This is a genomic window from Mycobacterium bulgaricum, assembly GCF_041287165.2.
Taxonomy (GTDB): domain Bacteria; phylum Actinomycetota; class Actinomycetes; order Mycobacteriales; family Mycobacteriaceae; genus Mycobacterium; species Mycobacterium bulgaricum.
Genome location: NZ_JBGGKV020000016.1, coordinates 1 through 56,042 on the forward strand (window position 1 = coordinate 1; position 56,042 = coordinate 56,042).

At 67.3% G+C, this 56,042-nt stretch carries 57 protein-coding genes (1 of these 57 running past the window's edge); 28 read left to right on the forward strand and 29 right to left on the reverse strand.

Annotation, left to right across the window (positions count from 1 at the left end; genetic code table 11):
- Positions 1–399: 399 nt before the first annotated feature.
- Together tyrS and ACAG24_RS26710 are read right to left on the reverse strand one after the other, a co-directional pair.
- The gene (gene tyrS / locus ACAG24_RS26705; protein ID WP_370475677.1) at positions 400–1,674 is read right to left on the reverse strand and encodes a tyrosine--tRNA ligase; all 1,275 of its coding nucleotides are present in this window, start codon (positions 1,672–1,674) and stop codon (positions 400–402) included.
- Between the two features lie 18 nt (positions 1,675–1,692).
- The gene (locus tag ACAG24_RS26710; RefSeq protein WP_370475676.1) at positions 1,693–2,313 is read right to left on the reverse strand and encodes a DNA-3-methyladenine glycosylase; all 621 of its coding nucleotides are present in this window, start codon (positions 2,311–2,313) and stop codon (positions 1,693–1,695) included.
- A gap of 50 nt (positions 2,314–2,363) precedes the next feature.
- On the opposite strand from ACAG24_RS26710, the gene ACAG24_RS26715 reads away from it, so the two are divergent.
- The 3 genes from ACAG24_RS26715 to ACAG24_RS26725 are packed head-to-tail and all read left to right on the forward strand — an operon-like array spanning position 2,364 to position 4,521.
- Entirely contained in the window at positions 2,364–3,128 is a 765-nt protein-coding gene (locus ACAG24_RS26715; protein WP_370475675.1) for an ABC transporter ATP-binding protein, read from the forward strand.
- On the forward strand, positions 3,062–3,889 hold the full coding sequence (locus ACAG24_RS26720) for an ABC transporter permease (RefSeq protein ID WP_370475674.1): 828 nt from the start codon (positions 3,062–3,064) through the stop codon (positions 3,887–3,889). Before ACAG24_RS26715 ends, ACAG24_RS26720 begins: the two co-directional genes overlap by 67 nt.
- 5 nt (positions 3,890–3,894) lie before the next feature.
- On the forward strand, positions 3,895–4,521 hold the full coding sequence (locus ACAG24_RS26725) for a TetR/AcrR family transcriptional regulator (RefSeq protein ID WP_370475673.1): 627 nt from the start codon (positions 3,895–3,897) through the stop codon (positions 4,519–4,521).
- Here the strand turns inward: ACAG24_RS26725 and ACAG24_RS26730 are convergent.
- The 3 genes from ACAG24_RS26730 to ACAG24_RS26740 all read right to left on the reverse strand — a co-directional run bounded on the left by ACAG24_RS26730 (position 4,512) and on the right by ACAG24_RS26740 (position 8,300).
- A complete protein-coding gene (locus ACAG24_RS26730; protein ID WP_370475672.1) occupies positions 4,512–4,718 on the reverse strand; it encodes a Trm112 family protein in 207 nt (68 codons plus the stop codon). The two genes, ACAG24_RS26725 and ACAG24_RS26730, sit on opposite strands and share 10 nt — an antisense overlap.
- Positions 4,719–4,722: 4 nt before the next feature.
- Positions 4,723–5,259, reverse strand: coding sequence for a hypothetical protein (locus tag ACAG24_RS26735; RefSeq protein ID WP_370475671.1), 537 nt, complete (start codon positions 5,257–5,259; stop codon positions 4,723–4,725).
- A gap of 65 nt (positions 5,260–5,324) precedes the next feature.
- Complete coding sequence (locus ACAG24_RS26740) at positions 5,325–8,300, reverse strand: AMP-binding protein (protein ID WP_445206233.1); 2,976 nt, start codon at positions 8,298–8,300, stop codon at positions 5,325–5,327.
- A gap of 113 nt (positions 8,301–8,413) precedes the next feature.
- Between ACAG24_RS26740 and ACAG24_RS26745 the strand changes: the two genes are divergently transcribed.
- Both ACAG24_RS26745 and ACAG24_RS26750 read left to right on the forward strand, forming a co-directional pair.
- Complete coding sequence (locus ACAG24_RS26745) at positions 8,414–10,222, forward strand: ABC-F family ATP-binding cassette domain-containing protein (RefSeq protein WP_370475669.1); 1,809 nt, start codon at positions 8,414–8,416, stop codon at positions 10,220–10,222.
- 42 nt (positions 10,223–10,264) lie between these two features.
- On the forward strand, positions 10,265–11,551 hold the full coding sequence (locus tag ACAG24_RS26750) for a hypothetical protein (protein ID WP_370475668.1): 1,287 nt from the start codon (positions 10,265–10,267) through the stop codon (positions 11,549–11,551).
- Here the strand turns inward: ACAG24_RS26750 and ACAG24_RS26755 are convergent.
- From ACAG24_RS26755 to argC, 11 genes are read right to left on the reverse strand one after another with little or no spacing between them, the layout of a single operon-like run.
- Positions 11,529–12,032, reverse strand: coding sequence for a hypothetical protein (locus ACAG24_RS26755; RefSeq protein WP_370475667.1), 504 nt, complete (start codon positions 12,030–12,032; stop codon positions 11,529–11,531). The two genes, ACAG24_RS26750 and ACAG24_RS26755, sit on opposite strands and share 23 nt — an antisense overlap.
- Complete coding sequence (locus ACAG24_RS26760) at positions 12,029–12,598, reverse strand: hypothetical protein (protein WP_370475666.1); 570 nt, start codon at positions 12,596–12,598, stop codon at positions 12,029–12,031. The genes ACAG24_RS26755 and ACAG24_RS26760 overlap by 4 nt, the downstream gene beginning before the upstream one ends.
- A complete protein-coding gene (locus tag ACAG24_RS26765; protein WP_370475665.1) occupies positions 12,595–13,218 on the reverse strand; it encodes a hypothetical protein in 624 nt (207 codons plus the stop codon). Before ACAG24_RS26765 ends, ACAG24_RS26760 begins: the two co-directional genes overlap by 4 nt.
- 11 nt (positions 13,219–13,229) lie before the next feature.
- Positions 13,230–14,642, reverse strand: coding sequence for an argininosuccinate lyase (gene argH, locus ACAG24_RS26770; RefSeq protein WP_370475664.1), 1,413 nt, complete (start codon positions 14,640–14,642; stop codon positions 13,230–13,232).
- The gene (locus ACAG24_RS26775) at positions 14,639–15,841 is read right to left on the reverse strand and encodes an argininosuccinate synthase (RefSeq protein WP_370475663.1); all 1,203 of its coding nucleotides are present in this window, start codon (positions 15,839–15,841) and stop codon (positions 14,639–14,641) included. Before ACAG24_RS26775 ends, argH begins: the two co-directional genes overlap by 4 nt.
- A 27-nt stretch (positions 15,842–15,868) precedes the next feature.
- Positions 15,869–16,354, reverse strand: coding sequence for an arginine repressor (locus ACAG24_RS26780; RefSeq protein ID WP_370475662.1), 486 nt, complete (start codon positions 16,352–16,354; stop codon positions 15,869–15,871).
- Complete coding sequence (gene argF, locus ACAG24_RS26785; RefSeq protein ID WP_370475661.1) at positions 16,351–17,274, reverse strand: ornithine carbamoyltransferase; 924 nt, start codon at positions 17,272–17,274, stop codon at positions 16,351–16,353. Before argF ends, ACAG24_RS26780 begins: the two co-directional genes overlap by 4 nt.
- The gene (locus ACAG24_RS26790; protein ID WP_370475660.1) at positions 17,271–18,449 is read right to left on the reverse strand and encodes an acetylornithine transaminase; all 1,179 of its coding nucleotides are present in this window, start codon (positions 18,447–18,449) and stop codon (positions 17,271–17,273) included. Before ACAG24_RS26790 ends, argF begins: the two co-directional genes overlap by 4 nt.
- Complete coding sequence (gene argB / locus ACAG24_RS26795; RefSeq protein WP_370475659.1) at positions 18,446–19,318, reverse strand: acetylglutamate kinase; 873 nt, start codon at positions 19,316–19,318, stop codon at positions 18,446–18,448. Before argB ends, ACAG24_RS26790 begins: the two co-directional genes overlap by 4 nt.
- The gene (gene argJ, locus ACAG24_RS26800; protein ID WP_370475658.1) at positions 19,315–20,511 is read right to left on the reverse strand and encodes a bifunctional glutamate N-acetyltransferase/amino-acid acetyltransferase ArgJ; all 1,197 of its coding nucleotides are present in this window, start codon (positions 20,509–20,511) and stop codon (positions 19,315–19,317) included. Before argJ ends, argB begins: the two co-directional genes overlap by 4 nt.
- Positions 20,508–21,542 carry an N-acetyl-gamma-glutamyl-phosphate reductase gene (gene argC, locus ACAG24_RS26805; RefSeq protein WP_370475657.1) on the reverse strand — a complete coding sequence of 345 codons (1,035 nt, stop codon included), beginning with the start codon at positions 21,540–21,542 and terminating at the stop codon, positions 20,508–20,510. Before argC ends, argJ begins: the two co-directional genes overlap by 4 nt.
- A 62-nt stretch (positions 21,543–21,604) precedes the next feature.
- On the opposite strand from argC, the gene ACAG24_RS26810 reads away from it, so the two are divergent.
- Positions 21,605–22,147, forward strand: a complete 543-nt coding sequence (locus tag ACAG24_RS26810) for a DUF6512 family protein (RefSeq protein WP_370475656.1) — start codon at positions 21,605–21,607, stop codon at positions 22,145–22,147.
- A 1-nt stretch (position 22,148) separates the two neighbouring features.
- Here ACAG24_RS26810 and ACAG24_RS26815 read toward each other — a convergent pair whose 3' ends face one another.
- Positions 22,149–22,997 carry an IclR family transcriptional regulator gene (locus ACAG24_RS26815; RefSeq protein WP_370475655.1) on the reverse strand — a complete coding sequence of 283 codons (849 nt, stop codon included), beginning with the start codon at positions 22,995–22,997 and terminating at the stop codon, positions 22,149–22,151.
- A gap of 144 nt (positions 22,998–23,141) precedes the next feature.
- On the opposite strand from ACAG24_RS26815, the gene ACAG24_RS26820 reads away from it, so the two are divergent.
- The 13 genes from ACAG24_RS26820 to ACAG24_RS26880 are packed head-to-tail and all read left to right on the forward strand — an operon-like array spanning position 23,142 to position 35,348.
- On the forward strand, positions 23,142–24,365 hold the full coding sequence (locus ACAG24_RS26820) for a CaiB/BaiF CoA transferase family protein (RefSeq protein WP_370475654.1): 1,224 nt from the start codon (positions 23,142–23,144) through the stop codon (positions 24,363–24,365).
- A complete protein-coding gene (locus tag ACAG24_RS26825; RefSeq protein ID WP_370475653.1) occupies positions 24,362–25,156 on the forward strand; it encodes an enoyl-CoA hydratase-related protein in 795 nt (264 codons plus the stop codon). The genes ACAG24_RS26820 and ACAG24_RS26825 overlap by 4 nt, the downstream gene beginning before the upstream one ends.
- Positions 25,153–25,605 (forward strand): PaaI family thioesterase, encoded by a 453-nt coding sequence (locus ACAG24_RS26830; RefSeq protein ID WP_370475652.1) that lies wholly within the window; start codon positions 25,153–25,155, stop codon positions 25,603–25,605. Before ACAG24_RS26825 ends, ACAG24_RS26830 begins: the two co-directional genes overlap by 4 nt.
- Positions 25,606–25,644: 39 nt before the next feature.
- Positions 25,645–26,625: a Bug family tripartite tricarboxylate transporter substrate binding protein gene (locus tag ACAG24_RS26835; protein WP_370475651.1), complete on the forward strand. Its 981-nt coding sequence runs from the start codon at positions 25,645–25,647 to the stop codon at positions 26,623–26,625.
- A 41-nt stretch (positions 26,626–26,666) separates the two neighbouring features.
- On the forward strand, positions 26,667–27,203 hold the full coding sequence (locus ACAG24_RS26840; RefSeq protein ID WP_370475684.1) for a tripartite tricarboxylate transporter TctB family protein: 537 nt from the start codon (positions 26,667–26,669) through the stop codon (positions 27,201–27,203).
- 9 nt (positions 27,204–27,212) lie between these two features.
- Positions 27,213–28,775 carry a tripartite tricarboxylate transporter permease gene (locus ACAG24_RS26845; protein WP_370475650.1) on the forward strand — a complete coding sequence of 521 codons (1,563 nt, stop codon included), beginning with the start codon at positions 27,213–27,215 and terminating at the stop codon, positions 28,773–28,775.
- Positions 28,775–29,272 (forward strand): AbrB family transcriptional regulator, encoded by a 498-nt coding sequence (locus tag ACAG24_RS26850; protein ID WP_370475649.1) that lies wholly within the window; start codon positions 28,775–28,777, stop codon positions 29,270–29,272. Before ACAG24_RS26845 ends, ACAG24_RS26850 begins: the two co-directional genes overlap by 1 nt.
- Positions 29,272–30,447, forward strand: a complete 1,176-nt coding sequence (locus ACAG24_RS26855; protein ID WP_370475648.1) for a CaiB/BaiF CoA transferase family protein — start codon at positions 29,272–29,274, stop codon at positions 30,445–30,447. Before ACAG24_RS26850 ends, ACAG24_RS26855 begins: the two co-directional genes overlap by 1 nt.
- Positions 30,444–31,652: an L-2-hydroxyglutarate dehydrogenase gene (gene lhgD, locus ACAG24_RS26860; protein ID WP_370475647.1), complete on the forward strand. Its 1,209-nt coding sequence runs from the start codon at positions 30,444–30,446 to the stop codon at positions 31,650–31,652. The genes ACAG24_RS26855 and lhgD overlap by 4 nt, the downstream gene beginning before the upstream one ends.
- A complete protein-coding gene (locus ACAG24_RS26865) occupies positions 31,649–32,548 on the forward strand; it encodes a dihydrodipicolinate synthase family protein (protein ID WP_370475646.1) in 900 nt (299 codons plus the stop codon). Before lhgD ends, ACAG24_RS26865 begins: the two co-directional genes overlap by 4 nt.
- A 9-nt stretch (positions 32,549–32,557) precedes the next feature.
- A complete protein-coding gene (locus ACAG24_RS26870; protein ID WP_370475645.1) occupies positions 32,558–33,346 on the forward strand; it encodes an SDR family oxidoreductase in 789 nt (262 codons plus the stop codon).
- 35 nt (positions 33,347–33,381) lie between these two features.
- Positions 33,382–34,227 carry a fumarylacetoacetate hydrolase family protein gene (locus tag ACAG24_RS26875; RefSeq protein WP_370475644.1) on the forward strand — a complete coding sequence of 282 codons (846 nt, stop codon included), beginning with the start codon at positions 33,382–33,384 and terminating at the stop codon, positions 34,225–34,227.
- Between the two features lie 20 nt (positions 34,228–34,247).
- Complete coding sequence (locus tag ACAG24_RS26880; RefSeq protein WP_370475643.1) at positions 34,248–35,348, forward strand: epoxide hydrolase family protein; 1,101 nt, start codon at positions 34,248–34,250, stop codon at positions 35,346–35,348.
- Between the two features lie 15 nt (positions 35,349–35,363).
- Here the strand turns inward: ACAG24_RS26880 and pheT are convergent, their stop codons facing one another.
- From pheT to ACAG24_RS26900, 4 genes are read right to left on the reverse strand one after another with little or no spacing between them, the layout of a single operon-like run.
- Positions 35,364–37,850 carry a phenylalanine--tRNA ligase subunit beta gene (pheT, locus tag ACAG24_RS26885; protein WP_370475642.1) on the reverse strand — a complete coding sequence of 829 codons (2,487 nt, stop codon included), beginning with the start codon at positions 37,848–37,850 and terminating at the stop codon, positions 35,364–35,366.
- The gene (pheS, locus tag ACAG24_RS26890) at positions 37,850–38,893 is read right to left on the reverse strand and encodes a phenylalanine--tRNA ligase subunit alpha (RefSeq protein WP_370475641.1); all 1,044 of its coding nucleotides are present in this window, start codon (positions 38,891–38,893) and stop codon (positions 37,850–37,852) included. Before pheS ends, pheT begins: the two co-directional genes overlap by 1 nt.
- A gap of 51 nt (positions 38,894–38,944) precedes the next feature.
- On the reverse strand, positions 38,945–39,706 hold the full coding sequence (locus ACAG24_RS26895; protein ID WP_370475640.1) for a rhomboid-like protein: 762 nt from the start codon (positions 39,704–39,706) through the stop codon (positions 38,945–38,947).
- 8 nt (positions 39,707–39,714) lie between these two features.
- On the reverse strand, positions 39,715–40,533 hold the full coding sequence (locus ACAG24_RS26900; RefSeq protein ID WP_370475683.1) for an adenylate/guanylate cyclase domain-containing protein: 819 nt from the start codon (positions 40,531–40,533) through the stop codon (positions 39,715–39,717).
- A 210-nt stretch (positions 40,534–40,743) separates the two neighbouring features.
- Between ACAG24_RS26900 and ACAG24_RS26905 the strand changes: the two genes are divergently transcribed.
- From ACAG24_RS26905 to ACAG24_RS26925, 5 genes are all read left to right on the forward strand, one after another.
- The gene (locus tag ACAG24_RS26905) at positions 40,744–41,802 is read left to right on the forward strand and encodes an oxygenase MpaB family protein (protein ID WP_370475682.1); all 1,059 of its coding nucleotides are present in this window, start codon (positions 40,744–40,746) and stop codon (positions 41,800–41,802) included.
- Between the two features lie 4 nt (positions 41,803–41,806).
- Positions 41,807–43,039: an acyl-CoA dehydrogenase family protein gene (locus tag ACAG24_RS26910; protein ID WP_370475639.1), complete on the forward strand. Its 1,233-nt coding sequence runs from the start codon at positions 41,807–41,809 to the stop codon at positions 43,037–43,039.
- Between the two features lie 29 nt (positions 43,040–43,068).
- On the forward strand, positions 43,069–43,851 hold the full coding sequence (locus ACAG24_RS26915) for an SDR family NAD(P)-dependent oxidoreductase (protein ID WP_370475638.1): 783 nt from the start codon (positions 43,069–43,071) through the stop codon (positions 43,849–43,851).
- Positions 43,852–43,916: 65 nt separating this feature from the next.
- Positions 43,917–44,399 (forward strand): SRPBCC family protein, encoded by a 483-nt coding sequence (locus ACAG24_RS26920; protein ID WP_370475637.1) that lies wholly within the window; start codon positions 43,917–43,919, stop codon positions 44,397–44,399.
- Positions 44,396–44,719, forward strand: a complete 324-nt coding sequence (locus tag ACAG24_RS26925) for an ArsR/SmtB family transcription factor (RefSeq protein WP_370475636.1) — start codon at positions 44,396–44,398, stop codon at positions 44,717–44,719. The genes ACAG24_RS26920 and ACAG24_RS26925 overlap by 4 nt, the downstream gene beginning before the upstream one ends.
- Here ACAG24_RS26925 and ACAG24_RS26930 read toward each other — a convergent pair.
- The 6 genes from ACAG24_RS26930 to infC all read right to left on the reverse strand — a co-directional run bounded on the left by ACAG24_RS26930 (position 44,716) and on the right by infC (position 48,671).
- Positions 44,716–45,084, reverse strand: coding sequence for a GatB/YqeY domain-containing protein (locus ACAG24_RS26930; protein WP_370475635.1), 369 nt, complete (start codon positions 45,082–45,084; stop codon positions 44,716–44,718). The genes ACAG24_RS26925 and ACAG24_RS26930 overlap by 4 nt on opposite strands.
- Positions 45,085–45,097: 13 nt before the next feature.
- The gene (locus ACAG24_RS26935; RefSeq protein ID WP_370475634.1) at positions 45,098–46,297 is read right to left on the reverse strand and encodes a PE-PPE domain-containing protein; all 1,200 of its coding nucleotides are present in this window, start codon (positions 46,295–46,297) and stop codon (positions 45,098–45,100) included.
- A 312-nt stretch (positions 46,298–46,609) separates the two neighbouring features.
- Positions 46,610–47,356 (reverse strand): TrmH family RNA methyltransferase, encoded by a 747-nt coding sequence (locus ACAG24_RS26940; protein ID WP_370475633.1) that lies wholly within the window; start codon positions 47,354–47,356, stop codon positions 46,610–46,612.
- A gap of 23 nt (positions 47,357–47,379) precedes the next feature.
- A complete protein-coding gene (rplT, locus tag ACAG24_RS26945; protein WP_370475632.1) occupies positions 47,380–47,769 on the reverse strand; it encodes a 50S ribosomal protein L20 in 390 nt (129 codons plus the stop codon).
- Positions 47,770–47,821: 52 nt separating this feature from the next.
- The gene (gene rpmI / locus ACAG24_RS26950) at positions 47,822–48,016 is read right to left on the reverse strand and encodes a 50S ribosomal protein L35 (protein ID WP_370475631.1); all 195 of its coding nucleotides are present in this window, start codon (positions 48,014–48,016) and stop codon (positions 47,822–47,824) included.
- Positions 48,017–48,023: 7 nt separating this feature from the next.
- Positions 48,024–48,671, reverse strand: coding sequence for a translation initiation factor IF-3 (infC, locus tag ACAG24_RS26955; RefSeq protein ID WP_445206232.1), 648 nt, complete (start codon positions 48,669–48,671; stop codon positions 48,024–48,026).
- Between the two features lie 189 nt (positions 48,672–48,860).
- Between infC and ACAG24_RS26960 the strand changes: the two genes are divergently transcribed.
- The 4 genes from ACAG24_RS26960 to ACAG24_RS26975 all read left to right on the forward strand — a co-directional run bounded on the left by ACAG24_RS26960 (position 48,861) and on the right by ACAG24_RS26975 (position 54,445).
- Complete coding sequence (locus ACAG24_RS26960; protein ID WP_370475630.1) at positions 48,861–49,196, forward strand: DUF1844 domain-containing protein; 336 nt, start codon at positions 48,861–48,863, stop codon at positions 49,194–49,196.
- A gap of 63 nt (positions 49,197–49,259) precedes the next feature.
- Complete coding sequence (gene lysX / locus ACAG24_RS26965; RefSeq protein ID WP_370475629.1) at positions 49,260–52,562, forward strand: bifunctional lysylphosphatidylglycerol synthetase/lysine--tRNA ligase LysX; 3,303 nt, start codon at positions 49,260–49,262, stop codon at positions 52,560–52,562.
- Between the two features lie 296 nt (positions 52,563–52,858).
- The gene (locus tag ACAG24_RS26970; RefSeq protein WP_370475680.1) at positions 52,859–54,163 is read left to right on the forward strand and encodes an alpha/beta hydrolase; all 1,305 of its coding nucleotides are present in this window, start codon (positions 52,859–52,861) and stop codon (positions 54,161–54,163) included.
- A gap of 9 nt (positions 54,164–54,172) precedes the next feature.
- A complete protein-coding gene (locus ACAG24_RS26975; protein WP_370475628.1) occupies positions 54,173–54,445 on the forward strand; it encodes a hypothetical protein in 273 nt (90 codons plus the stop codon).
- On the opposite strand, the gene ACAG24_RS26980 is transcribed toward ACAG24_RS26975, so the two are convergent.
- Together ACAG24_RS26980 and ACAG24_RS26985 are read right to left on the reverse strand one after the other, a co-directional pair.
- Positions 54,439–55,527: a hypothetical protein gene (locus tag ACAG24_RS26980; RefSeq protein WP_370475627.1), complete on the reverse strand. Its 1,089-nt coding sequence runs from the start codon at positions 55,525–55,527 to the stop codon at positions 54,439–54,441. The two genes, ACAG24_RS26975 and ACAG24_RS26980, sit on opposite strands and share 7 nt — an antisense overlap.
- Positions 55,524–56,042, reverse strand: the final stretch of a protein-coding gene (locus ACAG24_RS26985; protein WP_370475626.1) for a hypothetical protein. It continues 792 nt past the right edge of the window; the window shows 519 of its 1,311 coding nt (coding positions 793–1,311); its start codon lies beyond the right edge, outside the window — the gene reads right to left on this strand; it ends in the stop codon at positions 55,524–55,526. Before ACAG24_RS26985 ends, ACAG24_RS26980 begins: the two co-directional genes overlap by 4 nt.

Genomic DNA, 56,042 nt, shown 5'->3' on the forward strand with positions numbered 1-56,042 from the left:
CCACAAACGGGAAAATCCGGGGCACGACAAAAACAACAAACAAAAACCACCAAACACACTATTGAGTTCTCAAACAACACACCCAGTCTGACCGCGCAGAGATCCCTCGGCCGAAAGGCCGTGGTCTCTAGTGCGGACAGTCGAGGATACCCGCCGAAGCGGACTTCTCTCTGGAGGCCGCCGCGCTCTCCGGGTTTTGGGCCCGTGTCGCAGCGACTTCGATAAGTTACGTCAGGGATAACTCGGAGTCAAATCGCCTGGTAGAGCGTGTCTTTCGACCCCTACCCGGCGCGCAACCGGCAGGTTGCGTCGACTCGCTTCAAGCTCAACGTCATAGATTCGGGGATTGTTCCCAGACGGCGGAGCCGCCGCCTGACCAGAGCTTTCGCCGTTCGGGTGTCACTCAACGCGTTCGATGCCGGCGATGTTCCGCTTACCGCGACGTAGCACCAGCCACTTCCCATGCAGGAAGTCGGACGTCTGCGGAACCCACGCGTCTGTGGCGATCTTCACGTTGTTGACGTACGCGCCGCCTTCGGAGACGGTTCGGCGGGCGGCGCCCTTGCTGTCGGAGAGCCCACTGGCCACAAGGAGGTCGACGATCGAATCGGGCCCACCCGGCACAAGTTGGGCCACGGATGCCTCGCGGAGCGCCGCGGACAACGTCGACTCGTCGAGAGCGTCGAGCTCTCCGCGGCCGAAAAGCGCTTGGCTCGCATGCTCGACCGACGCCGTCGCCTGTTCTCCGTGGACGAGGTTGGTCAACTCGCGTGCAAGCCGGCGTTGCGCGGCCCTTTCGTGGGGTCGTTCGGCCGTCGCCTGTTCCAGCTCGGCGAGTTCGTCGGCAGACAGGAACGTGAACCACCGCAGATACGGCACCACGTCGGCGTCGGGGGTGTTGATGAAGTACTGGTACCAGGCATAGGGACTGGTCATCTCGGGATCCAGCCAGAGGCTGCCCCCGCCGGTCGACTTCCCGAACTTCTTGCCCTCGGAGTCGGTGACCAAGGGCGTGGTCAGGGCGTGCACCGCGGCGCCCGCCTTCTGCCTGACCAGTCGTACCCCGGCGATGATGTTGCCCCACTGATCGGATCCGCCGATCTGCAACGTGCAGCCGTAGCGCTGGTTGAGTTCGACGAAGTCGTTGGCCTGCAACAGCATGTAGCTGAACTCGGTATAGGAGATGCCTTCGCCCTCAAGTCTGCGGCGTACGGTGTCGCGGTCCAGCATGACGTTGACCGAGAAGTACTTCCCGACATCCCGCAGGAACTCGATGGCCGAAAGCTCGCCTGTCCAGGACAGGTTGTTGGCGACCACCGCGCCCGTCGGTGAGTCGTCGAACTCGACGAAACGTTCCAGTTGGCCGCGGATGCGGCCGGCCCAGTCGGCGACGGTGTCGGCGGTGTTGAGTGTGCGCTCCCCCACATCGCGGGGGTCGCCGATCATCCCCGTCGCCCCTCCGGCGAGCACGATCGGACGATGTCCGGCCCGCTGAAAACGCCGCAGCGTGAGCAGTGGGATCAGGTGGCCGGCGTGCAGGCTCGGCGCGGTCGGATCGAAGCCGGAGTAGACAGTGACCGGCCCGTCGCCGAGCGCCTCCGCCAGCGCGTCGCGATCGGTGGACTGTGCGATCAGCCCGCGCCACTCCAACTCATCGAGGATCGAATCGCCCATGGCGCCGATCTTTCCGTACTAGTCGCTATCGCCTAGAGCCGGTGCCCGCGGGCTGCGCCGGTATGCGGACACCTCGGGGTATCCCGGTAGCCACATGCGCCACGGCCGGTCCGCGGCCTTGCTGACTCCGACGCGCGGACCGGTTTCACCCACGCGCAGCTCCCCCAGCGTGAGCTTTATCTCAGACGATGCGTCGAAAAGGTCGATCCCGTTGTCGTCCATGGTGATTCCGAGTGCCGAGCACAGATTGCCCGGGCCTCGGGCCAGTGACGTCTCCCGCACCGAGGACCCTCGCCGTCCCCACGCCACCTCGAGGCCCACGTCGATGACCGCCGCGCGTAACAGAACTGCACCGGCTACCCCGCCTGTGGCGCACACGACATTCGCGCATACGTGAATGCCGTGGCTTCGATACGTGTAGAGCGTGCCGGGCGGGCCGAACATCACCGAGTTCCGCAGGCCCGGGCCCCGGTAGGAGTGCGCGGCGGCATCCGGCCATGGACCGTCGGCAGGACCGCCGTAGGCCTCGACTTCGACGATCGACGCGGTCACCCCGCGGCCCGTCAACTGCGATCCGAGCAGCAGCCGGGCGGCGCTGAGGGGATCAATCGCCAGGTCAGCTGCTGTCACCGTCGACATCCTACGGATGGCCTTGACAGTCGCCCCGCGGTGCGCGCAGTATTCATCAGATGATGAGTTCATCGAATGATGAATTACCCGGGTCGGCGTCAGAGCCGGCGATCGTCATCGCGAATCTGCAGGTCACCCGTGGGGGCCACCGCGCTCTCGACGATGTGACCGTGCGGGTGGGGGCCGGAACCATCACCGGTCTCCTCGGGCCTTCTGGGTGTGGAAAGACCACACTGATGCGCTGCATCGTCGGCACCCAGATCGTCGACGGCGGAACCGTCACCGTATTGGGCAGCCCGGCCGGCTCCCCCGTCCTGAGGCACCGGGTCGGTTACGTCACTCAGGACGCCACCGTCTATCGCGATCTGTGGGTGGTCGACAACGTGCGCTACTTCGCGGCGCTCTACGGTTGCGGCCCGTCCGACGTCGACGACGCAATCGCGACGGTCGGCCTCGACGACCACCGGAAAGCCTTCGCGGCCAACCTCTCCGGCGGACAGCGCACCCGGGTGTCGCTCGCGTGTGCGTTGGTCGCCCATCCTGACCTGCTCGTGCTCGACGAGCCGACCGTCGGCCTCGACCCCGTTCTGCGCGCCGACCTCTGGGAGCGATTCGACCAGTTGGCCCGGGCAGGCACCACGCTGCTGGTGTCCAGCCACGTGATGGACGAGGCCGACCACTGCGACGATCTGCTGCTCATGCGCGACGGCCGGGTCCTTGCACACACCACGCCGAATCAACTGCGAGAGGACACAGGATGTCAGTCACTCGAGGAAGCATTCCTGTCGATCATCCGGCGCGGCACCGTAGCCCAAACCGCCTAAATCCGCTCAGCCTTAGGGCCTACCTCGCGACCACGACGCGGATCCTGCGTCAACTCGTCGGTGACCACCGCAGCGTCGCGATGATTCTGGTGGCACCGAGCTTGATCATCGCGCTGATGTACTTCATGTTCGTGGACGTACCGACAAGACCCGGTGCCCCATCGCCGTTCGACAACGCGTGCCTGATCATGCTCGGCGTCTTTCCGCTGATCGTGATGTTCCTGATCACCTCGATCACGATGCAGCGCGAACGCGTATCGGGAACGCTGGAGCGGATCCTCACCACACCGCTGCGCCGGCTCGATCTGCTCGCCGCCTACGGAACCGCGTTCTCCGTCGCCGCGGCAGCGCAGGCCAGCCTGGCGTGCCTGGTGTCCTTCTGGCTCCTCGGCCTCGACACCGCGGGAAGTCCTGTGTGGGTGTTCGTCATCGCGATCATCAATGCCGTCCTCGGTGTCGGACTCGGCCTGTTGTGCAGCGCTTTTGCGCGCACCGAATTTCAGGCCGTCCAGTTCATGCCGCTGGTGATCGCCCCGCAGCTGCTGCTCTGCGGCATCATCGTCCCGCGCGCCCACCTACCGGAGTGGCTGCAGTGGATCAGCAACGTGCTACCGGCGAGCTACGCTCTTGAGGCACTTCAGGAAGTCGGCGCGCACGCGGAGCTGACGTCCACCGCCGTGCGCGACATCGCCATCGTCGTCGGGTTCGCGGTGCTGGCACTCGGCCTTGCCGCGGCAACCCTACGGCGAAGGACACCCTAGGTAGATTGACCACCACACCGGACCGCAAGCGGCCGGGTCGGCCGCCCGGCCCCTCGGACACCCGCGATCGAATCCTGTCCTCGGCGCGCGAGTTGTTCTCGCGCAACGGCATCGACAACACGTCGATCCGAGCGATCGCTGCGGAAGCCGGTGTGGACCCCGCTCTGGTGCACCACTACTTCGGCACCAAGACCGAGTTGTTCGCCGCGGCCATCCACATCCCGATCGATCCTTTGACGATTATCGGCCCCCTGCGCGAGATACCGGTCGAGCGGATCGGCTACGTACTTCCGACCTTGCTGCTGCCGATCTGGGATTCCGAGATCGGCAAGGGATTCATCGCGACCTTGCGCTCGATGCTGGGTGGAAGCGCCGCCGACGTCTCGATGGTGCGCTCGTTCCTGCAGGAAGTGATCGCTGTCGAGGTCGGCAGCCGCGTCGACAACCCGCCCGGCACAGGACGGATCCGCGTGCAGTTCGTCGCTTCCCAGCTGGTCGGGATCGTCATGGCGCGCTACATCTTGGAGCTCGAGCCGTTCAAGTCACTGCCGGTGGAGCAGGTGGCCGAGACCGTCGGGCCGAACCTGCAGCGGTATCTGACCGGCGACCTTCCGGGTCTGACTCAGGAGTGACCCGCCGCGGCGACCAGGCGCCGGTGCTCGTCGTCGTCCACGGTGACGGCTTCGTCGATCAGCAGGACGGGGATTCCATCGTCGATCCGGTACTTCCTCTTCAGCCGCGGGTTGTAGAGGAAGTCGTCGACGAGCAGGAGCGGGCCGCGATCTTCGGGACAGACGAGGATCGCGAGCAGAGTTTCGTCCAGGGCCATCCGGTCAGCGGCCGGGCATCGGGAAGATGGTTCCGCCATCCTGCTGCATCGGGTTGCCCGGGCCCCAGTTCGGGCCCATGCCCCCACCGGGGCTGCCCGGGGTGGCGACCGGCGGTGCGCCACCGCTCTGGGCCGGCATCTGATTGGCGCCCTGCGCCATCACCTTGCGCTGGTAGACGAGCGTCGCGTTCAGCGCGTCGATGAGCGGCTTCTGGTTCGGGCGGTCGTCGAGGGCGGCGGCCAGCGCCTGCGTGTTGCCGAACGACGGCCGGATGCCGCGGGCGCGCAGAGTCATCACCTGTTCGATCAACTTCGACACCTGGCCACCGCTGCTGCCCGTCTGGTACTCGTTCGAAATCATCGCGAGGATCTGATCGGGGTTGATGCGGGGTGCCGGCGGCTCTTCCTTCTGCGTCGTCGGCTGCGCCGAGGCAATCGGGGATACGCCGTTGACCAGCCCGAAAGCGAGTGCGGCACCCAGCAGTGCTCCCGAAGCCGCGCGGGGCAGCGACAGGCCTTTGGTGCTGTTCTGCGACGTCATCGAGATCCTCCAGCGCGTTGGGACGGCCGACCCGGCGAGCGTAACAGTGCACCGCGAGGCGGGCATCACTGCTGACTGCCCGCGATCTCGCTGCGCACGGCAACGGTCAACCGCTTGTACCGATGGGTATCGGGGTCGAGGTACCAGGCGTTACGCGAGGCCTTCGGTATCCCTGCTTTCTGCAGTGGACCGGCCAGCGGCCGGAATGTGGCCGTCAGCGTCATGTCGGGAACCACATGCACGATGTCGGGCGCATTGCCCACCGGAAGATCGGTCAGTGCCTCGGAGAGATCTGCCGAAGGAACGCTGCCGCCAGGTCGAAGAGCCAGAGCCGTGACCGCCAGGGTGTGCCCGTCGGCCTCCACGCCGTAGGTCACCGCCATGTCCACGGCCCCGAGCCTGCCGACCGCATCGTTGACCGTTGCGGCGAAAACCGGCCCGCGGGCGGTGTGGATCACGGCGTTGCGGGTGTCGACCAACCAGTAGTCGCCGTCCTCGTCGCGGCGGAACAGGTACTCCGTGGACACCCATGTGTCGGCAGGCGCGAATACACCACGTTTGACCGAGGCGAGCGGATCGACCGGCCCGCGCGGATGGGCAAGCAGGACACCGACTTCACCGACCTCGGCGCGGCGGACGAAACCGCGCTCGTCTTCGAGGATCAGGTTGTCCTCCGGGTCGTAGGCGGCCAGCGCGATCTCCCCGCCGCCGGGGAGCGGCCTGCCCTTGCTGCCGATCTTGGCGCCTTTGACGTTGGCCAGTACCGCCTGCCCGTCGGTGGTCGCGAAGAACTCGACGACGTTGGCTGGAGCGAACACGTCGACGACGCGCTCCCACAATCCCGCGGGCATCCCCGACCCGATGAACAGACGAACCGGGTGACTTCCGTTGAGTGAGAACGCCGGATCGTCGATGACCTGGCGCAGCATCGTCCAGGTGTAGGACACCACGGTGACGCCGTACTGCCTGATCTCCTGGACGAAGCGGTCCGGACGGAGTTCGCGCGAGAGCGCGATGCGGGCGCCGCCGACGACGGCTCCGCCGAGGCTGACGAGCAGGCCGGACTGATGATGCAGCGGTGTCAGGCAGTACACGGTGTCGCTGCGGCTGAGGTTGGCCGCCGAGGCGGTCCCGAACGCCGACAGCGCCCACCGGTAGTTCGTGATCTGCCGGGCGACGAGTTCGCCGCTGATCGTGCTGAATCCGATGAACGCCAGGTCGCGCGCAAGACCGGGGTTGGGCCGGTACCAGCCGGGCAGTTCGACGTTATCCGGATTGATCTGTTCCATGTCGATCACGGACGCGACGTCGCCATCCTCGTCCAGATGCAGGTCGCGCGCCTCGCCACCGCCGAGCACGAGCACCCTGGTGTTCAACGTGCGCGCCACGTCGAGGTTGCTCGGGTCGGCGATGATCTCGGTGACCCCACCGAGCCTGGCCGCCTCTTTCAGGTCGGCATCCGGCGGCATCAGCACGGCCACCGCGCCGAGGCGTGACAGCGCCGCGATGGCGACCAGCGCGCTGGGGCGGGTCTCCATCAAGAGGCCCACGCGAGCCCCCTGCCGCACGCCGACCTCGATCAGACCTCGGACGACGTTGTTGACACGGCGGTCGACGGCCTCGTAGGTGTGCACCCGGCCGTCGAAAAGCAGCGCCTCGCCGTGCGGCAGGTCGCGAGCCTGCTCGGACATGATCCGCCCCAACGAGATACGGGTGTGATCGTTGACCTGGCCGAGGCGTGCCAGGCGCGGCAGGGTCCTCGCGGTCTCGATGGCCAGGGTGCGGGCGGATCTGTTCGCGGCCACCAGCGCATCGGCGGCGGACTTGGCCAGACTCAGCGCCATCTCCGTCGCGGCGGCCGTGCTGTGCGCCACACGCGAGGCCAGTGAGACACCGCTCTCGGTAGGTTCCGCGGGTTGCAGGGCCATCGGGGTGACGCCGTCGGGCATCGATCCGCCGCCGTCGAGCCAGCGCACCCAGTCGGCAACCGCCGGCCACGTCTGCGTCGCCGCTTTGGAGCCGACGACGAGACCGAAATGGCCTGCGCGAATGAGGAACTCGTACACGTCGGCTTTCGGGGCCGCCCGCTTGATACCGCGGACCGACGCCGGCTGACCGATGTCGTCGACCTCACCGATGACCGCCAGCACCGGACAGTCGATGTCGGAGAGCGTGACGAGGTCGCCGTGGATCGAGAACCCGCCGGTCATCATCCGGTTGTGCGCGATGAACTGCTTGAGCAGCTCGGAGATCGCCGGGCCCGACCAGGCGATCCAGCCTTCTGAGGCGAGGAAGCGACGCTGCTGCTCGCGGGGCAGCAGCGCCTCGCGATCGTGCAGCTGCCGCAGGAAGTCGACCCGCGACTGCGCGGTCTTGATCGGGTCGAGCATCTGAAAACCGGTGCGCGCCAGCCATCCCGGAATATCGATCCTGCTGAACACGTGGTCGGCCATGAAGTCGGCGGCAGCGGGCGCCAGGCTGGCAGGCAGATTCATCGGGAGCGCAGCGAGAGTGTCGACGGGTGAGCCGAAGCCAACGATGCTCGCAAGGTCCTTGGACCGGCGGTAGGCCGCGGTCTGGTAGGCGAACATGCCGCCCTGCGAGTATCCCGCGAGGTGGACGTCGCGGCCCGTGACCTTCTTGACGGTGTCGATGGCCTCACTCAGCGCGACGACGTGGTCCGCGAGATTGCGCTGCATCCCACCCTCGACCTTGTCGGGTGAACCGAAGTCGATCACCCACGGATCGATGCCGGCCTTGTGCAGGATGCCGACCGCCCCTTCGTCGCGGGTCACATCCCACATGTCGGCCGACATCATCATCGGGTGCACCATCAGCACGGGCGGGCCCGCCGGTTTGGCGCCCGGCCGGGTGTCGGGTGGGAAGTACCGGCGCAGCCGGTACATCGGAACGCTCTCGATGATCTGGAACGGCGATGGCACCGCGCCGGTCTCGAGTCCGCCGTAGCGCAGGACTTCCAGACCGTTCTGCGCTGTGGCAACCAACCGTCCCACAGGCCGTGTGATCGCCGAGAGGTCCACCACTGCGCGCTCCCCTCTTTGCTGTCGTACCGCGGAATCGTCGACGTCATGATGGCACAGGCGCGATTGCCGGTTTCTGGTAATCAGCGTGGGCACACTAGTCTCGGCGGGCGATGGCACACCTGCTCGGGGGCGAGAACCTCCACCTGGAGTACCCGACCGGGGTCGTGTTCGACGCTGTCACCGTCGGTCTCAGCGACGGCGACCGAATCGGCATCGTCGGCCGCAACGGGGACGGCAAGTCGACGCTGATGGGCTTGCTCACCGGCCAGATCACGCCACATGCCGGACGGGTGACGCGCCGGGGAGGCCTGCGGGTCGGGGCTCTGGACCAGAAGGACACGCTCGATCCCGACCGCACGGTGGGCTGGTCTCTGGTCGGCGACCGAGCCGACCACGAGTGGGCCGGCGATCCACGGATCCGCGACGTGATCGGCGGACTGGTCGCCGACATCGCATTCGACACAATGATCGGCACACTCTCGGGTGGGCAGCGGCGGCGCGTGCAGTTGGCCGCGCTGCTGATCGACGACTGGGATGTCGTCGCGCTCGACGAGCCCACCAACCACCTCGACATCCAGGGCATCACGTGGCTTGCGGCGCACATCAAGCAGCGATGGGCGCCGGGATCGGGTGGCCTGTTGCTCGTGACCCACGATCGCTGGTTCCTCGACGAGGTCGCGACGACGACGTGGGAGGTCCATCCCGGTGCACGCGGAACGCTGGGCAGCGTTGTCGAACCCTTCGAAGGCGGTTACGCCGCGTATGTGCTTCAGCGGGTCGAACGCGACCGCCAGGCCGCCGCGGTGGAGGCCAAGCGCCAGAATCTGATGCGCAAAGAGCTGGCGTGGCTGCGTCGGGGCGCACCGGCGAGAACGTCGAAACCGAAATTCCGCATCGATGCCGCCAACGCGCTGATCTCCAATGTTCCGCCGCTGCGCAACAGTGTCGAGCTGTCCCGGGCCGCGATGGCGCGCCTCGGCAAGGACGTCATCGACCTGCTCGACATCTCGGTCACCTACTCCAGCGCCACTGGTGAGCGAGAAGTGTTGCGCGACATCGAATGGCGTATCGCGCCCGGCGAGCGCACAGGCATTCTCGGCGCCAACGGTGCGGGAAAATCGACGCTGCTCGGTCTCATCGCGGGCACGGTGACGCCGACGGCCGGTCGGGTGAAACGCGGCAAGACGGTGCAGCTGGCCGTGCTGGACCAGGAGTCGCGCGAGCTTGAGCCGTTGTCGGGCGACATGGTCCGCGAGGTGCTCGGACGTCTGCAGACCAGCTACCAGATCGACGGCAAGGACGTCACGCCGGCGCAACTGCTTGAGCGGCTCGGCTTTCCGCGGGAACACCTTTCGGCACGCGTCGGTGAACTGTCCGGAGGCCAGCGGCGTCGACTCCAGCTGATGCTCGTCCTGTTGTCGGAGCCGAACGTGTTGGTGCTGGACGAACCGACCAACGATGTCGACACCGACATGCTCACGGCCACCGAAGATCTGCTGGACTCCTGGCCGGGGACCCTGATCGTGGTCTCCCACGACCGCTATCTGCTCGAGCGCGTCACCGACCAGCAGTACGCGATCCTCGACGGCCGGCTGCGGCATCTGCCCGGCGGGGTCGACGAATACCTGCGGCTGGCGGAGAAACGACCCGAAGCGCCGGCACAGCAGAACAAGCCGGCCGCCTCGGCAGCACCGTCCGGTGCCGAATTACGCGCCATCGAAAAGGAGATCGCCTCCATCGATCGGTCGCTGACGAAGCTCGCCGAGCGTATCGGCGCCAAGCACGACGAGATGGCCGCTCACGACCAGTCCGACCATGTCGGGCTGGGCCGTCTCACGGGCGAGTTGCGGGATCTGGAAAAGCAAGTGGCCGAACAGGAGTCACGCTGGATGGAGCTCTCGGAACGCCTCGAGGGCTAGCCTATACGCTGATCGCAGGACTGTTGAGGGGGTGGCCCGCGAATGACGTACCTGCTGCGGCCGTTCGTGCTGTGCCTTCGCTACTGGCCGCAACTGGCCGCGTGTTACCTGCTCGGGCTTCTCGGCCGCCGGGGCGCCATCGAACTGGCCGCCTGGGCCGGGTGGGACAACGACGTCTGGGCGTCGCTGATCATGCCGCTGGCCGGTATGGCCCGCCTCGGGTCCTATGTCGCCATGTTCTTCATCCTCCGGCAAGCCATCCCCGCCCTCGCCGCGCTGCCGTCGCGGTCGGCACGCGGCGTCGATGTGTTCTCGACGGTCATCGTGCCGTTCTTCGCGATCTACCTCGCGTGGAAGATGTTCGCGGAGGACTGGATCGCGTTCGAGGCGCAAGCCCTCGACTACCGCATCGGCGACGCGATGATGACGCCCGGTGAGGTCGAACTGCATCCGGAGACCCTGCCGGTCAGCAATCTCACGTGGGCGCTGATCTTCACCGCGCTCGCCGCGCGGTCCGTGCTCAGCCGATTCAAGGACCGCCTGCCGGGCTGGATGATCGCGGTCCGCGTCTACGTGGACGCGCTCTGGGTGTTCCTGGGCGTGAGCTTTGCTGCCAGCAAGGACCTGACGTTCATCCTCAACCCCACCGGATGGCTGTCGGAGCGCCGGATCGTCGTGTGGTTCAGCGAAACCCGTGCCGATCTGTTCTCCCATCTGCGGCCGCTCGAGGTCATGTGGGACACCGTCACGTGGGCGGTGTCGACCGTCTTCGGCGGCGCCACGATCCCGCTGTTGTGGCTGGCGGTCGCGGCCATCGTCTACGGGGTCACGATGCCTGACGACTGGAGAAGCGCGGCCCGCCGCGTCGCGGGGCAGAGAGCCGACTGGGTCTTCGAACGCGCCGCGGCCAGGCAGAAGCGGGTGCGGGAACGGTGGTCACAACTGCCGGACGTCCGCCGTGACGAAGCACGCGACTGGATGCTGTCACGACTGGGTAACTACCGCACCATCACCGACGCGGCGAGGCTCATCCTGCACGGCGGGGTGCTGGCACTGTCTCTCTATGTACTGGGCTATCTCGGCCTTGCCTGGTTGGACATGGCGGGCAGCTTCTATCGGCCCGAGATGCGTACCGGATATCTGTTCCGTGGCGCGGCATCGGTCATCGGGCCGCACCCGAAGGCGTTCTGGGACTGGGCGCAACCGGCGATGGTCTTCGCCTCACATCTGATCATCGAGCCGCTGCGGGTGTGCCTGATCGCTTCGACCGTCGCCTACTGCGTGGAAAATGTTCGCCCGAAGGACATTACAGAAGCAACCGCGCCGTGATCTCGTCGTCGTGGGTGATGTCGACCGCAGTGGGCACGGCGTCCGACGGCACCACGAAGCCGAACTGGATGCGGCCGGGCTCGTGGCACAGCGACTGCATGCCGTCCGGAGGGATGGGTGTGAAGCCGCCGACCCCCTCGGCGTCCCACCGTCGCTTTCCGTCGGTCAGGACCGCGTCGCACATCCCCGGAAGGGCCGTCCCCGACCAGTCGACCACGATCACGGTCAACACCGTTCCCGATGGGAGCGGCGGCCCGAAGTTGAGCGGACTTCTGTTGGAATATCGGATGGATTCGATCTTCCAGGTCTGCCCGTCCGACGTGCCGCTCTCGCCGTCGGGCACCACCAGCTGGGGCGTGTAGGTGTTCCGATAGGACGACCAGTACGGCCCGAAGTCGATGGCGATGTAGGCGCCGACGGCACACACGACCACGACCGCGCCGACAACGTTGCGCTGCCACAGCGCCGAGAGCCTGGTCATCGCGCACTGACCTCGCTTTCGACGAGCTCCACCTCATCGGTTCTGGTGACCGCGGGGTCACCGGCCGGTATCTCGATGACCAGCCGCGAGTCCAGGATCGTGCTGCCTGCCCAGACCCGCAACAACATCGGGTCAGCTGCCTCCGGTGCGACCAGCGGCGGGGCCACGTCGAACACCCAGCTGCCGCGCTCGGTCATCCCCGGGGAGATCTCGTTGCCGAGGGTGTCGAGGAAGAATCGGTCCGACGGAGCGTACGTGTTGGGGCCGACGACCAGATCGGCGCGCGGCAGTTCGGTCGCGCCGCGGGCCTCCAGTGTGACGTCCGCGACGACCCAGATGCCCGCCGCCTCCACCGAATTCACCTGCGGTGCAATGCGTACCGATGTGACGGTGGCCGTGATCGCGCGGCCCTCGACCGGTCCGTCCGGGCGACCGCGGACTTCGAACGGCCCGTAGACGTCGGTCGGGGTCGGAAGGTTGTGCCACACGAGCGCAGCTGCCGCGATCACGACGACGGCGGCGATCGGCGACCACGCGGCTTTCAGTCGATCCTTCGGTGCGCTCACTTTTTCGGCGCTCCCACCACGAGCTGCGTCACACCGTAGTCGTCGGTGTCGAGCCATTCCTTGCCGCCGTAGGTGACCATCAACTGCCGGAACGCCTTTTTCCACACCCGGATCGAGATGACGCTGTCGGCTTTGAGGACATCCGCCGGAAGGTTCCAGAGGAACACGAGTTGTTCGGTCAGCCCCGGACCCAGGTTGGTGATCGCCGAGCTGTCCCGGAAACGGTAGACGCCGTAGAACTCCGCCGCCGGTACGTCGCGCAGGTCGAGTTGGTCACGCAGCGTCCCCGGCTGCGTGCTGTCGTTACGCAAGGTCGCCACCACGCCCAGGTACATCCGACCCGGCTTTGCGGGGGCGACGACGCGCCCGCCGCCTTCGATCTTCACGAGGAGCCTCGCCCGTTCGACGGTGACCATGAACTGCCCGTCGTTGAACTCTTCGCCGGGCGCGAACGCGGTGGCCCCGGTGTCGACACGGTCCAGGCCGCCGAACAGGGCGGCGACCGCCAGGATCGCGACCACGGCCGCCTTCCACACTTGGCTCACCCTGCGTTGGGCGAGAAACTGCCGCGCGCGGGCCCTCCGGCCGGCGGCCGCCGGCTCGGCAGGCTGGGTGTCCATACCGGTGGATGCTAGCGGCGCAGCCGGATCCGTAGGTTGTCGGCGGTATCTCGCACCGCGCCGAGCTGCTTGGCGACCTGTATCGGCGCCGTGCCGCCGCGCGCGTCGCGCGAGTTGACCGACCCTTCGGTGGTCAGCACGTCGCGGACCTCCGGCGTCAGCTCCGGATGGATGTCAGCCAGGTCGGCGTCCGCGAGTTCTTCGAGCCCGACGCCGCGCGCCTCGGCCGCCCGGACCGCCGCGCCTGCCGCTTCGTGCGCCACGCGGAACGGCACTCCGCGCCGCACCAGCCACTCGGCCACATCGGTGGCCAACGTGTATCCCAGCGGGGCGAGCTCAGCCATGCGGTCGACGTCGAAGCGCAGGGTGCCGACGAGCCCGGCCATCGCAGGCAGCACCAGTAGCAACTGGGCAACCGAGTCGAAGACGGGTTCCTTGTCTTCCTGGAGGTCACGGTTGTAGGCCAGCGGTTGCGCCTTGAGGGTGGCCAACAGCCCGGTGAGGTTGCCGATCAACCGGCCCGACTTGCCGCGCGCCAGCTCCGCAATGTCGGGGTTCTTCTTCTGCGGCATGATCGAACTGCCCGTCGACCATGCGTCGTGCAGCGTCACGTACCCGAATTCGGTGGTGCTCCAAAGGATGATGTCTTCGGCCAGCCGCGACAGGTCGACCCCGATCATCGACAGAACGAACGCCGCCTCGGCCGCGAAATCCCGCGACGCGGTGGCGTCGATCGAATTGTCCGCGGCTGCATCGAAACCCAGCTCGTCGGCGATGGCATCGGGGTCAAGGCCGAGCGACGAACCGGCGAGCGCCCCCGATCCGTACGGCGACACCGCGGCTCTCTTGTCGAAGTCAGCGAGCCGGTCGACGTCGCGGAGCAGCGGATGGGCGTGCGCCAGGAGGTGATGCGCGAGCAGGACCGGCTGCGCGGACTGCAGATGCGTCTTCCCGGGCATGATCGCGGTCGGGTGCGCGGCCGCCTGCGTCGCGAGGGCGGCGACGACCTCCAGTGTGGCGTCGGCGACCTGGCGCACCGCGTCGCGCAGCCACAGCCGGAACAGGGTCGCCACCTGGTCGTTGCGGGAGCGGCCCGCACGTAGACGGCCCCCGAGGTCGGGTCCGACACGGTCGATCAGGCCTCGTTCCAGCGCGCCGTGCACGTCCTCGTCGGTGACCAGCGGCCCGAAGCTCCCGTCGGCGACGTCCGAGCCGAGGCTGTCCAGCCCCGCGAGCAGTCCGTCACGCTGCTCCGCGGTGAGCAGACCGGCGCGAAACAGCACACGCGCATGGGCTTTCGACGCGGCAACGTCGTAGGGTGCCAGCACCCAGTCGAAATGCGTCGACTTGCTCAGCGCGGCAAGGGCATCGGCCGGACCGTCGGCGAACCGCCCGCCCCACAGCGACCCCTCGTTGGTACTCACTTGCCGGCCAGGTCCCGCCGCGCCGACAGACTCGACGACAGGCCGTGCACATGCACGAACCCCTTCGCCGACGACTGGTCGAAGGTGTCGCCCTCGTCGTAGGTCGCGAGGTTGAAGTCGTACAGCGACTCGGCACTGCGGCGGCCGTTGACCGCGATGTGCCCGCCGTGCAGCACCAACCGGATCTCGCCCGTCACGTGCTCCTGGGTGTGGGCCACGAACGCTTCGAGGGAGGCCTTCAGCGGCGAATACCAGAGCCCGTCGTAGACCAGCTCGCCCCACTTCTGGTCGGTGCTCCGCTTGAACCGGCCGAGTTCGCGTTCCAGCGTCACGTGCTCGAGCTCGGTGTGAGCGGTGATGAGCACCATCGCGCCGGGCGCCTCGTAGATCTCGCGGCTCTTGATGCCGACCAGTCGGTCCTCGACGACGTCGAGGCGGCCCACACCCTGCGCGCCTGCGCGGCGGTTGAGCTGCTCGATGGCCTCCAACACGGTGACCGGCTTGCCGTCCAGCGACACCGGCACACCCTTTTCGAACCCGACGATCACCTCGTCGGGGGTGTTCCAGTTGACGGTGGGGTCCTCGGTGTAGTCGTAGACGTCCTTGGTCGGAGCGTTCCACAGATGCTCGAGGAAGCCGGTCTCGACGGCGCGGCCCCACACGTTCTGATCGATCGAGAAGGGCGAGCGCTTGGTGACGTTGATCGGGATCGCGTTCTCCTCGGCGAATGCGATCGCCTTCTCGCGGGTCCACGCGTAGTCTCGAACCGGTGCCAGCACCTTGAGATCGGGTGCCAGCGAAGCGAATCCGACCTCGAAGCGCACCTGATCGTTGCCCTTGCCCGTGCAGCCGTGCGCGACCACGCTGCCGCCGTGCCGGCGTGCCGCCTCGACGAGGTGCTTGACGATCAGAGGTCGGCTCAGCGCCGACACCAGCGGATAGCGGTCCATGTAGAGAGCGTTGGACTTGATGGCGGGCAGGCAGTACTGCTCGGCGAACTCGTCACGGGCGTCGACGACGACGGCCTCGACGGCACCACAGTCGATCGCACGCTGCCGCACGACCTCCATGTCCTCGCCGCCCTGCCCCAGATCGATGGCGACGGCGACGACTTCCTGGCCGGTCTCCTTGCCGATCCAGCTGATGGCCACCGAGGTATCCAGGCCACCGGAATAGGCCAGGATGACGCGCTCGGACATATCGAAACTCCTTCTAGTGGATGCTGGTCAGGTCTTGGAGAGGTTCTCGATGGTGACGGCGAGCTCGGCGCCGGTCATCGGTTCCCGTGCCACGACGAGGATCGTGTCGTCGCCGGCGACAGTACCGACAACGTAGGGCAGCGCTGCGCGGTCCATCGCGCTGGCCAGGTAGTGCGCCGCACCGGGCGGTGTGCGCAGCACGGCGAGGTTGCCGCTGTGGTCGGTGGACACGAGGAGGTCGCCGAGCAACCGGGTGACTCGCTCCGTGCCGCCCGCGACTCCGCGCACCGGGCTGCCGTCCTCGGGCACGATGTACACGCCGACACCGCCGTCGGCGCCTCGCAGTTTCACCGCACCGAGTTCTTCGAGATCGCGCGACAGGGTCGCCTGCGTGACTTCGATACCCTCACCGGCGAGCAGCGCCGCCAGCTCGGTCTGGCTGTGCACCGACTGCGCCGACAGCAGCGCCACGATCCGGGCCTGCCGTCCCGCGCGCGTGGTCGCCGCCGTCATGCGCGCTCCAGTAGCCACACCAGTAGCGCCTTCTGCGCGTGCAGGCGGTTCTCCGCCTCGTCCCACACCGCGCTCTGTGGCCCGTCGATCACCTCGTCGGTGATCTCGTGCCCACGGTGGGCCGGAAGGCAGTGCAGCACAACAGCGTCGGAGTCGGCGTGGCCGAGCAGTTCGCTGTTCACCTGGAACGGGCGGAACGGCCGGACCCGGTCGAGTCCGTCGTTCTCCTGCCCCATCGAGGTCCAGGTGTCTGTCACCAGGACGTCGGCGCCGGTTGCCGCGGCCACCGGGTCATCGGTCAGCGCCACGGTGGCGCCGGTCTGATGCGCACGGGTCTCGGCGGCAGCGACGAACATCGGATGCGGTTCGAAGCCGTGGGGCGCGGCGATGGTGACGTCGATGCCGGCGGTGACGCCGCCGAGCATCAGAGAGTGCGCCATGTTGTTGGCGCCGTCGCCGAAGTAGGTGAGCCGCAACCCTTTCAGATCGCCTTTGCGTTCTGCCAGGGTCTGCAGGTCGGCGAGCACCTGGCACGGGTGGAACTCGTCGGACAGGGCATTGACGATCGGGACCGTCGATCCCGACGCCATGGCGGTCAACCGCTCCTGTGCAAACGTCCGCCACACGATCGCGTCGACGTAGCGCGACAGCACCTGGCCGGTGTCCTCCAGGGTCTCCTCGCGCCCGAGTTGGGTGCTGCGACCGTCGACGACGACCGCGTGGCCGCCGAGTTCGGCGATGCCCATCTCGAACGAGAACCGGGTGCGGGTCGAGTTCTTCTCGAAGATCACCGCGACACCACGGGGCCCCTCGAGGGGGCGCCTGCTGAAGCGGTCCTTCTTGAGTTCAGCTGCCAGAGCGAGAACTTCGGCCTGCTCTTCCGGAGAGAAATCGTCGTCGCGCAGGAAATGCCGTGTCATCGTGTGCCCTCCTGAGCCTTGTCGAGAATCGCGGGCAGCGCCGCGAGGAACGACTCGACCTCGGCCTCGGTGATCACCAGAGGCGGAGCGAGCCTGAGGACGTCGGGCGCCGCCGCATTGACCAGGAAACCGGCGTCGCGCGCGGCGGTTTCGGCCGGCTTGGCCGCCTCGGCGGTCAGCACGATGCCGCGCAGCAGACCGCGGCCGCGGACACGGTCGACCAGCGGATGGCCCAAGGCTTCGACACCGTGGGCGATGGTCTTGCCCAACACGTCGGCCCGCTCGATGAGCTGGTCGTCGGCGAGCACCTGCAGCACAGCGAGCGCCGCCGCGGTGCAGACGGGGTTGCCGCCGAACGTGCTGCCGTGCAAGCCGGGTGTCAGCAGGTCCGCGGTGTCGCCGATGGCCAGGCAGGCGCCGATGGGCAGGCCACCGCCGAGTCCTTTGGCGAGAGTGACGATGTCGGGGGTGATGCCGTCGTGCTGATGGGCGAAAAAGGCGCCGGTACGGCCGACGCCGGTCTGGACCTCGTCGAGCACCAGTAGCGCACCGTGTTGCGCGGTGATCTCACGCGCCGCGACGAGATAGCCCGCCGGTGGATCGACGACGCCGCCCTCCCCCATGATCGGCTCCAGGAAGACGGCGGCGGTCTCGTCGTCGACGGCGGCACGCAGAGCCTCGGCGTCACCGTAGGGGACGTGGACGACGTCCCCCGGCAGCGGCGCGAACGGCGCCTGCTTGCTGGGCTGACCCGTCAGGGCCAGGGAACCCATCGTGCGTCCGTGAAACGCATTCTGTGCCGCAACGAGTTTCGTCCGACCGGTAAGGCGGGTGATCTTGAAGGCGACCTCGTTGGCCTCGGTGCCGGAATTGCAGAAGAAGGCCTTCGCCGGTACGCCCAGATGGCCGACAAGCGCTTCGGCGAGCGCGATGCCAGGCTCGGTGGCGTACAGGTTCGACGTATGCCCCAGCGTGCCCATCTGCCGGGTGACGGCTTCGATCACCGCCGGGTGACCGTGGCCGAGCACGTTGACCGCGATGCCTCCGAGCAGGTCGATGTAGGACTTGCCGTCGACGTCGGTCACCACCGCTCCGTGTCCGCTCGCGAGCGCCAACGGCGGGGTGCCGTAGTTGTTCATCATGACCGCCGACCAGCGGTCCAGTAGACCTGTCATGCGCGGACCACCTTCGTGCCCGCCCCTTCGTCGGTGAACAACTCGACCAGCACGCAGTGCTCGACGCGGCCGTCGATGACGTGGGCGCTCGGCACGCCTCCCTCGATGGCGCGCAGGCAGGCTTCGATCTTGGGCACCATACCCTCCTCCAGCGTGGGCAGAAGTTCGGTCAGGTCGGCTGAATTGATCTGGCTGACAAGCGAATCGCGGTCAGGCCAGGAGGTGTAGAGACCTTCGACGTCGGTCAGCATGAGCAGCTTCTCGGCGCCCAGCGCTTCGGCAAGGGCCGCAGCAGCGGTGTCGGCGTTGATGTTGTAGACCAACCCGGCGGTGTCAGGGGCGATCGTCGACACGACAGGGATCCGGCCGGCGTCGATGAGATCGAGGACGGCGTCGGTGTTGACCTTCTCGACGTCGCCGACCAGGCCGATGTCGGTGGCCACGCCGTCGACCAGGACGGTACGGCGCACCGCGGTGAACAGGTGGGCGTCCTCCCCGGTGATTCCGACGGCGTACGGGCCGTAGGCGTTGATCAGGTTCACCAGTTCACGGCCGACCTGACCGAAGAGCACCATCCTGGCTACCTCGAGGACCTCAGGAGTGGTGACGCGGAAGCCGCCCTTGAAGTCACCTGCGATGCCGAGTTTCTTGAGCATCGCCGAGATCTGTGGTCCGCCACCGTGCACCACGACCGGATGGATGCCGCAGTTGCGCAGGAACACCATGTCGGCGGCGAATGCCGCCTTGAGCCGATCGTCGGTCATCGCGTTGCCGCCGTACTTGACGACGACGATCTTGTCGTTGAGTGCGGTCAGCCACGGCAGGGCGTCGGCGAGGACCCGGGCCTTGTCGGCGGTTGTCGGGCTCATGAGCTGTAGGCCGAGTTCTCTTCGACGTAGGCGTGGGAGAGGTCTGTCGTGCGAATCGAGGCCGACGCCTCTCCGACACCGAGGTCGACGACGACCGCGATGTCCTCGCCAGACAGGTCGACCTCACGTGCGCCGGGCGCACCGACGCTGTCCACGCAGACCGGGAAACCGTTGAAGGACACTGTTATTCGATCGGCATCGAGTGCGACCGGAGCCATACCGACGGCGGCCAGCACCCGCCCCCAGTTCGGGTCGGAACCGAACAGTGCGGTCTTGACCAGGCTGTCGCGGGCGATCACCCGGGCGGCGGTCAGCGCTTCCTCCTCGCCCGCGGCGCCGGTCACCGTCACCAGGACTCGTTTGGTGACGCCTTCGGCGTCGGCTTGCAGCTGGGCGCAGAGGTCGTCGCACACCCGCAGCACGGCATCGTCGAGCTCGGCCTGGCTCGGGGTGACCTCACTGGCGCCCGACGACAGAAGCAACACGGTGTCGTTGGTGGAGCAGCTGCCGTCGACGTCGAGCCGGTCGAAGGTGCGTGACGTCGCGCGTCGCAGCGCGGCATCGAGAGCCTCCGGACCGGCGACGGCGTCGGTGGTGATGACGCAGAGCATCGTCGCCAATGACGGCGCGAGCATGCCCGCACCCTTGGCCATGCCGCCGACCGTCCACTTGTCGTCGTGGTGCAGGGCCGACTGCTTGGGCACGGTGTCGGTGGTCATGATGGCCCGCGCGGCCTCCTTACCGCCGGTCATGCCCCCCGCCATCTCGTGGACGATCTCGCTGACGCCTGCGAGCACCTTGTTCATCGGGAGCCGGTCTCCGATGAGACCGGTGGAGCACACCGCGACCTCGATGGCGCCCGTCTCGGTGCCCCAATTCGACAGCGCGGCGGCGACCGCCTCGGCGGTGGCGTGGGTGTCCTGGAAGCCGCCGGGCCCCGTGCAGGCGTTGGCGCCGCCGGAGTTCAGGATGACCGCGCGGAGCTTGCCTGTGGTGAGCACCTGCTGCGACCACAGCACGGGCGCCGCCTTGACCTTGTTGCGGGTGAACACGCCCGCCGCGGAATGGTCGGGGCCTTCGTTGAACACCAACGCGAGGTCCAGCGCTCCCGACGCCTTGATGCCGGCGGCGACGCCGGTGGCCCGGAAGCCCGAGGGTGCGGTGACGCCCTGAGTGCGCAGCAGCGTGCTCACGGTGCGACCCCGACGATCGAAAGGCCCTCCGTCTCAGGCCAACCCAGGGCGAGGTTCATCGACTGCACTGCCGCTCCTCCGGTTCCCTTCACAAGATTGTCGATGGCCGCGATCGCGATGAAGGTCGAGGCGTCCTCGTCGACGGCGACGGCGAGTTGGGCGGCGTTGCTGCCGATCACCGCGCCGGTCTTCGGCAGCTGCCCCTCGGGCAGCAGATGGACGAAAGGCTCGTCGCCATAAGCCTTTTCGTAGGCTGCGCGCAACTGGGACACGGGCGCGTCGGTCCTGGCGGTGCAGGTGGCCAGGATGCCCCGCGAAGTCGGGATGAGGACCGGGGTGAACGACACGGTGACCTCGCCGCCTGCGACGCCGCGCAACCCTTGGGCGATCTCCGGGGTGTGCCGATGCTTGCCGCCGATGTTGTACGCGCGCGCGGAGCCGATGACCTCGGACCCCAGGAGATCCACTTTGGCGGCTCGGCCCGCACCGGAGGTGCCACTGACCGCGACGACCGTGACGGCCGGCTCGATGAGCCCTTCGGCGAGTGCTGGCCACAGCGCGAGCAGAGCCGCGGTCGGATAGCAGCCGGGGACCGCGACGCGCTTGGTGTCGCGCAGCCTGTCGCGCCCGCCGGGCAGCTCGGGTAGACCGTAGGGCCAGTTGCCTGCATGCTCGGATCCGTAGAAGCGCTCCCAGTCGCCAGGGTCGGTGAGGCGGAAGTCGGCGCCGCAGTCGACGATCAGGGTGTCGGGCCCGAGTTGTTCGGCCAGTGCCGCCGAGTGCCCGTGCGGCAGGGCCAGGAACACCACGTCATGGCCGGTCAGCACACCGAGCTCGGTGGGTTCGAGGAGGCGATCGGCCAGCGGCAACAGATGCGGGTGATGCTCGGTCAGCGCAGTTCCGGCACTGGCCGCGGCGGTGAGCGCGCCGATGGTCAGGCGGCCGTCGGCATAGGCGGGATGGCCGAGGAGGAGCCGCAGGATCTCTCCCCCGGCATAGCCACTAGCACCGGCAACGGCGACGGAAGTCATACAGCGATCATGCATGGTTATGCAACCATATGCAAATCAATTATCGGCGTAATGTCGAGAGCGTGCCGCAGCACGCCCTGGCCTGGGATGTGGCAGCGATTCCGGCCATCATCATCGCAGGAACACTGCTGCATTTCTGCTTCGAGTGGTCGGGCGAGCGCCGCGGGCTGGCCGTGTTCTGCCCGATCAACGAGAGCGTTTGGGAACACCTGAAGATGGCCTACTGGCCGGTGTTGATCCTCACGGGAGCACAATTCCTTGCCGGTGCCTGCGTCGAGCAGTTGCCCGCCGCGCGGGCGGCGGGGTTCCTTGTCATGGGTGCGCTGATCCTGGGCCTGTACTACGTCACCGACGCGCTGGCACCCGACGCCGGCATGCGCACGCGGCTGGCGCTGGACGGGATCATCTTCGTCGTCGCGGTTTCCGCCGGCCAGTTCTGCAGCCATGCGATGCTCGAGACGCTCGGCGCCGCACCGCTCGGCGTGGGCCTTTTCTTGCTTCTGGCACCCGTGGCGGTCTTCGCGGTGACGACGTTCATGCCGCCGCACACTCGGCTCTTCGAGGATCAGATCACGGGCGGCTACGGCATAGCGGGCCGGATGTGACTCAGCCCAACCTGATGTCGGGCACCAGCGCACGAACACCGTCGGCCGTCGCCCCCAGTGCCGTCGACAGTTGCCAGGCCACATCTCGCACCCGCGTACCGATCTCGGCCTGCCGCTCCGGCGTCATGCGCACCGCGGGAACCGACGCGCCGATGGCGCCGACGACCCGCTGCGTGTGGTCGAACACGGGAGCGGCAACAGCCCAAATGCCGACCGTGCGTTGACCGTTCGACTCCGCATAACCGCGCAACCGCGCCTCGTCGAGCTCCCGCGCCACAGCGACCGGGTCGACGGTGGTGCTCGTCGTGAGCGCGGCGATCGGCTCGGCGAGATGTTTCGCCCGCTCGGCTTCCGGTAACGCACACAGGATCGCTTTGCCCGGGCCCCCGTAGGCGAGCCGGATCGGCACCCCGATGTCGGTGTAGGTGCGGCGCAATTCCTGATGACTTTCGACCTGGGCGGCCACGATGCGCTGGCCCGTCCCGAGCAGTTCGTGAAGCCCCACCGTCTCGTCGAACTCGTCGCGCAACTCGGTCATGAACGGCAGCGCGGCTTCTCGGAGCGTGCGGGGCATCGCGCCCGAGTTGGCCAGCTGCATCAGCAGCGGCCCGAGCCCGTAGCGCTTGGTGCCCGTCTGCCGGACGAGATGGTTCTCCTGCATCGCGTTCAACAACCGGTGCACGGTGCTGGTCGACAGCCCGGTCGAGCGCGAGATGTCGCTGATACCGAGCTCGGGCCTGCGCCCGTCGAAGCATCGCAGGATCGCCACGGCCCGGTCGATCGACTGCACGCCGTTGCGTCGCTCGACCCGCTCCGAGACTGCCTCTCCGCCCGAATCCACGGTCAACATCTTCCACTGCTCCCACCTGGCCCCGGGGGCCGAATCGCTATTGACGCCGTGACACGCCTCGCACTCGACGCTTGACGTGACTCCGATCACGGATTTACGCTTTCCGCACAGCGCAAAACATATCCCACAATGCGGGAAGGATCAATGAGACCACTCAGCGGATTCCGAGTCCTGGACCTGACCAGATTTCTGTCGGGCCCGTACTGCACGATGGTGCTGGCGGAGCTCGGCGCGGATGTCATCAAGATCGAGCAGCCCGGAACGGGTGATGATTCGCGGCGCATGGCGCCGAAGGTCAACGGCGAGAGCTACCCCTTCGCGATGCCGAACCGCAGCAAGCGGTCCGTCGCCGTCGACCTGAAATCCGACCGCGGCCGCGAGCTCTTCCTGGAGCTGGCCGCCGATGCCGATCTGGTGATCGAGAACTTTCGCCCGGGTGTCGCCACACGCCTCGGCATCGACTATGCGTCGCTGCGCGGCGTGCGAGCCGACATGCTGTACTGCTCGATCAGCGGTTTCGGCCAGACCGGCCCCTACCGTGATCGACCCGGCTTCGACATCATGGCTCAGGGCATCGGCGGTTTCCTGCGGATGACCGGCCAACCCGACGGCAAGCCCACCAAGGTCGGTATCGCGATCAACGACATCGCCGCCGGGGCGACCGCGATCTACTCGATCCTCGCCGCCGAGCTGCACCGCCGCCAGACCGGCGAAGGCCAGTACATCGACATCTCGCTGGTCGACGCGGGGCTGGCGTGGACGGTGTGGGAGTCGGGCGCCTACTTCGGCAGCGGCGAGACACCGGCGCAGACGGGCACCCGCCACCGTCGTTCGGCGCCGTATCAGGCCTACCGGACCGCCGACGGTTACGTGACCATCGGCGCGAACACCGACCGGCTCTGGCTGCGGCTGATCAACGACGTCCTCAAGCGTCCGGACTGGGCAGACGACAAGCGCTTCGCCGACCTGCCGGCACGGATGGCGCATCTCGACGACCTCGAAGAGGAGATCGAGGCGATCACCACCACGCTGCCGACCAGTGCCTGGGTCGACCGGATGGATACCGCCGGTGTGCCCGGAGGTCCGGTGCTGACCTACGACGAGACGCTCGACGATCCCCACGTCCGGGCGCGCGGAATGATCGTCGACCTCGAGCACCCGATCATCGGGCCGATGAAGACCATTGCGCCGCCGACGCGGTTCTCCGATCTGGAATTCAGTGTCCGCTCGCCCGCCCCGTGGCTCGGCCAGCACACCGCCGATGTCCTCGCCGAACTCGGCATCGCGCGCGACGAGGTCGACACGTTGTTCGCCGACGGCGTCCTCTACGACGCCCACCCCGAGATGCAGGAGGACAAGACCGCATGAGCCGCAAAGAGATTCGCGTCGAACGAGACGCGGAGACTCCGGAGATCGCGACGGTCGAGGTGCACAACCCCGACAGCCACAATGCGATCGCGCTGAACATGTATCGCCGGATTCCCGAGGTGTTCGCAGAGCTTGACGCCGACCCCACGGTGAAGGTGATCGTGGTGCGCGGTGCCGGCACCCGCAGTTTCGCCTCCGGCGCCGACATCAGCGAGTTCGAGGAAGTCCGCGGCAACAGCGCATCGGCGAAGGCCTACAACGAGGACGTGGCCGCGGCCGAGCACGCGGTCGAGGGTTGCTCCAAGCCGACCATCGCGATGGTGCACGGCTACTGCATCGGTGGAGGCTGCGGACTCGCGCTGGCCTGCGACATCCGCTTCGCAGACGAGCGGTCCCGTTTCGGCATCACCCCGGCCAAGCTCGGCCTGGTCTACAGCCTCGAGTCCACGAAACGGCTCGTCGACGTGGTCGGCCCGTCGCGCGCCAAGTGGATCCTGTTCTCCGGCCAGCACGTCTACGCCGAGGACGCGCTGCGACTTGGGCTGATAGACGAGCTGATCCCGGCCGAGGATCTGGAGAAGCAGACCTACGAGTTCGCCCGTCTGGTCACCACGCGCGCGCAGTTCAGCGTCCGCTCGTCGAAGCGGATCGTCGACCTCGTCCTGGGCGGACAGACCGTCGACGACGACGTGACCATCGACATCCGGAACTCGTCGTTCGACACCGACGACTACGCCGAGGGCGTGCGGTCGTTCCTGGAGAAGCGTCCTCCGAGGTTCACCTGGTCATGACGACGACTGATCAACCACGCACCAGCGGTGACCCGGTCGCCGCGGCCATGCATGCCTCCGAGGTGGCCGAGCCGAAGTTCGGCCAGTACTTCCTCATCCATTTCCTCGGATTGGCGATCGGGTATCTCGACGACGAGCAGGCGTGCACGGTGCACCTGCCTTTCGCGCAGCACCTCTGCAACGCCGGCGGCGGAGTGCACGGCGGCGTGCTGTCCACCGTGCTCGACATCTCCATGGGTCACGCGTGCCACCGCTACCTGTCGGCCGGCTCGACCATCGAGATGCAGATGCGATTCGTCCGTCCCGTCCGTTCCGACGTCACGGCCACCGGACGAATCATCCACCCCGGCCGGCGCATCGTTCAGCTGGAATCCCGGATGCACGACCACACAGGGCGTCTCGTGGCCACCGCCAACGGTTCGTGGTTCCGCCACGACGCAGACAACTGAATCGACAACCCGACACCTTGACTCAATGAGGAGATCATCATGCGACTGAGAATCGCACTGGCAGCGGCGTTCTCCGCTGTGGCGCTCGTTGTTCCCGCCTGCAGCGGAGGCTCGACCAACGCCGGTTCGGCCGAGGACTACCCGTCGGAAACCCTCGACTGGACGGTGGCCTTCGGCCCCGGCGGCGGTAACGACCTGATGGCCCGCAAGCTCGTGCAGATCATTCAGGAGGACGGCCTATATCCCAGCGACATCGCCGTCGAGAACCGCGAGGGCGGCAGCGGTGCCACCGGATGGGGTTACCTGCTCTCGCAGCGCGGCGATCCCTACAACGTCTCCACCACGTCGGGTTCGTTCCTGACCACCCCGCTGCAGGCCAACCCGGGGTGGACCTACAAGGACTTCACCCACGTGGGTCTGCTCGCCACCGACGACGCACTGCTGCTCGTCAACGGCGACAGCAACATCAAGACATATGAGGACTGGGTCGGCTTCGCCAAGAACAAGGGCACCGTCGTGGTCGGCGGAATCGGCACGGTCAACGTCGATTTCATCCTGCAGTCCCTGATCGCCGAACACGCCGGCTACAACATCGAGTACGTGCCCTACAACGAAGAGGGCCAGGTGCAGACCTCGCTGCTGTCGGGGGCACTGGACGCGATGATCTCCAATCCCGGCTCCATTCTCGGACAGATCGAAGCCGGAGACATGCAACCGCTGCTGTTCACCGGCCCCGAGCGTCTCGAAGCGCTTCCCGACGTGCCGACAGGTGCCGAGAAGGGCATGAGCGATCTGCCGTCCATGCCGCGCGGGCTGATCCTGCCGCCCGATGTCCCCGACTACGCGAAGGACTGGTGGATCACGACGATGCAGGAAGTGGTGAAGAGCGACCAGTGGCAGACCTACCTGGCCGACAACTACCTCACCGAGGATCTCAAATGGGGCGACGACTTCACCAAGTACCTGGAGCAGACCACCACCGAGTTCGAGGAGACGCTCAAAGACCAGGGGGCATTGTGACGACTGTCCCGCGAGCGGCAGCCTCCGACCCCGTGCCCGCCATGAATGTGGCCGTAGCCAAGGCCGATAAGGGCAAACGACACGTGGATTGGCCGAAGCTGGCGTTCCTCGCGTTGATCCTGCTGGGCTTCGCCGTCTACACCGAGATCGCGATGGGCATGGAGTGGCGCACCGTGGCCGGGCGGATCGGGCCCGGTTACTTCCCCAGGCTGCTCGGATTCCTGGCGATGGCGATCACCGTCTTCGCGATCGTCCGGGAATTGCTGCGCAGGCCTGCCGCCGACGCACCCGTCGATGCCGCGGAAGCGGCCGAGGAGGCCGCCGAGCCCGACCTCGGCCGGCACCCGGTGGCACTCCTCGTATTCGTCGTCGCCGCAACGCTGTTCGTCGGACTGTTCGGGATCTTGGGCGCGGCCCTGTCCGGGATCCTGTTCCTCGGCGCGACGCTGTGGTTCCTCGACCGCGAGCACCACGTGCGCGCGGTGATCGTCGCCGTCGCCGTACCTGTCCTCCTCTACCTTGCGTTCGAGTCCGGCCTCAATGTCGGTCTGCCGCAGGGCATCGTGCCGATCGGCTAAGGAACGTCCATGAGTCAGTTACTGGAGGGGATCTACGCGATCCTCACGCTGCAGAACCTGCTTCTGCTCTTCGGCGGTGTGCTCATCGGCATGGTCGTCGGCGTGATCCCCGGTGTCGGCCCGTCGGCCGGCCTGGCGATTCTGCTGCCGCTGACCTTCGGGCTCGATCCCACCGGCGCGATCGTGATGCTGGCCGCGGTGTACTACGGGTCGATGTACGGCGGAACCATCACCTCGGTGCTCATCAACACCCCCGGCGAATCCGCCACGGTGGCAAGCACATTCGACGGCTATCCGTTGGCGAAACAGGGGCGGGCGGGCCCGGCGCTGGTGATGGCCGCCATCGCCTCTTTCGTCGCCGGCACCATCGGCGCGGTACTCCTGGCGTTCGCGGCACCCACCATCGCCGACTTCGCGAAGACGTTCGGACCGCCCGAGTACTTCCTCATCGTGCTCGCCGGCCTGCTGACCGTCATCGTGATCCTGAAGGGCAACAAGCTCCTCGGCGCCCTGTCGGCCCTGATCGGGTTCGCCATCGGCACGGTGGGCATCGACATCGGGGGCGGTGAGCAGCGTTACACCTTCGGTTCGGTGAACCTGATCAACGGCATCGACTTCATTCCGGTCGCCATCGGCCTCTTCGCCGTCGGCGAGGTCCTGCACACGCTCTGGCGTGGCGGGCACCTCGAAAAGCTGGACTTTTTCGGGGTTTCGGCACGCAGCCGCGGCTTCTGGCCGACGAAGACGGACATCCGCGAATCGACAGGTCCGGCACTGCGCGGATCGTTCCTCGGGTTCGGCGTCGGCGTCACGCCGGGCGCCGGAGCGACGATCGCCTCTTTGATGGCCTACAACGTCGAGAAATCGGTGTCGAAGACGCCCGAGAAGTTCGGCAAGGGCGCCATGGCGGGGCTCGTCGGTCCCGAAGCCGCCAACAACGCCGCGTCGTCGGGGGCCCTGGCCCCGCTGCTGACACTGGGAATCCCCGGCGGCGGCGCCACCGCGGTGCTGCTCGGCGGCTTCCTGATGTGGGGGCTGCAGCCCGGGCCGTTGCTGATGGAGCAGAACCCGGAATTCGCCTGGGGCCTTATCGCCAGCATGTTCCTGGGCAACATCATGCTGCTGCTGGTCAACGTGTTCTGCATCCCCGGTTTCGCGAGCATCGCCCGCGTGCCGTTCCGGGTGCTCGGCCCGATCGTCATCGTGCTCTGCGTACTGGGCACCTTCGCCGTCAACAACAGCCTGCTCGACGTGCAGATCATGCTGGTGTGCGGCGTCCTCGGATTCTTCATGCGGATCTACGGACTGTCCCCCGCGGCCCTGGTGATCGCGCTCGTCCTCGGTCCGCTGGCCGAGGAGACGCTGCGGCAGACGATGGTGATCTCCGGCGGCAGTCTCGACGTGTTCGTCGAGCGGGGCACATCGGTGGGCATCCTGTGCTTCATCGCGTTCCTGTTCCTGATCCCGGTGATCAAGGCCCCCATCCGCCGCGCCAGTCAGGGTGCGCTGCAACTAATTTCACTGAAGCGCCGCGCCAAGGCCGAGGACACCAAAGAGCGGGAACACGTCTGATGAACATCGGCACACTGCTGCTCACCGCGGCAGCGGCGGTGGCGGGCGCGGCGGTGGCGACGCTGCTGCACCTTCCCGCCGCACCGCTGCTGGGCGCGATGGTCGGTGTCGCCCTCGTCAACATCCTGCACAGCTCGGTCTTCGAGATCCCGTCGACGGGCAAGTGGATCGTCTACGTCTTGATCGGATGGTTGCTGGGCGCCACCGTCAGCCGGGAAACATTGTCGCAGTTGAAGTCCGCGGCGGTACCGATCGTCGTCACGGTCGTTGCCTTTCTGGTCTTCGGATTGGTCGCAGCAGTGTTGCTGTGGAAGTTCGCCAATCTCGACTCGATCACCGCTCTACTGGCCACCGCGCCGGGCGGCATCGCGCAGATGGGTGCAATGTCGGCGACCGCGGGAGCCAACGTACCGATCGTGCTGACCATCCATGTACTGCGGATCACCTCCGTGATCGTGCTCATGACGGTCGGCCTGAAACTCATGGGAGGTCGCTGATGGAAACAATCCCGACCACTGCTCGCCCACTCGCCGGCATCCGCGTCGTCGACCTCAGCCGCGCCCTCGCGGGGCCCTACGCGACGATGATGATGGCCGACGCCGGCGCCGAGGTGATCAAGGTCGAGCCGCCCGGCGGCGACGACAGCCGCAACTGGCTGCCCTACGTCGACCGCGACGGCCACCGCGAATCGGCGTACTACATGAGCGCCAACCGCAACAAGCGCTCTGTAGTCCTCGACCTGAAGGATCCCGAGGGTGCCGACAGGTTGCGCTGGCTCGTCTCACGGGCCGACGTGCTCGTCGAGAATTACCGGCCCGGTGTGCTGGACCGGCTCGGCCTCGGCCTGGACACGCTGCGTAAGCGCAATTCCCGCCTGGTGACCCTGTCCATCACCGGATTCGGCAAAGACGGACCGGACGGCAGGCGGCCGGGATTCGACCAGATCGTGCAGGCCGAGGGCGGTCTGATGACGCTGACCGGCAGCCCCACCACGGGGCCGCAGCGCGTCGGCATCCCGATGTGCGACATCCTGGCCGGGATGTTCGGTGCGTTCGGGGTGATGACGGCGCTTCAGGCCCGGGAACGCACCGGTCGCGGGCAACACGTCGAAACATCGCTGCTGGCAGCGGTTGTCGGAGTCCACGTCTTTCACGGGGTGGGCTGGCTAGCGGCCGGCGCGGAACCCGCCCTCACCGGTAACCGCCATCCCTCCATCGCGCCGTACGGGGTGTTCGAGTGCAGCGACGCCGACATCGTCATCGCGGTCGGTTCAGAGGCGCTGTGGCGCAAATTCGCCCCGATCGTCGGCGTGGACCCCGACAGGGAGGACATCGCCACCAACATCGCGCGGGTCGGCCGAGCGGGAGAACTGCAGAAGGAGATCAACGCGCTGCTCGCCGAACGGCGCGCCGACGAGGTGATCGCCGCACTCGATGCCGCCGGAGTTCCCGCGGGACGCATCCGGACGGTGCCGGAGGTGTACGACTGGGAGCAGGTCCGTCGATCGATGATCATGACCGTGCCGCACCCGACACTGGGAGAGTTGGAAATGCCCGCATCGCCTCTGCACCTCTCCGAGGTTGCGCAGCGCCGGGCGGAGGCCCCTCCGGGGCTGGGCGCCGATCAGGACGAGGTGTTCGCGGACTACGCATCGACAGGAGGTGCCCGGTGAGTCGACGGGTCGCAGTCATCGGCGGAGGGATCGTCGGAGTCGCAGTCGCCAGGGAGCTGCTCGCGCGTCAACCGGACGCCTTGGTCACGGTCTTCGAAAAGGAAGACCGCCTGGCGTCGCACCAGACCGGCCGCAACAGCGGCGTCGTCCACGCAGGGCTCTACTACCAGCCGGGTTCGGCAAAGGCGCTGCTGTGCCGGCGCGGCGTCGGGCTGCTGGAGGACTACTGCGCGCAGCGAGGGATCACGCGGATTGCCTGCGGCAAGGTGCTCGTCGCGCTCGACGAGGTGGAACGATCGCGACTCGCCGACATCGAGGGCCGCGCGAGGGCGAACGGCGTGCCCGGCATCCGGGTGATCGGTCAGGCCGAACTGCGTGAGCTGGAGCCGCACGTGCAGGGCATCGCCGCGCTGCACTCGCCGTCCACGTCGATCGTCGATTTCGCGGAGGTGACGCAATCGCTGGCCGCGGACGCAGCGGCGGCCGGCGCGAAGATCCTGCTGGGTCACGAGGTCACCGGACTGCGGGTGCACGGCGGCGAGGTGATCGTCAACACCCGCAACGGCGGCGGTTCCGGCGAAGAGGCGTTCGATCAGGTCATCGCCTGCGGCGGTCTGCAGAGTGACCGGCTCGCCGAGATGGCCGGGGACGGACCGGATCCGGTGATCATGCCGTTCCGCGGCGAGTATTACGCGCTCAAGCCGCACCGGCGCGGACTGGTCAACGGGCTGGTGTATCCGGTTCCCGACCCGCGCTACCCCTTCCTCGGCGTGCATGTCACGCCTCGCGTCGACGGTGAGGTCCTCATCGGGCCCAACGCGGTGCTGGCGCTGGCGCGCGAGGGCTACACGTGGAAGAACGCCTCCCCCGCGGATCTGGCGGGCGTCGCCCGCACCCCGGCCTTCTGGCGCTTCGCCCGCCGGCACTGGCGCACCGGCATCCGCGAGATGTACGGATCGCTGAGCAAGAAGCGATTCGTCGCGGCCGCCCGCGCCTACGTTCCCGAACTCGACGACGACGATGTCGTACCGGGCACCGCCGGGATCCGGGCTCAGGCCCTCGACGCCGACGGCGGCCTCGTCGACGACTTCCGGATCAGCGTCCGCGACCGCATCGTCGTGCTGCGCAACGCCCCGTCCCCCGCCGCGACCTCTGCCCTGGCCATCGCCGAGCACGTCGTCTCGACGCTGGAAAGCCAAGCATGACAGGCACTCTCGACAGAGGTCTGTGGGGAGTCCTGGCCACACCGTTCGACCGGGAACTCAACGTCGACTTCGAGTCGCTGCGTAACGAGGTCTCCGGATTCGCCGGAGACGGATGTGGCGGCCTGGTGGCGCTCGGCGTCTTCGGCGAGGCGGCGTCGCTGCAGCCGGCGGAGGCTGCCGCGGTCGCGCAGACGGTCGCCTCGACGACGGAACTGCCCTATGTGCTCGGGCTGTCCGAGCGTGACCCCGATGCGGTTGTGGCGCAAGCGCTTCGACTGCTCGACGCGGTACCCCGACCGCCCGCGGCACTGATGGCCCAGATCGGCGATGCCGACCCGGCGGTGGCGGCCGAATCGCTGCGGCGGCTCCACGAGAAGACGGGGATCGGCGTGCTCATCCAGGACTACCCCGTGGTGTCGGGTGTCAGCGTCACCGACGAACAGGTCGTCGCACTGGCGCAGGCGTGCCCGTTCGCGGTGGGCGTCAAATCCGAGACTCCGCCCACCTCGGTGGCGGTCGCCCATCTGGCGCCGCGACTCGATGTCCCGGTGTTCGGTGGACTCGGCGGGGTCGGCCTGCTCGACGAACTCGCTGCGGGTTCGGCGGGGGCGATGACCGGGTTCAGCCATCCCGCGGTACTCGCATCGGTGTTGCGCGCCTACCACGATGGCGGGTTCACCGCTGCACGTGACGTTTTCGCACCGTGGTTGCCGCTGGCCAACTTCGAGGGTCAGCTGCGGGTCGGTTTGTCGATCCGCAAGGAAGTGCTGCGGCGACGCGGCATCATCGCCTGCGCACGGGTCCGACCCCCGGCTCTGTCGCTGCCGGCCTCGCTGGTTCCACTGCTCGACCAACATCTCGCGACGCTCCCTGTCGTCGACCACGTTTCCCGGTAAGGAGTATTCATGGATCTCGGTATCGCCGGCCGCACCGCCCTCGTACTCGGCGCCAGCGGCGGGCTCGGCGGCGCCATCGCGGTGCGGCTCGCGGAGGAAGGCGCCAACGTCGCTGTCGCGGGGCGCTCGGAAGAGGGACTGGCCGCCACGGTGGGCCGGATCGAGCAGGCGGGCGCCAAAGCACTGCCGCTTATCTGGGACCTCGCCGACCTGCAGCGCATCGAAACCGCTGTCGCAGAGGCGGAATCGGCGTTCGGTTCAATCGACATCCTGGTCAACAACACCGGTGGCCCGCCGCCGACTCCTGTGGCGGGGCAGAACACCGACACCTGGCGCGACAGCTTTCAGGCGATGATCCTGTCGGTCATCGCGCTGACCGACAGGGTGGTGCCCGGTATGCGGGAACGTGGCTGGGGCCGGGTGCTGACCTCGACATCATCGGGGGCGCTGTCCCCGATCCCGAACCTCGGGCTGTCCAACACCTTGCGGGCGAGCCTGCACGCCTGGTCGAAGTCCCTCGCCGACGAGGTGGGCCGCGACGGAGTCACGAGCAATGTCATCGTGCCCGGGCGTATCGCCACCGACCGCACCCGTTTTCTGGACGAGAAGCGGGCCGCGCGCGAGCAGACCAGCGTCGACGAGGTCGCCAAGGCCAGCGCGGCCACGATGGCGCTGGGCCGCTACGGCACCCCCGACGAATACGCCGACGCCGCGGCGTTCCTGTGCAGTGACCGCGCCTCCTACATCACCGGCGTCGTGCTGCGCGTCGACGGCGGCCTCATCCGCAGCATCGTCTGACTCCCCCTCGAAACCGTTCACAACAAGGAGATCTCGTGCGACTACGCACCGTCCTGATCGACGACCACCCCATCGCCTGCGTCGCACTGACCGACGGGCGGCTCGCCCGCGTCGACAAGGTGCTTCCCGGCGTCCCGGCCGACCTGATGGCACTGCTGGAAGCCGGCAGCCTCGGCGAGCTCGCCACGGCGGTCGCCGCCGGCGTGGCCGACGACGCGTGTGTACCGGCGGACGCCCCGGTGCTGGCACCGTGGAAGCACCCGCGCAAAATCTTCGGCATCGGGTTGAATTACGGTGCACACGCAGGTGATCTCGGCGAAACGGCGCCGCGCACCACACCGGCGTCGTTCCTCAAGGGTGACCACACCATCGTCGGGCCCGGGGAACCCATCGTCGTCCCGCCCGGTATCGGCAAGGTGACCTCGGAGGCCGAACTCGGCCTCGTCATCGGAAAGCTCTGCTACCAGGTCAGCGTCGAGGACGCGATGTCGTATGTGGCCGGGGTGGTTCCGATCCTCGATCAGACCGCCGAGGCCATCCTGCTGGAGAACCCGCGCTACCTCACCCGCGTGAAGAACTACCCCGGCTTCTTCGCGTTCGGACCCGATCTCATCACCCTCGACGAGGCCCTCGCCTACGGCCCGCTGGAAGACCTGCGGGTCGCCACCGTCCACAACGGTGCGGTGCACCGCGAGGACACCGTCTCGGGGATGACCTTCTCGCCGGCCGAACTGCTCAGCTTCCACAGCGAGGTGATGCCGTTCTACCCCGGTGACATCCTGTCGACGGGCACACCGGGAGCTGTCGGCATCGAACCCGGTGATGTCGTGCGCTGCGAATTGGGCACCGGCTTCGCGGAGTTGACGAACCCGGTCGGATAGCGACGGGCCATCATGGAGGCATGAGCTCGAGCGCTGCGGCACCGCCCAGAGTGGACCAGCACGTCCTCGATGACCTTCGCGGCCGCCTTCGCCGGTTCCGTCAGGTGAGCACCGCGACGTCGCCCGGCTGGGATCGCGGTGTCGAACCTCGCTATCTGAGCGCATTGATGGACTATTGGGCGCAGACCTACGATTGGCGGACTCACGAGCAGCGCATCAGAGGGCTGCCCTGGGTTTCCTTGAACGGCGGCCCGACTCCGATCCGCGCGATCCACCAGCGCAGCACCCAGTCCGCGACCGTCGTGCTGCTGCTGCACGGATGGCCCGACTCGGTGCTGCGCTTCGAGAAGCTGCTCCCGCTGCTGACCGACATGACGGTGGTCGCGCCCGCGCTACCGGGATTTCCGTTCGCGCTGCCGGTCGACGGCGGTGGGCAGTCGGCGACGTCGATGGCCGAGTCGGTGGCCGCGGCCATGCGGCAACTCGGCCACGAACGCTACGTCGTGTCCGCCGGTGATGTGGGCTGTGACGTCGCAGAAGCACTCGCGGCCGGGCATCCGCAGCACGTGTCGGCACTACACCTGACCGATGTGTCCCAGTACCACTTCCTGGTGGATCCGCCGACGGATCTGTCGGCCGCGGAGGCGGAATACATGGAGTACGGGCGACGCTGGCAGGCCACCGAGGGTGGTTACATGCACGAGCAGTCGACCAAGCCGCAGACCATCGCGGCCGCACTCGGCGATTCTCCCGCGGGTCTGGCAGCGTGGATCGTCGAGAAGCTGCGGAGCTGGACCGACTGCCGGGGTGACGTCGAAACAGTGTTCCCGCGCGACGATCTGCTGACCTGGGTCACCGCCTACTGGGTGACCGGTGCCATCGGGACGTCGTTCACGCCCTACGCCGAGAGCGGAGCCAAGCCATGGGGTCGGGTCCAGGCACCGGCGGCGTTCACCGTCTTCGCGCACGATCTCGTGAACGCCCCACGTGAGTTCGCCGAGCGGTTCTTCACCGTGCGGGATTGGCGGGAGTACGACCACGGCGGTCATTTCGCCGCGTGGGAATGCCCCCGCGAGTATGCCGACGGCATACGCCGCGCCGTCGCACTCGGCGGCGACTGAACGCCGAAGGTGCGCTCAGCGGCGCTGAACCGCGCCGACCCGTTCCTCGGCCACCGCGACGGCGGCATCGCGCGCCGCGCTGGCTTCCTCTTCGGTCAGCGTGCGATCAGACGCCCGGAAGCGCAACGCCAGCGCCAACGACTTACGGCCGTCCCCGATCTGCGGACCCGTGTAGACGTCGAAGATCCGGACGTCTTCCAGAAGGTCCCCGGCGCCCGCGCGGACCGCGTCGACGACGCTCTGTGCCGACACGTCATCGCCGACGATGAGGGCGACATCTTGGAACACGGCCGGGAAGGGCGAAACCCCCGGTGCCGGAAGTGTTTCGGTGATGGGGACGGCGTCGAGGTTGATCTCGAGCGCACAGGTTCCCTTGGGCAGCCCCGACCGTTCGATCACCGCCGGATGCAGCTGTCCGGCGTGGCCCACGGCGACCTCGCCGATCAACACCTCGGCGCACCGGCCCGGATGCCACGGCAGGTGCTGCGCGGAGCGGAAGGTGAACTCCACCCCGACCGCACGCCCGATCACCCGGACCGCCTCGAAGGCATCCGCGGCCTCGACAGGACGACCCGCGCCCCAGGGGCCGGCAGGCTCGCGAAGCCCGGCGAGAACGGCGCCGACGTGCTGGGGCTGACGCGGTAGCGACGCATCGAGGGTGGCGATCTCGTCGTCGGTGGGCCTGCGGTCGTTCGGGATCCGGTCGACGGCCCTGGTCTCGGCGGTCGGCTCCACCACCTGGGCAATGGCGAACAACGAGCTGTCCACCGCGCCACGGGAGACGTTGCGGCTCAGCGCCTCGAACAGTCCGGGTAGCAGCGTGGTCGCCAGGCTCGGCCTGTCCGATTCGAGCGGATTGAGGACCTTCGTCGTGTTGCGGCGCGGATCGTCGGCGTCGAGCCCCCACTGGTCGAAAATTCCGGCGGGCAGGAACGGTGTCGGGAGGATCTCGACGAAACCGCTGAGCGCCAACGACTTTCCCACCGCACGTCGGCGCTTCTGAACGGCGGTCAGGCCGCGGCCCGCGGGTGCGGTCGGCAATACGGACGGGATGACGTCGAGGCCTTCGAGGCGCATCACCTCTTCGACGAGATCGGCAGGCTGGCGGATGTCCGGCCGCCAGCTCGGGGGCGTCGCCGTGACCCGGTCACCGTCGACGACCACGTGGGCGCCGATCTGCGTCAGCCGCTTCTGGGTGGTACCCGCCGCGTACTCGACACCCGCGGTGCGGTCAGGCAGATCGGCGGGTATGCTGACCGGCGGGTGCGACCATTCCTCGCGGGGTGGATCGCCGCGCCAGTCGGTCAGCCTGGGTTCCACTGTGCCACCGGCGATCTCGGCCAGCAGTGCCGCACACCGATCCAAGGCCGCCACGGACACGGCAGGGTCAACGGTGCGTTCGTAGCGGCGTCCGGCCTCGCTGTGAAGGCGGAGGCGCCGCTGCGTGCGCGAGACCGCGGCAGGATCCCAGACCGCGGCTTCGAGCAGCACGTCGGTGGTGCTCGCGCGGACTTCGGTGGTGCCCGCGCCCATCACTCCGCCGATCGCCGCGGTCGCGACGTCGTCGACGATCAGCACATCGGCCGGGTCGAGCTTGCGCTCGACGTCGTCGAGCGTCACGACCGTCTCCCCCGGCTCCGCGAATCGAACCCGGAACCCACCGGTGATCAGACTGCGGTCGTGGGCATGCATCGGATGGCCCAGCTCGAGCATGACGTAGTTGGTCACGTCGACGGCAGGCGAGATCGCGCGGATACCGCTGAGCAGCAGTCTGCGCTGAATCCACCACGGCGAAACCGCTTTCGGGTCGATCCCGGTGACCGGTCGCAACCCGAATCGCTGAACGCCGGTGCCCACGTCGATCGTGACCGGCAGCGCATCTCCGTCGGCGGGCAGCGCCGGAACGTCGGCGGGATCGACGAACTCGAGATCGAAGGCGTTGGCGACCTCGCGGGCCATCCCGCGCAGCGACAGGCAGTATCCGCGGTCCGGCGTGATGGCCAGGTTGAAGACCACGTCGTCGAGGCCGAGGACCTGCGCCGCGGGCGTTCCCGGGTCGGCGGTGCCGGGCGGCAGGACGAGGATCCCGGAATGGTCGGAACCGAGGTTGAGCTCCGACACGGAGCAGATCATGCCGTCAGAGGTGCGGCCGTAGGTCTTGCGGGTGGCGATGGTGAAGTCGCCGGGCAGCACCGTGCCGGGCAATGCGACGACGACGAGATCTCCGGTGGCGAAGTTGGTTGCACCGCACACGATGTCGCGCGGAGCGGGCTCTCCGACGTCCACCTTGACGGCCCTGATGGGCTTCTTGAACTCGGTGAGTTCCTCGATCTCGGCGACCCGGCCGATCGTCAGCGGGCCCCTGACCGGGCCCACCGGGATGATCTCCTCGACCTCGTGGCCGATGCGGATCAGCGCATGCTCGAGCTCCTCAGGCGACACGTCCCATCCCGGCGTGCCGGCCTGCACGATGTCGCGGAGCCAGCTGTACGGAACGCGCATCAGGCTCCCACTCCGAACGGCAGCGAGAACCGGACGTCGCCCTCGACCATGTCGCGCATGTCGGGAATCCCGTTGCGGAACTGCAACGTTCGTTCGAGTCCCATGCCGAACGCGAATCCCGAGTACACCTCGGGATCGATTCCACAGGCGCGCAGGACGTTCGGGTTGACCATGCCGCAGCCGCCCCACTCGACCCAGCCGGGCCCGCCCTTCTTGTTCGGGAACCAGATGTCGACCTCGGCCGAGGGCTCGGTGAACGGGAAGAAGTGCGGACGGAACCTGGTGCGGCCCTGCGGGCCGAACTCGGCACGCGCGAACGCGTCCAGCGTGCCCCGCAGGTTCGCCATCGTCAGTCCCTTGTCGACGGCGAGACCCTCCACCTGATGGAAGACCGGCGTGTGGGTGGCGTCGAGTTCGTCGGTGCGGAATGTCCGCCCGATCGAGATGATGTAGACGGGTAGTTCGCGCTCGAGCAGCGCTCGGATCTGCACCGGTGAGGTGTGGGTGCGCAGCACCTGACGGGAGCCGTCGGGCGCGACATGGAAGGTGTCCTGCTCACTGCGGGCCGGGTGATCGGGCGGGAAGTTCAGCGCGTCGAAGTTGAACTGCTCGGTTTCGACCTCAGGGCCCTCGGCCAACTCCCATCCCATCGCGATGAACGTGTCGGCGACATGCTCGGCGAGAATCGTGATCGGATGGCGGGCGCCGACAGGCTGCCGCGTCGACGGCAACGTGACATCGATGCGCTCGGCGACCAGGACGGCGGCGTCGCGCTCGGCGCGAAGGACCGCGAGGCGATCGTCGTAGCCGGCCTGCGCCTCGGTGCGCGCCACGTTGACCCGCTTGCCCGCGTCCGAGCGTTCGGCTTTCGGCAGCGAACCGAGTGCCTGGCGCGCGAGCGCGATCGGGGAACGGTCGCCGAGGTGCTCGGTCTTGGCCCTGGCGAGCTCGTCGAGGGTCGAGGCCTCGCCGAACGCACGCCTTGCTGCGCTGACCGCCGCGGCCAACGCTTCGTCTGATAGGTCTACTGGCTGCTCAGCCACCCGGCGATCATAGGTGATGGGGTCGTCCGCCAATCCCGCCGGAGTGGTGGCTTACTGGGCGATGGGGATTGAGCGCAGCCGCGCGAACCCGCAACAGGCCAGCGCGCCGAGTGTCCCCCAGGCTGCGCCGCAGACCATCGACACCACGTCGGTTGCCAGGATGAGGAAGCCGAACGACGCGCCGACCATCAGCAGCAGGATCATGGGGACGGTCCAGCTCTGCGCGCTCCCGAATCGCAGCGACGCCGCCATCCCGAGAAGCAGTGCCAGCGCGTGGCCGATATCCGTGAAGCCGGGGCTGCCGGCGATGACGACCAGCGCCACGATGACCCACCACACCGCCCATGACGCACGCCATCGTGGCGGCACGGCACCGGTGAGCATGCCGAGCACACCCATCGCGACGTAGCTCATGCCGACGTCGGGGTCTCGAGTCACCGAACGCGCCATCCATCCGAACGTCACGGCGACGGCAAGTCCCGCCGCCACCAGGAGCGAGGCCCCGACGTGGCCCAGTACCGCCGCGACGATGACAGGCCAGCTGCCCCAGGCCAGTTCGGCGGCCGCGAGCAGACAGATCAAACCGGGCAGCCAGAGATACACCGGGCCCGCGTCGACGACGAACGCGCTGCCGACGAGCGTCCCGATCCTGCCGTGGCTCAGGTTGTGCAGGTTGGTGCTCATGTGCCTGATCACGGTGGCCTGCCCGCTCGGCGTCATGTCGACCATCACTGTGGTGACCGCCGCGACGGCTGTGGTGTAACACAGCGTGACGCGCACTCGGGCGATGTGGGCGAGCCAACCGGACAGCACCGTGCCCACTATCCGCCGGCCAGTGCCTCCCCGTCGTCCTCGTCTGCTGGCAGTTGCCTGCGAGTTCGCAACCGGTACATGCCGAAATCGGCAGGCACACCGTCCTGTTTGGCCGCGAAGACCTGCCTGCGCAGTTTCTTCGCCGTCACGCCGAGCGTCTCGAAATCCTCGTCCGGGATCCGTTCGAGCGTCGCCTCCGAGACCACCAGTTCACCGCGGGTGGCACGCTCCATAACTCGTGCGGCCAGGTTGACGTCGATACCGAGCCAATCCGAGCCGATGCGCTGGGGACGGCCGGTGTGGATGCCGACGCGCATGCGCGGCGTATAGCCGTCCACATCGAACGCCTTGACCGCTTCGCGGGCGTCGATCGCCGACCGCACCGCGGTGGTGGGGTCGGCGAACACCGCCATGAGCCCGTCCCCCATGCGCTTGACGATGTGCCCGCCGGATTCGAGCAGCGGCGGCTCCACCACCTGGGCGACTCGGCGTAGCAAGCGCAAGGTGGCATCGTCGCCCGCGCGAAGGGACCACGCCGAGAACCCGACGAGGTCGGTGAAGACAAGGGTCACCTCGGCGTTGGCGGGCCGGCCGGAGACCCGCTCGGTGAGCGCCTGCCAGACCTGCAGTGCGCCGAGACTGACCTCCCGCGTCGCGGCTTCGCGCTCCAGCAACCGGTCGGCCGCGCGGGCAGCAGCACGAGGGCCACCGACGCCGCTGACCGACAGGGGGTCGCCGAATTCGGGGTCGCCGGGCAACGCGCGGCGGGCCCGACGGAGGAATGAGATGACGCCGTCGTTGTGGTTGACGTCCTTGAACCAGCCCATCGGGCCTGAAGAACGGCGGCTTCCCGGTTCACCTGGGGGGGCGTCGTCCACGCAGCCCAGCCTAATCGAGCGCCGTGGCGGCAATAAACCGGCAGGTCACAGCTGGATGGCTCCGCGGTGGAGTCTGCGTAACACCGGCCCGCCATGGCGCCAGAACCGTAGACAACAGGCGTTGTCACCGCATATCTTCGGAGAGTGCGATCAACGGCGATGGCAGGCCCCGCGTCCCCTTCCGACGCTGCGGAAACGGCGGTGGCTCCTCGAGCGGACAAGCCGTTTCCGCTCGGTCCGGATTCACTGACGTGGAAATACTTCGGCGACGTACGAACCGGCATGCTGGGTGTCTGGATCGGCGCGATCCAGAACATGTACCCCCCGCTGGGGGCCGGGGTCGAAGACCATTCGATTCTGCTCAGGGAGCCGCTTCAGCGCGTCGCGCGATCCGTGTACCCCATCATGGGCGTCGTCTACGACGGCGAGCGCGCGGCACAGACGGGCGCCCAGATCCGCGGCTACCACAAGACCATCAAAGGCGTCGATGCCGACGGCAGGCACTATCACGCGCTCAATCCCGAGACGTTCTACTGGGCGCACGCCACGTTCTTCATGCTGATCATCAAGACCGCCGAATACTTCTGCGGGGGCCTCACCGAAGCCGAGAAGGAACAGCTCTTCGACGAGCACGTGCAGTGGTACCGGATGTACGGCATGAGCATGAAGCCGGTGCCCGAGTCATGGCAGGACTTCCAGGAGTACTGGGATCGCACATGCCGCGACGAGCTGGAGATCAACCAGGCGACGACGGACATCTTCTCGATTCGGATCCCGAAGCCGTGGTTCGTGCTGATGCCGACGCCACTGTGGGATCAGATCTTCAAACCCATGGTGGGGGCCCAACGCTGGATCGCCGCCGGGATTTTCGACCCCGTGGTGCGCGAACGAGCCGGTATGCGTTGGACACCCGGTGACGAGGTCGTCCTCCGACTGTTCGGCAAGCTGGTTGAGTTGGCCTTCGTGGCGGTGCCCGACGAGATTCGGCTGCATCCGCGGGCGGTGGCGGCCTACCGCCGCGCCGACGGTAAGCTCCCAGAGGACGCCCCGCTGGTCGAAGCACCGGCCTTCATGGCGCCGCCGCGGGATCGCCGCGACATGCCGATGCACTATCTCCCGCCGCACAAGTCGTTGCTCGACCGGGTGGGGTCCTTGGTGCACACGACGTTCTCCTTGGCGGGGGTGCGTCCCGCGCGCGGCCGCAATAAGGCAGCCTGAACGCATGCTTGATTGGTCAGACGTCGATATTGCCGTGCGCGACGCCGTTCGCGAGTTCGTCGACAAAGAGATCCGCCCGCACGTCGACGCGCTCGAGAGCGGCGAGATGGAGCCCTACCCCATCATCCGGAAGCTGTTCGCCACATTCGGCATCGCCGACATGGCGCGAGAATCGCTCGACAAGCGACTGACGAGGCTGCGGACCGGCGAGACCTCCAAGCCCTCCGGCGGCGGTGGGATGTTCGGCGGCTCGGGCGGCATGGGATTCGTCCTGATCAGCGAACTGTGCCGGGTGTCGATGGGTGTCGTCACCGGAATGGGTGTCAGCCTGGGATTGACCGTGCCGACGATCCAGGGGCGCGGCACCCTGGCCCAGCAGGAGCGTTGGCTACCCGACCTGGTCACCTACGACAAGATCGGGGCGTGGGCGATCACCGAGCCCGATTCCGGCTCGGATGCATTCGGCGGCATGAAGTCTTATGTGGTCCGCGACGGTGACGATTACATCCTCAACGGTCAGAAGACGTTCATCACCAATGGTCCCGACGCCGACGTCGTGGTCGTCTACGCGAAGCTGGACGAGGGTGACACGAGCATCAGCAAGCGCGATCGCAAGGTGCTGACGTTCGTGCTCGACCGGGGCATGGAGGGTTTCGTTCAATCGAAACCGTTCCGCAAGATGGGAATTCACTCCTCGCGCACCGGCGAATTGTTCTTTAACGATGTCCGGCTCGGCCGGGATCGCCTGCTGGGCGAGACCGAGGACAACGGTGCGGGCGACGGGCGTGACAGCGCGCGTTCCAATTTCTCGGCCGAACGTATCGGGGTTGCGGCGATGGCGCTCGGCGTGATCGAGGAATGTCTGCGGCTGTGTGTCGACTACGCGAAGTCGCGCACGCTCTGGGGCAAGGAGATCGGCCAGTTCCAGCTCATCCAGCTCAAACTCGCGTCGATGGAAGTCGCGCGAATGAATGTGCGCAACATACTCTTTCGTGTCATCGAAGCCGCCGAGACCGGTCATCCGATCTCGCTCGCGGAAGCATCGGCGATCAAGTGGTACTGCTCGCAGGCCGCGACCGACGTCGCCATGGACGCGGTGCAGGTGTTCGGCGGCAACGGCTACATGACCGAATACCGCGTGGAACAATTGGCGCGCGACGCCAAGTCGCTGATGATCTATGCGGGCAGCAACGAAGTGCAGATCACGCACGTGGCCAGAGGCCTGCTCAACGGCTAGCCTGGGTGGCGCCGATGAAGGAGCCTCGCGTGGAATTCAGCAACGTCACTGCACTGGTCACCGGGGCGAGCGGAGGGATCGGCGAGGAATTCGCCGTTCAGCTCGCCCGTCGCGGAGCCGATCTCATCCTCGTGGCGCGTCGCGCCGAGAAACTGGCGTCACTTCGGGAGACCCTGACCGCACGGCATCCGGGCATCGCGGTCGACGTGCTCACAGCCGATCTCGCCGTACCCGGTTCCGGCGCCGAGCTCGAATCGGGGGTGCGTGAACTGGGCCGCTCGGTCGACGTCCTCATCAACAACGCCGGCGTCGGTCTGCACGGGAAGTTCGTGCAGCAGCCGCCAGAGCCCAATGCCGCCCAGATCCAGTTGAATTGCGGCACATTGGTCGATCTGACCGCGCGGTTTCTGCCTGCCATGGTGGAACGCCGCCGCGGCGTCGTGCTCAACGTCGCCTCGACCGCGGCCTTCCAGCCCACGCCGGGGATGGCGGTGTACGGAGCCACCAAGGCGTTCGTGCTGTCCTACACCGAAGCGCTGTGGCAGGAGTGCCGCGGCACCGGCGTCAAGGTGCTCGCCCTGTGCCCCGGTGCGACGGAAACCGAGTTCTTCAACCGCACCGGCGAAGAGTTCCTCACCGACGGCAGACAGACGTCGAAGCAGGTCGTCGATACCGCGTTCGCCGCCCTCGACAAGTCGTCACCGACCGTTATCTCCGGCTTCCGCAACAGCATCCTGGCGTCCGGCTACCGCGTGGCGCCCCGCAGACTCCTGCTCGCGGTGTCGGAGCGCATGCTCAAAGCCAGCCGATAAAGGCAACCCGATAGTTGCTTTTGAGCCGTTTTCGTGGTGCAGTACAGGCAACAGAAGGGTTGCCTATGTCTTCCGGCCGCATCGAAAAGCACACTCTGCTCAATGCTCCCCTCGAACGCGTATGGGAGGCCCTCAGCAATTCCACGAAGTTCGGGACGTGGTTCGGCATGCGTGTCGACGGACCCTTCGTCGAAGGAGCAACGGTGACCGGCCAGATCGTCGAGACGCAGGTCGATGACGAGGTCGCCGCCATGCAGCGGCCCTACGTCGGCGCGCCTGTCACGCTGCGTGTCGTCGCCCTAGAGCCAATGCGCCGCCTCGCATTTCGTTGGAACCCGTTGCCCGGCACCGAGTTCGAAGACCTCACGACGCTGGTGGAGTTCACGCTGACTCCGCAGGGCGACGGCACGTCGCTGGTCATCGTCGAGTCCGGCTTCGACGCCCTGCCCGACGAGCATCGCGACGCCACGTTCGACGGCAACAGCCAGGGATGGTCTCTGCAGGCGCGACTGATCGGCAAGTACGTCTCCGTCCAGGCCGCACGGTGACCGCCGTCGCGGCGACCGCGTCGGTGTTCGATGCCCTCGGCGATCCACACCGTCTGCGGATGGTCGTGCAGCTGTGCGATTCCGGACCGAGATCGACTCTCCAGATGGCGCAGTCGATCTCGTTGACACGCCAGGCCGCCACCAAACACCTCGAGGTTCTCCAGGCGGTGGGTGTGGTCAGCAGCTCGAAGCGTGGACGCGAACGCATCTGGACGGTGCAGCCGCAGCCGCTCACGGATGCCGGCGACTATCTGAACGCCTTGTCGCGCCGCTGGGACACCGCTATCGACCGACTCAGGGCGTTCGTCGAGAACGACTAAACCTCGGCAAGGATCGCCGTGAGCGCGTCCGCTTCTTCGCGCAACATGACGGTGCGTTCAGGCTGCGTCGAACCGATCTGCTCGGCGGCTTCGAGTCGATCGCGGATCTCGCGCTGGACGAGGCGACGAATCTCGTCGTCGGTCAGGACGCGACGGGTGACCTCGGCGACGCCGAGACCTGCCGCGCTGTCGGCGATGGCACCGGCCGACGGGACCGGCCCGAAGGGTGTCTCGGCGTTGTCGATCGCGCTCAGCACCGACCGCAGCACAGAGGTGCGGAGTGCATCGCGGTCTCTACGCGCCGCCAGGAGACGCCCGCGCAGTTCGGTACGCCAGCGGTCGGCGGGGACACCATGCTCGGTCACCGCGCCACGGTACTCAGGCCGCGGCGTCTGATGCACCTGCTTTTCCGGTGCGGGACCCATCCTTGTCGTCGCTGCCGTCCTCGGCTCCGTCTGTCTTGTCGTTCGCAATGTCCCTGTCGTTCGCGATGTCCCTGTCGTTCGCGATGTCCCTGTCGTTCGCGATGTCCTTGGCGCCTTCGTCGGCGCTGTCGTCCTGGTCGTCCCTGTCGGCCTTGGCATGCTTTCCGCGCGCGACGTCCTGGCCGCCCGATTTCTTCGTGGACTGCCGGATGGCCTGTGCGTCGTCGGACGTCTCGTCGTCGGGCTTGGCATGCTTACCGGTACGCGGTGTCGTTTCGCCGGCATCGGCGGTGTCTTCGTCGTCGACGTCGTCGGGATCAGCCTCGGCGACAACCGTCACATTGCGCAGATTCGATTCCGGCACAGCGGTGTCCGTTGCCTCGGCGTGCGAACGCTTGTAAGCGGAGTCGATGAGCGGGCGCAGGATCCTGTCCAGGTAGGCAACGGTCTCGTCGGACATTCCGTTGTCCGCGAACGGTTTCAGCAGCGGCAGGACCTCGGTGGGGATCAGAACGGTCGTCGTCGTTCCGCCCTTTGAATTGGTGGTCGTGGAGATGTATTCCTTGGGCACCTGCGAGATGTCGGTGAACGCTGCCGGATAGTGCAGTTGGTTGTAGCCCATGAAGGCGTTCACCACGGCGAGCAGGTTGAACGGATTGTCGGGAAAATCGGCGACACCGTCGTATTCCGCCGTGACCACCAGCAGGTTGTAGGCAGTCTCGGGCAGGGGCTGATACTCGACGCCGCTGAGCCGGTAGAAGAAAGGGCTCGGTGCTCCATACATCGCGGCGTCGAGCTCGCTCGGGGGCGGCGCCTCCGCATCGTTCTCGAGCCGGCGCAACACTTCGGCGATCGCGGGCGCGGTCTGCGACACACCGCCGATGGTCTTCTTGCCCGGCGTGCTGTACACGGCGTCGTACATGCTGTCGGCCGCGGCGTCGATGGATTCGCCGAAGTCATCGGTGCCCGCGAACGGCACATTGACCCGGTCGTCGTAGTTCGCGAAGTACCCGCCCAGGGCATTCGCCAGCTCCTCGTCCGTGAGGTCGGCATATCGCCCCGCGCCGCCGAGGATCAACGCGGTCGAGGCGCTCGCAATCCCCGGCGCGCACCCGACGGCAAGGACACCCACTGCTGCACACAACCGCTTCATGCCCGTCCATCCACATCGATTCAATGGCTAACTACTTTGCTACCTTCGCACAGGCTATTACTTAACACACCGTGACGCAACCAGTACCGAAGCGTCGGAGAAGCTCGCCCTGCACCGTCTTGGCCTGTGCCGATCGCCGCCGTTCGACCCGTGAAAAGAGTAAATGCCCACGATGTGCAGCAATACCGCCCCGCCAGGCCGGCACACCTCGCCAGCGGGCCGTGCACCGGGTGTGCAGCAAGTTACAAAACTAGCAAATTTGCCTTGATTTCCGCACCCATGTCGCATCCACCCCGATCCAGTGTCGGGGTTTCAGCGAAGCCGGTGCGCGGTGGCGCTCTGATACAGGCAGATTGCGGCGGCGGACGCGATGTTCAGGCTCTCCGCGTCGCCGGGCATCGGGATCCGAACCCGGGAGGTCGCGAGATCGACGAGCGCGGAGGAAAGTCCGTGCGCCTCCGGTCCGAACAACCAGGCCGTAGGGCCGGAAAGATCGACGTCGTCGAGACTGACGGTGCCATCGAGCACGGTCGCGAGCACCTGGAGGCCCGCGTCGCCGATCTGCCCGACGGCCCCGACGGCGTCGGGATGGCTGACGACGGGTATCGAGAAGATGCTGCCGGCCGAGGCCCTGAGGCATTTGCCGTTGTACGGATCGACGCTGTCGCCAGCGAGCACGACCGCGTCGGCGCCCATTGCGTGGGCCACGCGGATCACTGTGCCCGCATTACCGGGCTCGGAGATGCCGACCGGCACCGCCAGAAGGGACGGCGCCTTGGCGAGCACGTCCGAAAGGTGGGCCACCGGGAGCGAGCAGACAGCGACCAGTCCGACCGGAGTTACGGTGTCCGACAAAGCTTTTGCAGCCTTGTCGGTGACCAGTTGCACCGGCGACTCACCGAGGAGAGTGGCAAACCTCTCCGCGGCGGTTTCGGTGGCGAAGATCTCGGAGACAAGTCCGCGCCGCAACGCTGCCTCGACGAGGTTGGGACCTTCGGCGAGAAAGCGTGCGGCGCGGCGGCGCCCGGTGTGGCGGTGCAGTTTGACTGCGGCCGCCACCCGGGCAGATCGCTCGGTGAGGGTCAGGCAGCCTCGCCCGACGGAGCGTTCACATCGGCGGGCAGCGCAGCCTTGGCGGCTTCCACCAACGCGGCGAAGGCGGCCGGATCGCTCACGGCGATTTCGGCGAGGTTCTTGCGATCGACCTCGATGCCCGCGGCCTTCAGGCCCTGGATCAGCCGGTTGTAGGTGATGTCGTTGGCGCGGGCGGCGGCGTTGATCCGCGAGATCCACAGCTTGCGGAACTCACCCTTGCGGGCACGACGGTCGCGGTAGGCGTAGGTCAACGAGTGGAGCTGCTGCTCCTTGGCCTTGCGGTACAGGCGTGACCGCTGTCCGCGGTAGCCCTTCGAGGCCTTCAGTACTGTGCGCCGCTTCTTCTGCGCGTTGAGTGCGCGCTTCACGCGTGCCATGGGGTAGTCCTATCTCGGTGTGGTCAGGTCAGGGGCTTCAGGTGAAGCGGGTCTAGCCGTTCAGCAGCTTCTTGACGCGCTTGTTGTCGGCAGGGGCCAGCACGGTGCGGCCTTCGAGCCGGCGGGTGCGCTTGGAGGCCTTGTGCTCAAGCAAGTGCCTGCGATTGGCCTTCTGGCGCACGATCTTTCCGGTTCCCGTGGTACGGAACCGCTTCGAAGCGCCGCTGTGGGTCTTCGCCTTGGGCATGGTGTCCTCAGTTCTGTGGTGTATCGGTGGGGGGCTCGGCGGGCTGCGCGGTGGCGCGCTGTGCCGCCGGTGCGTCTGCATCGTGCGCCGCCTTGGCGCGAGTCTTCGCGCCGCGGTGCGGCGCCAGCACCATCGTCATGTTGCGGCCGTCCTGCTTGGCGGACGTCTCCACGAAGCCGTAATCGGCGACGTCGGCGCCCAGCCGCTGCAGGAGGCGGAAGCCCAGTTCGGGACGTGACTGTTCGCGTCCGCGGAACATGATCGTCACCTTGACCTTGGACCCTGCTTCGAGGAAGCGGATGACGTGACCCTTCTTGGTCTCGTAATCGTGCGGGTCGATCTTGGGACGCAGCTTCTGTTCCTTGACGACGGTCTGCTGCTGGTTCTTGCGAGACTCGCGCGCCTTTTGTGCCGTCTCGTACTTGAACTTGCCGTAGTCCATGATCTTGCACACCGGCGGCTTGGCGTCGGGGGCAACTTCGACAAGGTCGAGATCGGCATCCGCGGCGACGCGGAGTGCATCTTCGATGCGCACGATGCCTACCTGTTCACCGCCCGGTCCGATAAGGCGGACTTCAGGTACGCGGATGCGCTCGTTGACGCGGGTCTCAGTGCTGATGGGGCCTCCTATGTTGTCTTCAGGAGTCCACACCATCGGCAACTGTCCACAAAGAACAGATAAGCCCTGCTCACAGCAGGGCCCAAAGCCGACCAGGACAGACATCGTCGATGTCTGTGACCGGACCGCGGTACCTTCGAACGAATCGTGGCCGCGGTGGGAGTGGGACTCCACTTGCTGTCCCTGGCCGAAGCCGGGACGGTCGCGCGTGAAAGTCTAGCACCCGTGACGGATGATCCGAACATTCGCGAACTGGCCGACATTCCCGCCGTCGAGGTCATCACCAGGTGCGCTGTGATGCTGATGAGCGCCACCGCGGAGAAGCTGGGCCTCTCGGACGACGATCCCGACGACAGCCCGAACCGGGATCTCGACGAAGCGCGGCGCCTCATCACCGCCCTGGCCGGGCTCGTCACGGCGTCTGCCGAATACCTCGGTCCGCACGCTGGCCCGGTGCGCGACGGGCTCAAGACGCTACAGCTGGCGTTCCGCGAGGCCAGTGCGGCTCCCGACGAGCCTGGTCACGGTCCGGGAGAGAAATACACCGGACCCGTCTGGTAGCGCCACCTCGGCGGAGCCGAACCTCCAACGCTCGAGCGCTGCGAGCGAATATCCTCGCGGCCTATGACCCCCACCAGTCTCGTCAGGGCACATCCGAAGTCCGGTTACCGGTGGGTGCCCGCGGCCGCGGGCTGGATCGTGGGTGTCATCGCGACACTGTCGCTGGTCGCAAGCATCTCGCCGCTGGTGCGCGAGGTCATCAGGGTCCCCCGCGAGTTCGTCGACGACTACATCTTCAACTTCCCCGACACCAGCTTCGCCTGGGCGTTCGTGCTCGCGCTGCTGGCCGCTGCCCTCGCCGCGCGCAAACGCATCGCCTGGTGGATCCTGATCGGCTACATGACCGCCGCGGTCTTCGTGAACATCGCCGACTTGGTGGACGGCGAAGAGCGGTGGTTCGAAGAGATCGGCGAGGTCATCGGCCTGGTCTTCCACCTCGCCGCGATCGCCTTCCTGCTTCTGGCCCGCAAGGAGTTCTGGGCCCGGGTCCGCCGTGCCGCGCTCCTCAAGGCCGCCGCGACGCTGGTCGCAGGCATGGCCGTCGGCACCCTTGTCGGTTGGGCGCTGCTGGAGCTCTTTCCCGGGTCGCTGGCCCGGCCGGACCGCTTCTGGTACGCGCTGAACCGGGTGGGTGCCTTCGCCGGGGCGGATGCCAGTGCGTTCTCCGGTCATCCACACGTGTTCGTCAATGCGCTGCTCGGCCTGTTCGGTGCGATGGCGTTGATGGTCACGGCTGTGGTGCTCTTCCAGTCGCAACGCGCCGACAACGCGTTGACCGGCGAAGACGAGTCGGCGATCCGCGGTCTGCTCGAGATCTACGGGAAGAACGACTCACTCGGATATTTCGCCACCCGTCGCGACAAGGCCGTGGTGTTCGCGCCCAACGGCCGCGCCGCGATCACCTACCGGGTCGAGGTGGGTGTCTGCCTGGCCAGCGGCGACCCGGTCGGCGATCCGAAGGCGTGGCAGCAAGCCATCGAGGCGTGGCTCAAACTGTGCGAGACCTACGGCTGGGCGCCGGGCGTGATGGGCGCCAGCGCCACAGGGGCGCAGGCGTTCCGCGAGGCGGGGCTGAACGCGCTGCAGCTCGGCGACGAGGCGATCCTGCATCCGGACGATTTCCGGCTGTCCGGTCCCGACATGCGCGCCGTGCGGCAGGCGGTCACCCGCGCCCGTCGATCCGGGGTCAGCGTGCGGTTCCGCAGGCATCGCGAACTGTCCACCGAGGAGATGGCGGAGGTGATCGCGCACGCCGACGCGTGGCGGGACACCGAGGACGAACGCGGCTTCTCGATGGCCCTGGGCCGGTTGGGTGATCCTGCCGACGCCGACTGCCTGTTGGTAGAAGCGGTCCAGAACGGCACCGTGGTCGCGATGCTGTCGCTGGTGCCGTGGGGCAGCAACGGGGTGTCGCTCGACCTGATGCGCCGAGCACCCGAATCCCCCAACGGAACCATCGAGCTGATGGTCAGCGAGCTGTGCCTGCAGGCCGAGGACATCGGCATCACGCGGATTTCGCTGAACTTCGCGATGTTCCGCTCCGCGTTCGAGCAGGGCGCCCAACTGGGCGCGGGGCCGGTCGCGCGGTTGTGGCGCTGGTTGCTGGTCTTCTTCTCCCGGTGGTGGCAGCTGGAGACGCTCTACCGATCGAACATGAAGTACCAGCCGGAATGGGTTCCCCGCTTCGCGTGCTACGAGGACGCCAGGTTGATCCCCCGGGTCGGTGTTGCCTCCGTGATCGCGGAAGGCTTTCTCGTGCTTCCGTTCTCACGCCGCCACGACCAGCCGCACACCGGTCACCACATCGCCGCGCCCGGATCCCTCGTTGCGACGGGGCTGCTGCACAGCGACGGCACGGCGCCCGATGTCATTAACCGCGGCGGCGACGAACCCGACGACGCGGGCCCGCGACTTCCCGAGCAGGTTCGCGTCCGCATGGCGAAACTGAAAGCACTGCAGGACCGCGGCATCGACGCCTATCCGGTGGGCAGCCCGCCCAGCCACACCGTCGCGCAGGCGCTGGCGACACCCGAGGGGACCGAGGTCACTGTCTCCGGCCGGGTGTTGCGGGTGCGCGATTACGGCGGAGTGCTGTTCGCGCAATTGCGCGACTGGTCCGGGGAAACCCAGCTGTCGCTGGATAATTCGCGACTGAGGGACGGCTCCACCGCCGACTTCACCCGCACCATCGATCTGGGCGACCTCATCGAGGTGACCGGAACGATGGGCCGGACCCGCTCGGGCACCTGGTCGGTATTGGTCACCGAATGGCGACTGATCGGCAAGTGCCTGCGCCCTTTGCCCGACAAGTGGAAAGGCCTGACCGACCAGGAAGCCCGGGTCCGCGCGCGATACGTGGACCTCGCGGTCAACACCGACGCCCGCGACCTGATCCGGGCGCGCAGCGGTGTGTTGCATGCCATCCGCGAAACCCTTGTCGGGAAAGGCTTTCTGGAAGTCGAGACGCCGATACTGCAGCAGATTCACGGCGGCGCCAACGCGCGTCCGTTCTTGACGCACATCAACGCCTACGACCTCGACCTGTATCTACGGATCGCGCCGGAGCTCTACTTGAAGCGCTTGTGCGTCGGCGGTGTGGAACGAGTCTTCGAGCTGGGCCGCGCTTTCCGCAACGAGGGCGTCGACTTCAGCCACAACCCGGAGTTCACGCTGCTGGAGGCCTATCAGGCGCACGCCGACTACAACGTGTGGATCGACGGCTGCCGCGAGCTGATCCAGAACGCCGCCCAGGCCGCCAACGGCTCCCACGTGTTCATGCGTCCGCGTGAGGACGGCGCGCTGGAACCGGTCGACATCTCCGGCCAGTGGGCGGTCAAGACGGTGCACGAGGCGGTGTCCGAGGCACTCGGCGAACATATCGACGTCGAAACCGAACTGCCGGCGTTGCGTCGGCTGTGCGACAAGGCGGGCATCCCATACCTGACGCACTGGGACGCCGGCGCAGTGGTTCTGGAGATGTACGAGCACCTCGTCGAGGACCAGACCACCGAACCGACGTTCTACAAGGACTTTCCGACGTCGGTGTCGCCGCTGACCCGGCCGCACCGCAGCATCCCCGGTGTCGCGGAGCGCTGGGACCTCGTCGCGTGGGGTGTCGAGCTCGGAACCGCATACAGCGAGCTCACCGACCCGGTCGAGCAACGGCGCAGGCTTGCGGACCAGTCACTGCTGGCCGCAGGCGGCGACCCGGAGGCCATGGAACTCGACGAGGACTTCCTGCAGGCCATGGAATACGCGATGCCCCCGACCGGTGGGCTCGGCATGGGTGTCGATCGCGTGGTCATGCTGATCACGGGGCGCAGCATCCGCGAGACGCTGCCGTTCCCGCTGGCCAAACCTCGCTAGGTCTGCGCGCCCAGTGCGCGAGTCCATCCTCAGCCGGCCGGCAGGCACGCGGGATCGCCGGGCGTTCCACGACTACCGAAGGTCCTCGATCAGCGCCGGATATCCGAGGCCGCGCACACAGACCCCTCGAGTACGACGGTGACCACCACCGCGAACGAGCGGTCTTCGGCAACGAGGCCAAACCTCGGCAGGAGTTGCCAGCGGGGTCACAGCCAGCGCCAAGGATCGGCGGCCACAGTGGGGGCGTGACGCTGCATGGGACTTTTCCGGAGGCCCTGCGCCACCCCCTTTCGTTGATGCACGGGTGGCTACCCCTGACCGTGCAGATCCTCGCGGCCGTCGCCGTCGTTCTCGCCCTCGGGTGGCGCACGAGGCGTTGGCGGCTGATCTGGCTGCCGTGGTCGGTATTCATCGGGGCAATCCTCGCACTGGGCACCTATCTCTATATCGACTCGGCGGGGGTGGCCGACGACTCCAATCCCGCCCCCACCACGCTGTGGCTGTGGATTGCGTTGTCGGGGATGGCTTTCGGCGTGCTCATGTCAGGATGGCGCGGAAGCCGGTGGTGGCCGCGCATCGCCGCGCTGATCGCGGTCCCGCTGTGCGCGCTGTCGGCGGCCCTGGCGCTCAACCTGTGGGTCGGCTACTTCCCCACCGTGCAGACGGCGTGGAATCAGCTCACCGCAGGACCGCTGCCGGACCAGACCGACCCGGTCACCGTCGCAGCGATGCAGAAGCAGCATGCGATCCCGATCAAGGGCAGCGTCGTCCCTGTCGACATCCCCAGCACGGCATCAGGTTTCAAGCACCGTCAGGAATTCGTCTACCTGCCCCCGGCCTGGTACGCGAGCGACCCGCCGCCGGCCCTGCCGACCGTGATGATGATCGGCGGAGAGTTCAACACTCCGGCGGACTGGTTGCGTGCCGGCGGCGCGATCCAGGTCCTCGACGACTTCGCGGCCGCCCACGGCGGCTATGCCCCCGTGTTCGTATTCGTCGACCCTGGCGGCACGTTCAACAACGACACCGAGTGTGTCAACGGTGTGCGCGGCAACTCTGCCGACCACCTCGTCAAAGATGTTGTGCCCTGGATGAAATCGGCCTACGGCGTGAGTGCGAGCCCGGCGAACTGGGGTGTCGTCGGCTGGTCGATGGGCGGCACCTGCGCCGTCGATCTGACCGTGATGCATCCGGACACGTTCAGTTCGTTCGTCGACATCGCCGGCGACGCTGCGCCGAATTCCGGCTCGCAGGCTGAGACTGTCGATCGCCTCTTCGGAGGCAACACCGCGGCCTACGCGTCGTTCGACCCCACCGCGGTGATTGCCAGGCACGGGCCCTATCGCGGGATCGCCGGATGGTTCGACGTCAACACCGCAACCGCCCCCGGCGCCAAGCCCAACGACCAGGCGGTCGCCGCCGGATCGCTGTGCGGGCTCGGGAGTCAGTCGGGTATCGAGTGCGCGGTGGTGAGCCAGCCCGGCAACCACGACTGGCCGTTCGCGTCGAATGCGTTTGCCGCCGCGCTGCCCTGGCTGGCAGGCAAGATCGGAACCCCCGGTGTCGCGCAGGTCGGCTTCCCCGAAGCCATCCGCGGGTAGCGTGGTGGCATGCCGGACGAGCCCATCATCGACGCCGAAGTCGTGCCCGCCGACCCGATCACGCCGGTCGACACCGGCTACACCCCCGATGGCGTCCCGACGTTCGACTCCGTCAGGGAGAAGATCGAGAACCGGTACACGACGTCTATCGGTTCCGCCGAACTGGACGCCGAGACGCCCGAAGGACGCACCATCGCCGAGCAGTACGACGCCCGGCAGCGCGCGGCGGCCGAACGGCTGGCACAGATCCGCGAATCGATGGGCACGAAGCCCGATCAGTAGTCCGACTCGGCCGCGAGCACCTCGGCAAGGAAGGTGTCGGCGCCGAACCGCTGTAGTCGCGTGCGCGCAAATGCCCGCACCCGGTCGCGCATATCCGGCGATTCGCCGACATCGACGCCGATCCGCACGGCCGTCTCCCGCCAATCACGGCTCCAGGCAGTCATTTCCGTCACCGGGGAATGGTCTTCGTCGAGCAGCGCGACAGTCGCGGTACCCGCGCTGTCGAGGTGGCCGACACCGGTGATCGCGCCCGAGCGGACGTGCACCGCGATGCCCGCGGGCGAAGCAGGACCGCTCAACTGCGTCCGCACCACCGCGGTGGCCACCGCACCGTCGGTCTCGACCTGCCAGTCGATGGTTCCCTCGGCGGCGTCGAACACCCGCGGCGGCACCGCCGCCCAGTTCACCGACGCCACACCTCGTGCCACGGCCTCGGCCGCGCCGCCGGCCGCGCCGGCTCCCGCGACCAGCGCATAGTCGTCACGGGTACCCGCTTGAGCCGCAACGACCGGAGTCTCGAACGAGACCCCCGTGTCCTCGGCGAGCTCGGCGCAGGCCGCCACCAGTTCGCCGACGCGCGGATCGCCCAGCCGCGCCAGCGCGGTGAGATTCTCGGCATGGGGTGCCAACAGCTCCGCCACGTCCGAGTCGAACGTGTCGTCGGCGAAGTAGCCCTCCGCCGAAGCCGTGAGTAGTGCGAGTTCTCCGGCGAGCAGCGCATCGTCGAGCTCGGCGATGCCGTCTCGGTAACTCGCCGGCCACCAGCGTCGCAGCCAGTGGCCCAGTGCAAGACGCCGCAGTTGAGCCAGCGCATGTGCGTCAAAGGTGACGCCTTCGACCTCGAGCCGGCCTTCTGGCGCGGCGTCCAGCGCGGTCACGATCGCGCTGTGACCCTCGTCGCCGGCGATCCGCCAAAGCCATTCCGCGCGGACGGGATCGGTGAATGCGATGTGCACCGCCGCATCCGGTCCGTCCACCGTCCACGACAGAACGGCGCCCGACACCTCGAGGACGGCTGTCAGCGGGACGGCGTCACGCGGCGCCTCCGTGGTCCACAGTCCCGACTCTGCGACGAACCTCATCGGACGTCCTGGGCTTCGAGCATCGCCTTGATGCGCTGGCGGTGGTCCAGGCTGACCGAACGGGACACACCCTCGAGAAGCTCGCGGACATCATCGACGTCCGTGCACGGCTCCTGCCACACGTCACGGCCGTGCAGGCGCGCCCACAACCGGCTCAGGTAGGGACGGCAGAACGCAGCGAGGTCGTCGACGATCGCCTGCTGGCGCGGGTGGACCGGGCCCCCGTCGGCCAGATAGCGGCGGGCGTGCAGGACGTAGGCTTCCTTGCGCAACCGCGCCTGGATCTGACGCGCGAGATCTGTGCGGCATTGCGCCGCCTCGTCGAGCGGAGCGAGGTCGACGGCGACCTCGATGCCCGCGATCAAGGTTGCCTGCTTGTCTTCGCCCATCAATCCCCACGGCGCACACGACCTGTCCACCTCTTCGGCGCACAGCAGCGGGACGTCGGGCAGCTCGTCCCGCGCGAGCGCACGGCGCAGCGTGGCACGCACCCGCTCGACGACACTGCGGTCAAG

Excerpts from the sequence above, each read along its gene's own strand:
- ACAG24_RS26935 (WP_370475634.1), bottom strand. The coding sequence starts at position 46,297 with ATGAAGCGGTTGTGTGCAGCAGTGGGTGTCCTTGCCGTCGGGTGCGCG.
- ACAG24_RS26970 (WP_370475680.1), top strand. The coding sequence starts at position 52,859 with ATGCACGGGTGGCTACCCCTGACCGTGCAGATCCTCGCGGCCGTCGCC.
- ACAG24_RS26880 (WP_370475643.1), top strand. The coding sequence starts at position 34,248 with ATGAGCTCGAGCGCTGCGGCACCGCCCAGAGTGGACCAGCACGTCCTC.
- infC (WP_445206232.1), bottom strand. The coding sequence starts at position 48,671 with ATGGTGTGGACTCCTGAAGACAACATAGGAGGCCCCATCAGCACTGAG.
- rpmI (WP_370475631.1), bottom strand. The coding sequence starts at position 48,016 with ATGCCCAAGGCGAAGACCCACAGCGGCGCTTCGAAGCGGTTCCGTACC.
- ACAG24_RS26735 (WP_370475671.1), bottom strand. The coding sequence starts at position 5,259 with ATGACGTCGCAGAACAGCACCAAAGGCCTGTCGCTGCCCCGCGCGGCT.
- ACAG24_RS26980 (WP_370475627.1), bottom strand. The coding sequence starts at position 55,527 with ATGAGGTTCGTCGCAGAGTCGGGACTGTGGACCACGGAGGCGCCGCGT.
- ACAG24_RS26790 (WP_370475660.1), bottom strand. The coding sequence starts at position 18,449 with ATGACAGGTCTACTGGACCGCTGGTCGGCGGTCATGATGAACAACTAC.
- ACAG24_RS26780 (WP_370475662.1), bottom strand. The coding sequence starts at position 16,354 with ATGACGGCGGCGACCACGCGCGCGGGACGGCAGGCCCGGATCGTGGCG.
- ACAG24_RS26850 (WP_370475649.1), top strand. The coding sequence starts at position 28,775 with ATGAACATCGGCACACTGCTGCTCACCGCGGCAGCGGCGGTGGCGGGC.
- ACAG24_RS26820 (WP_370475654.1), top strand. The coding sequence starts at position 23,142 with ATGAGACCACTCAGCGGATTCCGAGTCCTGGACCTGACCAGATTTCTG.
- ACAG24_RS26855 (WP_370475648.1), top strand. The coding sequence starts at position 29,272 with ATGGAAACAATCCCGACCACTGCTCGCCCACTCGCCGGCATCCGCGTC.
- ACAG24_RS26845 (WP_370475650.1), top strand. The coding sequence starts at position 27,213 with ATGAGTCAGTTACTGGAGGGGATCTACGCGATCCTCACGCTGCAGAAC.
- tyrS (WP_370475677.1), bottom strand. The coding sequence starts at position 1,674 with ATGGGCGATTCGATCCTCGATGAGTTGGAGTGGCGCGGGCTGATCGCA.
- ACAG24_RS26840 (WP_370475684.1), top strand. The coding sequence starts at position 26,667 with ATGAATGTGGCCGTAGCCAAGGCCGATAAGGGCAAACGACACGTGGAT.
- argC (WP_370475657.1), bottom strand. The coding sequence starts at position 21,542 with ATGACTTCCGTCGCCGTTGCCGGTGCTAGTGGCTATGCCGGGGGAGAG.
- ACAG24_RS26910 (WP_370475639.1), top strand. The coding sequence starts at position 41,807 with ATGCTTGATTGGTCAGACGTCGATATTGCCGTGCGCGACGCCGTTCGC.
- ACAG24_RS26765 (WP_370475665.1), bottom strand. The coding sequence starts at position 13,218 with ATGGACACCCAGCCTGCCGAGCCGGCGGCCGCCGGCCGGAGGGCCCGC.
- ACAG24_RS26830 (WP_370475652.1), top strand. The coding sequence starts at position 25,153 with ATGACGACGACTGATCAACCACGCACCAGCGGTGACCCGGTCGCCGCG.
- ACAG24_RS26755 (WP_370475667.1), bottom strand. The coding sequence starts at position 12,032 with ATGACCAGGCTCTCGGCGCTGTGGCAGCGCAACGTTGTCGGCGCGGTC.
- pheT (WP_370475642.1), bottom strand. The coding sequence starts at position 37,850 with ATGCGCGTTCCGTACAGCTGGCTCCGCGACATCGTGCAGGCCGGCACG.
- ACAG24_RS26865 (WP_370475646.1), top strand. The coding sequence starts at position 31,649 with ATGACAGGCACTCTCGACAGAGGTCTGTGGGGAGTCCTGGCCACACCG.
- ACAG24_RS26815 (WP_370475655.1), bottom strand. The coding sequence starts at position 22,997 with ATGTTGACCGTGGATTCGGGCGGAGAGGCAGTCTCGGAGCGGGTCGAG.
- ACAG24_RS26730 (WP_370475672.1), bottom strand. The coding sequence starts at position 4,718 with ATGGCCCTGGACGAAACTCTGCTCGCGATCCTCGTCTGTCCCGAAGAT.
- ACAG24_RS26835 (WP_370475651.1), top strand. The coding sequence starts at position 25,645 with ATGCGACTGAGAATCGCACTGGCAGCGGCGTTCTCCGCTGTGGCGCTC.
- ACAG24_RS26745 (WP_370475669.1), top strand. The coding sequence starts at position 8,414 with ATGGCACACCTGCTCGGGGGCGAGAACCTCCACCTGGAGTACCCGACC.
- ACAG24_RS26750 (WP_370475668.1), top strand. The coding sequence starts at position 10,265 with ATGACGTACCTGCTGCGGCCGTTCGTGCTGTGCCTTCGCTACTGGCCG.
- argF (WP_370475661.1), bottom strand. The coding sequence starts at position 17,274 with ATGACACGGCATTTCCTGCGCGACGACGATTTCTCTCCGGAAGAGCAG.
- ACAG24_RS26715 (WP_370475675.1), top strand. The coding sequence starts at position 2,364 with ATGATGAGTTCATCGAATGATGAATTACCCGGGTCGGCGTCAGAGCCG.
- ACAG24_RS26710 (WP_370475676.1), bottom strand. The coding sequence starts at position 2,313 with ATGTCGACGGTGACAGCAGCTGACCTGGCGATTGATCCCCTCAGCGCC.
- argB (WP_370475659.1), bottom strand. The coding sequence starts at position 19,318 with ATGAGCCCGACAACCGCCGACAAGGCCCGGGTCCTCGCCGACGCCCTG.
- ACAG24_RS26975 (WP_370475628.1), top strand. The coding sequence starts at position 54,173 with ATGCCGGACGAGCCCATCATCGACGCCGAAGTCGTGCCCGCCGACCCG.
- ACAG24_RS26825 (WP_370475653.1), top strand. The coding sequence starts at position 24,362 with ATGAGCCGCAAAGAGATTCGCGTCGAACGAGACGCGGAGACTCCGGAG.
- ACAG24_RS26775 (WP_370475663.1), bottom strand. The coding sequence starts at position 15,841 with ATGTCCGAGCGCGTCATCCTGGCCTATTCCGGTGGCCTGGATACCTCG.
- ACAG24_RS26905 (WP_370475682.1), top strand. The coding sequence starts at position 40,744 with ATGGCAGGCCCCGCGTCCCCTTCCGACGCTGCGGAAACGGCGGTGGCT.
- rplT (WP_370475632.1), bottom strand. The coding sequence starts at position 47,769 with ATGGCACGCGTGAAGCGCGCACTCAACGCGCAGAAGAAGCGGCGCACA.
- lysX (WP_370475629.1), top strand. The coding sequence starts at position 49,260 with ATGACCCCCACCAGTCTCGTCAGGGCACATCCGAAGTCCGGTTACCGG.
- ACAG24_RS26870 (WP_370475645.1), top strand. The coding sequence starts at position 32,558 with ATGGATCTCGGTATCGCCGGCCGCACCGCCCTCGTACTCGGCGCCAGC.
- ACAG24_RS26920 (WP_370475637.1), top strand. The coding sequence starts at position 43,917 with ATGTCTTCCGGCCGCATCGAAAAGCACACTCTGCTCAATGCTCCCCTC.
- ACAG24_RS26720 (WP_370475674.1), top strand. The coding sequence starts at position 3,062 with ATGTCAGTCACTCGAGGAAGCATTCCTGTCGATCATCCGGCGCGGCAC.
- ACAG24_RS26900 (WP_370475683.1), bottom strand. The coding sequence starts at position 40,533 with ATGGGCTGGTTCAAGGACGTCAACCACAACGACGGCGTCATCTCATTC.